Source organism: Tissierella sp. (assembly GCF_032104385.1).
Lineage (GTDB): Bacteria > Bacillota > Clostridia > Tissierellales > Tissierellaceae > Tissierella.
Genome location: NZ_DAMCHJ010000012.1, coordinates 1 through 57,671, shown reverse-complemented (window position 1 = coordinate 57,671; position 57,671 = coordinate 1). Strand labels below are relative to the sequence as shown.

Here is a 57,671-nt window from a genome sequence, read left to right as displayed (position 1 = left end):
ACAGCAATAGTAAAATGGCAGAATGAATTAATGAAAGAAGAGAATAGTAAGGGCCAAAAATATTCTCAAACCTATCTAAGAACAATACATGCACAATTAAGTAGTATCCTAAATCATGCTTGTAAATATTATAATCTAAAATCCAATGTAGCGAGGGATGTTGGATCTATTGGAGAAAAGGAAGCTTCTGAAATGAAGTTTTGGACTAAAAAAGAGTATGACAAATTTATAGAAGAAGTTAAGGATAAACCCTTATCCTTCCATTCTTTTCAAATTTTATATTGGTGTGGATTAAGAACAGGGGAATTACTAGCTTTAACAAAGGAGAAATTTGATTTTACTAACAATACTATTAGAGTAAATCAATCTCTACAAAGAATAGGTGGAGAAAATATTATAACTGAACCTAAGACTAAGAAAAGTATCAGGACAGTTGTTATGCCAGACTTTTTGGCAGAAGAAATGGATAAATATATGGCTGGAATATACAAGCTAAAGAGGGATCAATTATTATTTCCAATTACCAAGTCCTATCTACATCATGAAATGACTAGGGGAAGTACAAAAGCTGGAGTTAAGAGAATTAGAGTACATGATCTAAGACATTCCCATGTATCTTTGTTAATTGAATTAGGTTATTCAGCAATAGCCATAGCAGATAGACTAGGCCATGAATCTATAGATATAACCTATAGGTATGCTCACTTATTCCCAAGCAAGCAAAATGATATGGCCATTTCCTTATCTAATTTAAGAAAAGAAAGCTTAGAAGATGAATGGAAAAAATTATTGGAGGATGAATATGAGTAGGGAAATAAAAAAACAAGTTAAAAGAAAGAGAAATAAGATAATTTCTTTTAGGGCAACAGAGGAAGAAGCTGAGTTATTAGATAGGAAGGTAGAAATAAGTGGTCTTACTAAGCAAGATTATATTATAAGGTCATTAACATCTCCTCCTGTGTCCATTAAAGCAGATTATAGACTTGAAGATAAATTTGCTCTAGAAATATTTAGATTGGCAAAAGTTATAAAGAAATATGGAAGATTAGAAGAGGAAGACCAGGAGATTTTAAGATTCTTAATAGAAATTTACTATGAAATCAAAAAAGAAAAAAGCCTTTAGCACAAAGGCCAAAGGCACACCCCGTATGGAATGTTTCTACCAAATTCATTTTACCATATGGGTTCTATTCTGACCAGCATAAGGAGGTAAAAAGAATGGAAAAATATAAATATCTACCAGAAGAAATGAAAAATTTGAAAAGATTTGTAGGTTGGAGAAAGGAAGAGTTAAATGGCAAAGTAGCCAAGCTCCCCTTTTCTCTAATTGATGGAAAAGCTAATGATTGGAATCATCCAGAACGATGTATAGATTTCAATGAAGCTAAGACTAAGAATAAACTTCTAGGCTTTGTTTTAGTTGAGGAAGATAGTGTTATCTGTATAGACCTAGACCATGCAATTCAAGGTGGTAAGCTAACTCCTATGGCAAAAGAAATTATAGAGAGTTTTACAGGGACATATATGGAGTTATCCCAATCAGGCAAGGGAATCCATATTTTTGTCCAAGGGACTATTCCAGATAATATTAATTTATCAAGTAGAGGAATTGAGATATACAAGAAAAATAGATATATAGCTCTTACAGGAAATATAGGAGATGGATCCTTCTTCCCCAGAAATAATAAGCTTTTAGAAAAAGAAGGAGAATTAAAAATACTTTATAAGAAATGGACACAGGAGAAAGCATCTACCCTAAAACAAATTAGAGAATACAAGTATGAGCCTTTAAACAAGTTTTCTAGACTTGATGACTTAACCCTAGAGGAAATACTAACCACCCTGGAAAGAACTAATAGAAAGGCAAATATGCTTATATCAGGAGCTAGTCTAACAGGTGACCATAGCAGGGATGACTTTACTTTTCTAGTACTTGCTAGAAACTATACAGATGGAAATCCTAACTTAATGAAAGAACTCTTTTTAATGACTCCTTTAAATCGCCTAGGCAGCAATAAGAAAAGAAGGGATGATAGAAAGTATCTTGACTATGTAGAAAAGACCATAGAAAAAGTCTTGGGCCTTGGAAAATTTGTGGCCTTTGACTGGAGTAGACATTTTCAATACAAGAAAAGGACCAGGGCCTATGAAAGAGTTTAAACTAGCTTTTTCTGAAATAGACCAGTCCTATTCTTTAATCGATTTACAGAAGACAGTAAAAGGTAATGTAAAGCAAATTACAGGAAATATTGTCACAGTACTCCTTAACCAAAAATATTGTAAGGCTAAGAAAATATATGAAGGACAAATCTTCTATGATAAATTTACCAATGAGATTAAATTTCAAGGTAAGATTATAGGGGAAAAAGGCATAAAGCCAAATCAAATAAGACTATGGGATGATTCATTAAATAACAGGTTAGGACTTGAAATAGAAAAGCATTTTGGACTTAATTATAATGCCAATAAAATGTGGGATGCAGTTCGCTTTGTTGCCCATCAGTATGAAATAAGTCCACCAAAACAATATCTAAAAAGCTTAACTTGGAAGGGAGGCACAAATGCAATAGCTAAACTCCTACCAATTTATCTAGGAGCTGATGATACAGAATTAAATGCCTGGATTATGGAGCATATGATTTTAGGTTTAGTTAAAAGAGTCTTTGAACCAGGATCTAAGTTTGATGAAATGATGGTTTTAGTAGGTGGTCAGGGAATAGGAAAATCTACCTTTGCTAGATACTTGGCCATAAAAGATGATTGGTTTTGCACTATAGAAAATATTCAAGGTAAAGATGCAGTAATGAACCTAATGGGCAAGACAGTAGTAGAAATTGAAGAATTTGTAGCCTTAAGAAATGCAAAGTCTGCCAATGAAGCAAAATCATTTTTATCTAAATTAAGCGATAGGATAAGAATCCCTTATGAGAAATTTTCAACCGATGTTCCTAGGACTTGTATTTTAATTGGAACATTAAATGAAAGAACTTTTTTAAATGACCACACAGGAGAGAGAAGGTATTTACCTATAGAATGTCACAAGGAAAACAGGAAGAAGGCCATTTATCTCGACAAGGATTTTCAAGGTAAAGAATCAGAAAAAGAATATTTAGATTCTATTCGAGAAGATTTTAACCAGGCCCTTGCCTATGGATATAAACTTTATAAAGAGAAGAAACATTCCTGGACCATACCAAAAAACCTCCTTGAGGATCTCTACCAAGAACAAGAAAAGTTTAAGTATCTAAATCCAGATGTTGAAGATATTAGGTATTTTTTAGAAGAGTATAAAGCAAAAACACAAGAACCAAATATAACTTGCTTTAAGGAATTATCTATGCAAGGCTATGGGATTAAATCAAAATCTTTTTCTGAAATCATGGATAATTATTTTCCGGAGTGGAAGGCAGTTCGTTCATCAAAAACTAAACGTATTGCTCCTAGTGGAATATCTATACCAGTAAAACTTTATTATGAAAGAGGAGAAAAGAAAGAAAATGACTTTATGGAAGTTAATAATAATGATTTACCAAAAGAATGGCAAGAACCAGAGCAAATAGAAATGGACACAGGAGAGAATGCAAAAGATAATAAAATTGTAATTTTGTAACCTTGTAACTTGTAACCAAGTTTTCAAAACCTTTAGAATCAGGCTGGTAGAAATGGAAGTCTAGTAATATCAAGGCTTGTAGGAATCAAGATAAGAATCAATGCCTTATTTGAGGACTTTTGAAATAGTAGGTTACAGTTACACTTTCTTTCTGTGCATATTTCATAAAAAAGTATAGTAATGGGAATTTCTAGCTTAAATTTAAAAACCTTAGTAGCAAGCACAGTAAGTGTACGGACACTTACGAGAAAATAGAATAAAGCTGACCTCAAGGTTCGCTTTATTCTACTCAATTTTCTACTTGTTCTTATCAGAAAGATTTAGGGGAAACCCCTAAGACCCTAGTTAAAAATATAAAAGTAAAGGAGAAGAATATGACTAATAGATATAGGAATGAAAGAATTGAAATCAAGTTGACTAAAGAAGAAAAAGAAATTTTCAAGAAAAAACTTGAACTTAGCAAGTCAAAATCCATGGGACACTTTATAAGGAAATGCGTTATGGAGGCGCCTATATTTGTAATAGATATGAATGTTTTTAGAAGACTACAAACTCTTATAGGGAAGAACTCTGGCAACATTAATCAGATTGCGAAAAGAGTAAATACTACAGGAATAATTTACAGAGAAGATATTGAGGATTTAAAAAAAGAGAATGATAATATATCGAAAGAGATAATGAATATACAAAATATCTTGGTAAGAAAATATATAAAATAACTTCTTACAGGTGTAAAAAGAAACCAAGTCTGATATAATTGTCTTAATAATGATTTTGAAATAGGGAGAAATAAACTTATCTTTAAATATCAAAAGGAGATAAAAAGATGCAAGATTTTGGAAGAGTGATTTTTAAAATTGATCAGGTTTTAGAAGAGAAAAACATAAGTAAAAACAAATTAGAAAAGGAAGCCAATTTACAGAGAACTCAGCTCAATTCATATTGCAACAATAAAGTTAAGAGATTAGATTTAGCTACCATAGCAAAAATTTGCTATGTTTTAGGCTGTGATATAGAAGATATTATGGAATATGTAAAATAGATAAATTAAATATATTTAAGATGTAATATTAAAGAAATAATGAAGAGAAGACAGAAATTCAATTAAAGTATAGAATAAAAAAAGAGAGGTATAAGCAATGGCAAAGTTAGAAGCAAATACAGATCTTTGGGTTTATGATTTGTTAAAGGAAGCAGATATAAAACTTTCAGCCCAAGGTTCTAATATAAAAGAAGTACATAAAGCATTACAAACATCATCTAAAAGAGGTACTGGGAAAGTTGGATTTCCTGAATATGTAGGAGTAGTAAAAGACTTTTTAATCGTAATAGAAAATAAGGCTACTACATATTTTCACGAGAAAAGAAATGATAAAAATCTAATATGTGAAACAGTAGATTCAAACATTAACTATGCAGTTAATGGAGCATTATTTTATGGAAAACATCTTGCAAAAAATACTTCTTATAAAAAAATAATAGCGATTGGGGTATCAGGAAATGAAAAAAGACATAGGATAACTCCTTTATTTATAGATGAAAGAGAAAATTATACTGAACTAGATGAGATAGAAAGTTTCATTTTATTTAATGAAGAAAATATAGAAGAATATTATCTAAGAGAGGTCTTAAAAGAGCCAACTAGTGAAGAAAAAGAAACTAAAGAAATACTTAAAGATGCTGCAGAACTTCATGAAGATTTAAGAAACTATGGGTCAATACAAGATAAAGATAAGCCTTTAATAGTATCAGGAATACTTTTAGCACTAAGAGAATTCGAACGTAATAATATATCAGTAGAAAAGACTTTAAATGGAGATCAAATAAATACAGATGGTAATAAGATATATAAAGCTATAGATGATCATTTAAAAAGGGTAAATGTATCACCTGAAGTTAAGAGGGACAAACTTTTGAGTCAGTTTTTAGTAATAAAGGATACAACAAAAATAAATGAAATTGATTCAACACTTGGAAAAACTCCAATAAAACATTATACAGAATTTATAAATAATAATATATTTAAAACAATAAATAGAATATCAAGTTCAGAAGATTATTTAGGCAGATTTTATGGGGAATTTATGAGCTATTCTGGCGGGGATGGACAGACATTGGGGATAGTTTTAACACCAAGACACATCACAGATTTATTTTGTGAATTGGTAGACATTAAGCCAAATGACCGTGTACTAGACCCGTGTTGTGGTACGGCAGGATTTTTGATTTCTGCCATGCATCATATGATAAAGCAGACAGATGATGAAAGAAAAATTGAAGATATCAGAAAGAATAGATTATTTGGAAATGAAATTCAATCATACATGTTCACCATAGCGACGACTAATATGATTATCCGTGGAGACGGCAAAAGCAATCTAGAGAATCATGATTTTCTAAAAGAAAATCCTAATAAACTTCAATTAAAACAATGTACAGTTGGTATGATGAACCCTCCATATTCTCAGGGATCTTCCAGGAATAAAGATTTATATGAGATAGCTTTTACTGAACATCTTTTAGACTCACTTGTAGAAGGAGGAAGAGCTGCAGTAATTATCCCTCAATCTTCTGTAACAGGCAAAACAAAAGTGGAAAAAGAAATAAAAGAAAATATATTAAAAAAACATACTTTGGAAGGAGTTATAACCTTAAACAAAGATACTTTTTATGGGGTTGGTGTCAATCCCTGTATAGCAATTTTTACATCCGGAGTACCTCATAGAGAAGATAAACTGTGTAAGTTTATAAACTTTGAAGAGGATGGTTATAAAGTTTCAAAGCATATTGGACTAATAGAAACTACTTCAGCAAAGGATAAAAAGCAACATCTACTAGATGTATGGTTTAATAGAATAGAGTCTCAAACTAAATTTTGTGTAGAGACTACTATAGAAGCAGACGATGAATGGCTACACTCATTCTATTATTTTAATGATGAGATACCATCAGAAGAAGATTTTAAAAATACTATAGCTGATTATCTAACCTTTGAAGTAAATATGATTACTCATGGTAGAGGATATTTATTTGGACTGGAGGACCAAATTGAGAAAGATATAATTCAAGATATTAATCAACCTTATGCTGCTGAAGATGGTGAAGGTTATGAATAGGTTAAAGTTAAATAGCGTTGGGTGGAAAGAATTTAATATGATTGATATTTTTGAAATAGTAGATGGATATTATAATAAAAAGCCTCCCGCAGAAAAGAATGGCAAGATCCCATTCCTTAGTGCCACTGCTTATAACAACGGTGTATCAGAATTTTATTCCAAAGATACAATACTAACATGGGATAAGGTTGGAAATAAAACAAATAACAATATTGATGAAAGATTGTTTTCTGGAAATTGTATAGCAATAACAAACAACGGGTCGGTGGGTCATGCATTTTATCAAGAGGATTTATTTACTTGCAGTCATGATATCACTCCTGTATATCTTAAAAACTATGAACTTAATAAGTATATAGCCTTTTTTCTAATTGTAATGCTAGAGAAAACAGGTAAATCTTATGAATATGGTAAAAAATGGCGTCCTAAAAGAATGAGAAGGTCAAAAATCCTACTCCCTATTAATGATAATAATGAGCCTAATTGGAGATTCATGGAGGATTATGCCAAGCAAGAATTAAAATCTCAAGCTGAAAAAGTTATAGATTATTATGAACAAAAACTTATTGATGAAGCTAGTATATTATTAGATTTAAAAGAAGTAGAATGGAATCTGTTTCAAATTGATGAGATTTTTGATGTAAAAAGAGTAGAGGGCAAACCAATCAATAATTATGAGAATGGCAATATTCCCTATGTAACTACATCTTCAGAAAATAATGGAATTACCAACTTTGTAAATGCTATAGAATCAGATATAAGTAAAAGAAGTGCCATATCAGTTGATCCTGTAGGCGGGACAACTTTCTATCATGATTATGACTTTGTAGGTAGAGGATTTAGTGGCTCTTCAATAAATTTGCTTTATAATGATAACTTAAATAATCATAATAGTAAATTTTTATGTAGTGCTATAGAAAAGGTGTCAAAAGTAAAAGCCTCTTATGGAATACATTTTAATGGAAATAGACTAAAAAATGCAAAGATTCTTCTTCCATCAGAAGAAAATGGTAATCCGAACTGGAAATACATGACAGATTTTATTAAAAATTTAGAGCATGAAACAGCCTCTAAAGTGCTTGACTATATATATATATATATATAAGTTAGCCATTTGTAAGGGATTAGAATTTAATTTAGAAAGTATAGATTGGAAAGAATTTTATCTTGATGATGTATTTAATCTAATACAGAGAGGAAGACGACTTACAAAAAGAGAACAGTTTGAAGGGGATATTCCATATATTTCTTCAACAGGACTTAATAATGGACTAGATAATTTTATAGGCAATACTGATAAAGTTAGAGTTTTTAACGATTGTTTAACTATAGCTAATAGTGGTTCCGTAGGTTCTACTTTTTACCATAAGTATGAATTTATAGGAAGTGACCATATAACTGCTTTAAAGATAGATAAAGCTACAGAAAACATATATCTATTTTTAGCTACGAAACTTAGAAACTTAGAAACTAAATATTCTTTTAATAGAGAAATTAACGATAGAAGAATAAAAAGAGAAAAAATTATGTTACCAGCTAAAGATGGTAAACCTGATTATGATTTTATGAATAAATATATTGCAATTGAGAAGATAAAATCAATGTACCAAATAATAGATTATTATAGTGAGTTTATTGAAAGTCAAGATTTGATTTTAGTACGATAACTGGAATCAAGATGTGAGTGGCTATAAAAATCTAATTAAGGGAGGAAGGGATTTATGTCACTGGTTGTAAAAGTATTTGATATTAGTACAGAAGTGAAATCAAATTCGATTGACGGTAACCAGCAAAAAAATATATTAAAGATATTTGATGAATTAAGCGAAGAAACCCATTTAATAACAAACTGTTTTTTAGATTTAGAGTCAGAAACTTACCTTGATAGTCCAATTCATTATTTTAATGAGTCATTAGATAAGGTGGAATTTGATTATAAGAGAATAGCAGAAGATTTGTTAAAAGCAGAATGTAAAGCAGATTACACAAGAAATAGTACTATAAGAGAAGGGTTGTTATTTATAAAAGTTAATAATAATTTCATTACTATCATGAAATTAGAAAAATTAACAGTGATTGATAAAGATACCTATGAAATTAAGAGCGAATTAGGGAAGGAAAAAGATTATTTTAAAGTTTGTACTTTTAAAGGGGATTATAGTGATATTAAAATAATTGATAAAAATAGGACTGCTGCTAAGTATTGGTATCAAAAATTTTTAGGACTTACAAGAAAACGAACATCTGAAGATAGTACAAAAGAGGTAGTAAATCTTATATCGGAAGATAGATTTTTTCAACGAGAAATTATTAAAAAAGAAAATTACGATGAAATAAAAAGGTTTACAGAATACTATATGTTTGATAATAAAAAATTTGACAAATCTGATTTATTCAATGAGTTGAATAGCAGTGGATTAATTGAATTGCAAAAAGAAGATGAACTATTCTCAGCTGAATCAGAAGGTATAGATGCGGATTTTGATATTTCTGAGAAAGCACTAAATAATAAATATAAGAGGATAATCTCAACTTCCGATGAAATAACAATTACAACTAAAAACTACTTGGAGAGTCTTAGAGATAATGAATTAAATTTTGATGAAAAAAATAAAAAAATTACGATTATGATAGATGATGACTATTTAGCTAAAGTAAAGGAGGAACTAGGGGGTGAATGATTTATTATCCTGGAAGAATACTTCGCTAAAAATAGATTCTAAAATTGATGAGAATGCTTCATTAATCCATATTTTAAAAAATAGAGAAATACCTTTACGGAAAGACGGTTCAGAATACACATTAGAAAATCAAGAGTCTTACTATATATTAGAAGATAAATTCATTGATCAGTCTAAAAATTTGTCCACGATAATTACAAAATATTCACAAAAGGATTATAATAAATTAAGTCAAGTTTACATATCTAACATTGAAGATTTTCGAGGTATTGAAGTTACAGCGAAAGATAAGAAGGTTTATGAAAAAATAATAAAAGAAAACAAGATAGATGCTGATATTAGAAATTTTCCAATTTCTGTAAATGTACTGAATGAGGCTCTCGATAACAACAATTTTAAATCCACTCTATTTATAGATATATTGATTCTTTTTGCTCTTGCAACTGCAAGTAATTATAACGCAGAAGAAGTAGAAACAGAATTTAGAATTGAAGATAAAAATTACAAGGTTAAACTAAATATTATTGATTCTAAGCCATTACATTTGTATCCTATTTATGATTGGATATTTAATGAAGAAGAATATGAGGAATCATATAATGTAAAACTTCAAGTTGTCAGGCAAGTGATAATTAATAAAAATGACATTAAAGATGTTAAAGGAGTGCTTGAGGATAGTAAATTAGCTTACAAACGAATAGTTTCCCAAAAAACCAATGAATATTTTGAACAATTAAACCAACTAAAAGATGATTTTCTAATTTTATCAAAGAATGAAAACACCTCTCTTAGGACACTAAATCTTACATTTTTTGCTTGGCTAGGTTATTTAGGATTGGAGCTTTTCAATATAATAGTTAACTATAAAGGAGAAGATATAATCCCATATCTTTTATTTTCAGACGGAGCTAAGAAAGGCATAGTTTTGTTAATGTTTATTGTTGCTTTAATTTTTATTTTTAATGCTTATAGGTTAGAAATTAAGTCATTAGGAGAAACATACAAGGTAATTAAGGAAATATATGAGGATAAAATATTATTTAAAACAGATTTAGAGGGTAGTAGCAAATTTGAAGCAATAATAAAGAAACCAGAAATAGGTAAACCTCAAATGTTAGTATTCTTTATATTTTTGTTCGCACTTATAATAAGATTTTTCCTAACATTCCCCTGGTAATTAAACCGGAACTGGTACTGGGACGGGTAAAATAAGTTTCAAATATAGTTAAATTATACAAACAGAACGAGAACGAACTGTTAAATAATGACTAAATTAAAAGCTTTAGCATATATCTAATAATATAAAATGAAGAGTGGGAGTAGGTAAAGGTATTTTAATTTATAAGAAAAATAGAACAGAGTCAAATAAAAAGATATTTATTATCTTCCTATTTGGCTCTTTTCTATTAAATTATATTATATTTATATATTAAAATTTAACTCCAGTTTATAAAATTTAAGAAATAAAATATTCCTATAAAAATTGCAAACAATATATTTTTATTTAGATTTAAATATATAATTGCAATATATTCTCGTATATAGGAGGTTTTACTCATTTTTCTTTTTGACTATTATAAAATTCTATAGCTTTATCAATTCTACTAGCTAATAAAGGAGTTACTTTATCACCCATAAGTCCAGCACCTAAAATTATTAAATAGTCTTTATTTCTCTTTTCATACCAAATATTATATATGAGAGAAGAAGTTGAAAATATAATAAATCCTAGTACAAAATATGAAGACACCCTTATGAAAAATCCTTCCCTTTTAATAACTGTTTTTCCAGTAAATAAAATAATGCTTCCTATTTATATATAGAATAGGGAGTAAAATAATAACTCCTATAATCATAATTCCAGAAATTATATTTAAGATTCTAATTTCATTAGTAAACCCAAATTCACCTCGGCTTATTGAAAACATTAATAGTGCAAATAAGAACATATTAATTAAATTGACTATATTATAGACTATATTATAAAAAATGGCAGGAGTTCTTAATAAGTATAGATTTTGTAGAAAATGAATGTTCGTGGATAAATGAATTGTGGTGGAAATAGGAGAAACCCCATAAGCCTAATTAATATAAAGCCTATAGGGTAATTTATATCTGCTAATTTAATTGTAAAGACTTTTTAGCTGCCATAATAGCATCTACCACATAATCTGCTTGAATAATTTCGGCACCTTCTACTAAATTGTCTTTGTCCACTCCATTGTGTATCATGCATGATGAGCATACCTTTAGTCTTCCACCAGCTTCTAAAAAGGCAGGTAATAATTTTGAAATTGGCTCAAAGGGTTCACCTATATCTATTTTGTTTGCATATCCTTTAGATGCTAAATGAACTGCATCTGATAAGAGAATTAGCTCTACATCATGGTCCTTTTGTGCAGCTTTTAGCCCCATAGTAAAGGCAATTGTAACATTATTTGAATCTCTTTCATGCTGAGTTAAAGTAATTAATAAATCAATATTATCCATTAGTTAAGAACCTCCTAAAATATCTTTAACTTAAATATACCCTATAAGGGTAATGTTAATCAATATTTTATTCAACGAAACACTGGTAACGCTTTCTATTGTATACCTTTCAGCAAAATGAAGAGCTCAGGGAACAACTTCTTTTTAGAATAATGTGTGAAAACGTCAATATTTTTTGGGTTCTTTCCATAGTTAGTTGAAATTTTGTAGTAATGCTTTTTTCCTTTATTTTTAAGTATAAATGTTTCAAAATATAAGATAAAATAAAATAACTCAAACAAGGACATATGTCCTTGTTTGAGTTAAGACTATTATGTTATATTGTTGTTGAGGTGTAAGATTATGCACAGTATTTTAAGAGAAATTTCAGAAATTTCCAATACAAGAATTAGTGATTTTGAAGAATTATTCCAGAAGGATTTTTATGAAACTTTGGATCACTGTCAGGTTGTTACAGTAGAGGCTGGAGTGAGATTTGTTGCTGTTGATGAAGTCATAAATACAATATGGATACTTTTATCGGGACAAGTTAAAGCTTTGGAAGAATATTCCACGGGAGAAACCTACACCTTTAAGAAGTTTTCTGCTCCAGAAGTATTTGGAGAAATGGAGGCTTTGGCTGATATTACTAAGTTTAGAGCCACTCTGATTACAGAGTCGCAATGTGTGTTTTTAAATATTCCAGTAGATATTTATCAAGAATTTTTAAAAAATAATTCCCAATACCTCTATAGAAGAACCAATATTATTTTAAAGCGTGTTTTAGATGAACAAAAACATATGCGAATGTTTCTTATGATTAAATCAATAGACCGAATAAAAATATATCTTATACAGTATTATCAGTTATATGCTAAAGACCATATTTGCATCTTAAGAATTACAAGGCAACAAATTGCTGAGGAAACAGGATATGCCGTTAAAACTGTAAATCGTGTAATAAAGAAATTAGAAGAACAAAATTTATTAAAGATTGAAGGTCAAAGGATAATAATCACAGAGATACAATATGAAAAAATGTTTAAAAGTGTTGAGAATTATGTGAATTATTAAAATTATATTTTATATAAAAGGATGGTGCGAAATGACTGATATCTTAGAAATAGTAAGATCTCAAAAGCTTACTTATGAACAGAAAGTATTTTCCTTAGCCCATGCTGCAGAGGATATCTTAGATGTACTTCATGTACCAGAAAAGACGAAAAATTATTTTGAACAGAATGCAATTGATAATTTGTTTGAAGGAAATGCTCCTTATCGTCCACGATATATATTGCTGGACTATGATAAATTTATTAAACAAGGGAGCAAATTTTTACAATTAGATCCTCCAAAGGATTTAGAAGAGTTGTTAAATTCTTTGATGATTCTCTACCGTCATGTTCCATCTATTACAAGCTTTCCAGTTTATTTAGGAAACTTGGACAAGATGATAGAGCCTTTTCTTGAAGGATATAGTGATGAAGATATAAAGAAAAAGTTAAAATTATTTTTGAATTATTTAGATAGGACTATTACTGATAGTTTTTGTCATGCAAACTTGGGACCTGAGGATACCCGTGCTGGAAGACTTATTTTAGAAGTGGAAAAAGAATTGCAAAATGCAGTGCCAAATTTTACTTTCAAATATGATCCAGAAGTTACATCTGACGAGATAGCTGAATTAGCTCTTTATACCAGTATGTTCTGTGCTAATCCTGCAATATGTAATCACAATCTAGTTAAAGATACTTATTCTAGTGATTATGGGATTGCAAGCTGTTATAATATTTTACCTATAGGTGGAGGAGCTTATACCCTTTCAAGATTAGTATTACCTAAGGTAGCCCAACTATCAAAGGATATAGATGATTTCTTTAATACTATACTCCCTGAGTGTCTTCAAGCAATGGGAGATTATATGAATGAAAGAGTTCGCTTTTTAGTAGAAAAGTCAGGTTTCTTTGAGAGTTCTTTTTTAGTTAAAGAAGGGCTAATTCATAAGGATAGATTTATTGGAATGTTTGGTATTGTAGGTTTGGCTGATTGTACGAATATCTTACTAAGGGAAAAAGGAAAACGTTATGGACATGATGGAGAAGCAGATGATCTGGCAGATAAAATTATGAATACTATATCTGAATTTGTCACAAGTTTTCCAGCAGAATACTCTCCTATTTCTAATGGACATTTTATGCTTCATGCACAGGTAGGTATGGATTATGATAAGGGAGTTACAGCAGGAGTAAGAATCCCTGTGGGGGATGAGCCAGAGAATATGTCGGATCACCTTCGACATAGTGCTAGATTTCATAAATTAATACCTACAGGATGTAGTGACATATTTGCTATGGAAACTACAGCAAGGAATAATCCTTCTGCAATGCTGGATATAGTAAAAGGAGCATTTTCCCTTGGAGTTAAGTATATAAGTTTCTATGAAGAGAATGGAGATTTAGTTAGAATAACAGGATATTTAGTAAAGAAAAGTGAGATGGAGAAGTTTAGAAATGATGAAGCAGTTCTGCAAAATACTACTCATCTAGGAGCACCAAATTATGAAAACAATAATTTGAAAGATAGAAAGGTGCGAGGAGTATGAAAAAGGCTCCCATTCATAAAATAATCCATCATAGTTTAGTAGATGGACCTGGAAATCGTACTTCAATATTTCTTCAGGGATGCAATCTTAGTTGTGCATATTGTCATAATCCTGAAACGCAAAAAATATGCACTGATACTACTTCGCTAGAAGTCAAATGGATGACAGCAAATGAAGTATTTTATGAAGTAGAGAAGGATATTCCATTTATAAGAGGAATTACACTTTCAGGAGGAGAATGCACCTTATATCCAGAATTCCTACAAGAGTTATTTGTTCTAGGTCAAAAGGCTGGATTGTCCTGTCTGATTGATACTAATGGAGCTATTGATCTTTCTTTATATCCAGAGCTTATGGAGGTATGTGATGGAGTTATGTTAGATGTAAAAGCTTGGGATAAGGAAAAGTTTCAAAGACTTACTGGTGAAGACAATGAAATTGTAAAGAAAAATTTAAAGTTTCTAGCAGATATTAATAAATTAGAAGAAATAAGAATTGTATGTATTCCAGAAGAAGTAGATACTGAAGACATTCTAAAAGGAGTTAAAGCTACTATTGGAAATAAAATCAGAAATGTTAATCTAAGATTGATTAAATTTAGAAATCATGGTGTTATAGGAAGACTTAAAAACACTAGCAGCCCATCTGAGGAATATATGAGCAGTTTAAAAGGCAAGGCATTGGAAATGGGCTTTAGGGTTATAAAAAATTAAAAAACTATATTTAAAGAGAGGAGAGTATTATAATGAAAAAAATTATTGCTTTATTATTGGTTATTAGTCTGATGACTATTGTAGTAACGGGATGTGGGACATCAGACACTGGAAAGGTAGTAGAAGAAAATAAAAATAGTAGTAATTCTGTTATAATGGTAGCTGATGTTGGAGGTGTTAATGACCAAAGTTATAATCAAGGTGCATGGGAAGGACTGCAAGCATTTCAAAAGGAAACTGGAGTTAAAGCTTCTTTTATTGAAACAGTGCAGATGTCTGATTTGGCTACTAACTTTGATAAGGCTGTAGATGGGGAACATAATTTAATTTGGGGAATTGGTTTTAATACAGCTGATCCTCTTGAAGCTAGTGCAAAAATGAATCCGGAGTTATCCTATGCCATAGTGGATCATGATTTTGGTGAAGCTACTTTAGATAATGTTACCAGTGCAATGTTTAATGTAGAGGAAGCATCTTACCTTGTAGGGTACATAGCAGGCTTGACTACAAAGACTGATAAGGTTGCTTATATTGGTGGAATGAGAAGTCCTACTATGGATCTTTTTGAATATGGTTTTAAAGCAGGAGTAGACCATGCTGCTAAGGAATTAAATAAGGAAATTAAAGTGGAGGTACAAATTGCAGAAAGTTTTTCAGATGCTGCAAAGGGAAAGGCAATTGCTGCATCTTTATATAGTGATGGTAGTGATATAATATTTGTTGCTGCAGGTGCTACAGGCAGTGGTGTTATTGAACAAGCAATAGAAGAGAATAAATGGGTTATAGGTGTAGACCGTGATCAATCCTACCTTGCTCCCAAAAATGTACTAACTTCTGCTCTAAAACATGTAGGAGTAGTAACTAATGATCTTTCTAAAAGGATTATAGATGGTGAAAAGCTTGGTGGACAAATTATTAAATATGGATTGGAAAATGGTGGGGTAGGTATTCCAGAGAACAATCCAAATATGGATCCAGAAGTATATGAAAAGGCTTTAAAAATACAAGATATGATTATAAATGGTGAGATTGATCCACCTTATAGTGAAGATACTTATAAAAATTTTAGTAAATAAATTTTTAGTCAGACATGATAAAAGGATGGAGCGAGTTATGAATATTCAAGAAGATTATGCAGTACAGATGAGAGGCATTACAAAAAGATTTGGTTCATTCACTGCATTAGCTCATGTCGATATAAATATAAAGAAAGGCACCATTCACTCCATATTGGGAGAGAATGGTGCTGGCAAAACTACTTTAATGAACATACTTTATGGGCTATGTAAAGCTGATGAAGGGGAAATTTTTCTTAATGGGAAAAAGGTAGATATTAAAAATCCTAATGTAGCCATAGAAAATGGAATAGGAATGGTTCACCAACATTTTATGTTAGTGGAAAATTTCACCATAGCTCAAAATATAATTCTAGGAAAAGAAGAGACTAAGGGTTTAGGAGTTATAGATATAGACAAGGCTAATAAAAAGATATTGGAAATTATAGAAAAATATGGGCTAGAAGTAGAACCAAATGAATTGATAGAAGATGTATCAGTAGGGATGCAGCAAAAGGTTGAAATAATTAAGGCACTATATAGAGGGGCAGATATTTTAATATTGGACGAACCTACAGCGGTACTTACTCCTCAAGAAATTGTTGAACTTCTTAATATCATGAATAAATTAATTGAGGATGGGAAGACCATCATAATTATTACCCATAAGCTTAAGGAGATCAAGCAATCTGCAGAAGAGTGCACTATACTTCGTAGAGGAAAATATATTGATACTGTAAATGTGGCAGATGTCAATGAAGAGGAATTAGCTAATAAGATGGTTGGTCGCTCAGTTAACTTGGTGGCAGATAAATCTCCTGCTCAAGTAGGCGATGTTATATTTGAGATTAAGAACCTTTTTGTGAAAAATGAAAAGGGGCTTTATGCTGTAAAGGATTTATCTTTGGAAATACGAAAAGGCGAGATAATGGGTATTGCAGGTATTGATGGAAATGGACAAAAAGAACTAGTAGAGGCTATTACAAATTTAAAACTTGCAGAAAAAGGACAGATAATTATTAATGGTGTAGAAATACAAAATACTTCTCCAAATAATGTTATCAAAAATAGAGTAGCAACAATTCATGAGGACAGACAGAAGGTAGGATTGGTACTGGATTTCACAGTTGCTGAAAACATCATACTCGAGAATTTTAAGAGTCCTAAATATTCTAAGAATGGGATTATACTAAAGGATAAAATAATTAATAAAGCTAAGGAGTTAATAAATAAATTCGATATTAGACCTAGCGATAGTGAAGAACTAGCTGTTAAAGGTTTATCAGGAGGAAATCAACAAAAGGTTATTATAGCCCGTGAAGTGGAAAATAATCCAGATTTGTTAATTGCCGTACAACCTACTAGAGGATTAGATGTGGGAGCAATAGAATTTATACATAAGACTCTAATTGAAGAAAGAGATAAAGGCAAGGCAATTTTATTGATTTCATATGAATTAGATGAAGTTATGAATCTATCAGATACCTTGGCAGTTATATACGATGGGGACATCGTTAACACCTTTAAGCAAGGTACTATAGATGAAAATACCATTGGTTTATTAATGGCAGGAGGGAAAGTCAGTGAACAAAATATCTAAAATATTAAAACATCAGTTTACATTTATAATGATTGCTATTTTCATTGGCTTTATAGTGGCAGCCATGGTATTGGGAATTTCAGGATATAATCCTTTAGAGGTATATAGTATATTATTTAAAGGAATGTTCTCTAAACCTAGATATATAATGAATATTATTATAAAAGCCTCCCCTATTATATTAACTGGTATTAGCGTTGCCTTTGCCTTAAGGGTTGGATTATTTAATATAGGTGTCGAAGGGCAATATATTGTAGGTACAATTGTTGCAACTGTAGTAGGGATTATATTTGATTTTCCTTCCTTTATTCAATTTCCCCTAATACTTATAGGTGGAACCTTAGCAGGGGGATTATATGGTGCTATAGCTGGATATCTAAAAGCTAAAGGTGGCATACATGAAGTAATCACTGGTATTATGTTTAATTGGATTGCGTTTTATGCAGGGAATTATATTGTATCCCTTGAAAGATTTCATGATCCAGGAACAACAACAACTTATCTTATAAATGCTTCTGGACTAGATCCCATCTATAATTGGAAAATGTCTAGTGTAGGGCAAGAGATTCTTCAACAGAGTGCTTTTCTAAGGGAAGTCCTTGGAAGAACTAGTGCAAATATAGGGATTATTATAGCCATTATTGTGGCTTTATTAATTACTTTTATATTAAAAAAGACTACTAAAGGATATGAATTAAGGGCTGTTGGTCTGAATAAATATGCATCAGAGGCATCAGGCATTAACGTACAAAAAAATACTATGGAAACTTTACTTATTGCAGGGGCTATTGCAGGTTTAGCTGGAGCTTTGTCTATTACAGGAGTATACCAAAGACTATATGAACTTATGGCTCTTGAGAATTATGGATTTAACGGACTTTCAGTGGCATTGATGGCTGGTGGATCTCCTATAGGATGTATTTTTGCAGGACTGTTATTTGCAGGATTAACCTATGGAGGAGGTACTATTCAGTTGGAAATTGGTGCACCTTCTGAAATTATAGATATTTTAATTGGTACTATTGTATTTTGCATGGCCTTAGTGACAATTATTCCCCTATTAATTAACAAAATTAGTCAAAGAGGAGGCAACAAACAATGTTAGATAAGTTATTACTGCTAATTAGTAATACAATAATGTATTCCACTCCTCTAGCCTTTGGAGCATTAGGGGGGCTAATGAGTGAACGAAGTGGAGTAATCAATATTGGTCTTGAAGGTATGATGACAATAGGAGCGGCAACGGGAGTTAGTATAGCTTACATAACTGGAAATCCTTGGATAGGATTTTTATGTGCAGGTATTGCAGGAGGATTGATTGCTTTATTGCATGCTATTGCTTCCATATCTTTAAGAGCTGACCAAAGTGTATCAGGGATCGCTATTAACTTATTAGGTTCTGGTGCTTCCCTTTTTCTAGTAAGGATAATATTTGGATCATTAAATACTCCGCCTGTACCTAAGAAATTACCTAAATTATTTAGTGATAGTAGTATATTAGGAGCATTTAGTAGATTGAATTTTGAGGTAACCGCTGTAATAGCTTTGTTGATAATGCTGCTTACTTGGTTCATATTTGCGAAAACTAAATGGGGTCTTAGAATTAGCTCTGTAGGGGAACACCCTATAGTTGCTGATAGTCTTGGGTTAAATGTATATAAGATTAGATATATTTGTGTAATTATTTCAGGGTTTCTAGCAGGGCTTGGTGGTGCTTCTATGACTCTATCTGTTCTATCTAACTTTGTACCTACAGCTATTAGTGGACATGGATTTATTGCATTAACAGCTGTTATATTTGGTAAATGGAAACCTTTAAGTGTTTACCTATCCTGTTTATTCTTTGGGTTGGCTCAAGCAATTGTTATTCAATTAGGAGGCGGAGCTATGCTATCTAGTCAAATTGTAGCCATGTTGCCTTATGTACTTACTATTATTGTACTAGTACTATTTGTTGGTCGTTCTGTAGGACCTAAAGCCAGCGGAGTTCCATATGAAAAAGGTAAATAATATTTATTTAAGAGATATTTATATATATAAAGAAGAACGGAGGATCAATATTGAAATATAATGAACTAATTAAAGAAGCCTTTATAGCAAGAAAATCTTCCTATGCACCATTCTCTCACTTTCATGTAGGAGCGGCATTATTGACAGTTGATGGAAAGGTATATAGGGGATGTAATATTGAAAGTGCTGCTCATACACCTAGTTGCTGTGCAGAAAGAACTGCTTTTTTTAAAGCTATTTCCAGTAATGAAAGAGATTTTAAGGCTATAGCTATTGTAGCAGCTGCAGCAGATACTCCTCAAGATCAATATGAGTATTGTGCACCATGTGGAGTCTGCAGACAAGTAATGGCAGAATTTTGTGACTTAGATGAGTTTGAAGTTATTTTAGCTAAAAATGAGGAGGAATACAAGATTTATTCTCTTAATGAACTACTTCCTCTAAGCTTTACTGGTAAAGATTTGGAGTAGTAACAGGTTTTATAGATAAAAAAGGTAAAGGGTGTTGGTTAATATATTTACCAATACCTTTTTTAAATAAGGTGGCAAGATAATGAATATGTATGACATAATATTAAAAAAGAGAAACGGACAGATTTTAAGTATTCCAGTTAGGTTTACAATCTAATATATCTAAACATTGTTAATCACAATAAGCTAATTAATTTAATATATATATAGATTTAAACTCTGTGATATGTTATAATTGTTAAAAATTTGAAAAATAGCTTATTTAATTTAAAGATGTAATGAAAATATAAATTCAAATAAACAACAATTGTATTATATAAAGTTTTAAATAAAATATATTCTATGAATTATAATGATATTGGATAGGGTTTAATATGTAACACTTCTGTGCTCAAAACCCTAGATAAATATTTACATATTTTTAGAATTATAAAATGTTAGATAAGGAGAGAGAATGGAAAATAAAAAACAGTTATCAGTTAGTATGCTAATTTTTCTGTATATGGTAATTTTAATACTTCCTTTTTTGGTTTATAGTGATAATATAATTTTTAGTTTTTTAGAGCAACCTTTGTTAATTTTCATTCCAACAATTCTTATTTCAAGAATTTATATAAAAAAAACTGGGACAACTATAAAGGAATTTTATAGATTGAGAAAAGTCAGCACTAAAAATATGTTGCTTATAACAATTATTGTATTTTTACTTCCCTTAATAACCAATGTTGTAGCAGATATATCCTGTTTGTTTTTTAATAGTGATTTACAAGACGATATTATTTTTAAACCTGAGATGTATAATGGTTTGGCTTGGGCTACTGGAGTATTCTTCTATAATATATTTTTTACATCTATATTTCCAGCAATATGCGAAGAAACGCTTTTCAGAGGGAGTATACTTCGCTTCTCAGAGGTATTTGGTTGGAAAAGTTATATTATAATTTTACTAAATGCTTTATTGTTTGGTATATTCCATCAAAATATGGAACAATTATTTTATACATTTTTACTAGGAATTATTTTTACAAATATAGTTTTAGTTACAGGTTCTATTTTAGCAGGTATATATGTTCATTTTGCATATAATTTTATTATTGATCTGTCCAGTGTTTTTGATTTAAATAAACACAGGTTAATATCCCAGGTGGCTAGGGTAATTGATAGTATGAATCATATTATATATTCCATAATTGCTGTCATATTGATATTTATAATAATAAAATATATGGATAGAGGCAATAGGGAATAAATTAGTTGCAAGATAAAATTAATTTTTAAAAGTTAATACGGATAAATCTATGATATGATACTTCCAAAGTAGACAGTCTAATTAATTTTAAATTAGATTATTTACTAAGGGGTATTTTTTTATAGGAATTTTATAGTATATATCAATGAAATGATAATTACTGAAGAAACAAGAAAAAGCAATATTACTTTGGTAAACTGTAAAAATTAGAAGAAGATAATATTATATTTTGTTGACAAAAGCACTACTGTGTATTACAATGCAGTCGCTGCTAAACAATGTAAAGTAGGTGAAGAGATGATATCTAGTCAACTTTTAAAAGGAGCTCTGGATTCCTGTATTTTAAAAATAGTTTCTTGTAAAGAAACTTATGGGTATTTGATAGTTCAAAAATTAAATGATTTAGGTTTAGAGATTCAAGAAGGTACAGTTTATCCAATACTTTTAAGACTTGAGAAAAAGAGATTTTTAAAATCTGAAAGAAGAGCTTTAGATATAGATCCTGTTAGAAAGTATTTAAGTATTACAGATGAGGGTTTAAAGGAGATTGAAAGGTTTAAAGATGAGTGGTCTATTTTAGAAAATATAGTAGACAAGATTATGGACATTGAGGTGTAAAGTATATATGAATAAAAATCAATTTAAAAAAGAAATAGTAAAACAACTGGAAGATGATTTTGCAAATTTAGAAGGAATATATTGGGATACATTAATTAATGGAGTTACTTATATAAATAGTCTAGGGATTGCAGGAAAGAATAAAACTATGATATTAGGAGATATTATAGAAATTTTAAATGATGCACAGAATAATGATAAAGACCCAAAAGAAGTTTTATCAGGAGATATTTATACTTTTATTGATATGGCTAAGGATTCTTTAGGAGAGACTACCTTTATTAGTAGATTTTTAAATTTAGCTTTAAACACTTTAACTGTTTTTACTGTAATATTTATTTTAAATGGTATTATGAGTGTTTTAGGATTAGGGAAGTTTCCTAAAATAGAATCGGGAATGATTTCATTAAAGGTAGAAAGCTTTATAAATCCAATAATAATAATTTTAGATATAGGTTTATTAAAGTCTAGATATATTAAAGCTAAAATTAAATATAAAAAAATTATATATTTAATTTTAGTAATTATTACTACTTTAATTTTATCTTTAATAATATCCAGTGTTTTAGAATATTTTGGTTTTTTAGAAGATTGTATTGAAGTATCTATATTAAACTATATTTTAATTGTAGCTGGAAGTGTTATATTGACTTATAGGTTAAATAAATATATGAATGAAAAAAATTAATAAAAAGGCCCTAAATAATATAAATACTTAAAACCTTTAAAAGAATGCATATTATAATTTGAGATCATCCTATAAAAGTTCAAAGGAAGTGATAAGTAAAACCTGGTAGTAGCTAGAAGAAATAGCGACTACCAGGTTTTATATTGTTCAATAGAAAAATATATGATATTTTTTAGAGTCAATTTAATATTAGAAATATAGTTAAAAATATTAGAAGTTTTTAATTATTGGAGCAGGAAAACTATTTTTTGGAGTTGATATTGATAATCATTATCAATATAATTATCTTTAGACTTAGGTTATTAATTAAATTTAGTTTTTTATTTAAAAAATAGCATATAAAATAGGCAATTTGCTTTATAGGAGGGGATAAATGGAAAGATAATTTACTTATATGGTTACATGTTAATGAATTACAGGTTATCTTGTAAAATACACCATATCAACTTATAAAAATATTTAATAAATAGAAAGGATGGATTTGAATGAAAAAACATAAAAAAGGTATATTAATATTTTTATGCCTTGTTGTTATTGGAAGTCTTGTAGCTTGTCAAAGCAAGAAGGTATCTAATAAAGACATAGGTGAAAATAAAGAAACAGAGTCTAATTTAAAGAAGGATGAATTAATTGTCTCTATGGGAGAAAGGATACCTCATGAATTTGACCCAAAACAAAGATGGGGAATGTATAATGAGGCACATATTATACATAGCACATTACTTATGAAAACTGCTGATTTAGATATAGTCGGAGATTTAGCTAAAGATTATAGTATTTCAGAGGATGGAAAGATATGGAGCTTTGATCTTCATGATAATTTTAAGTTCTCTAATGGAGAGTTAGTAACTGCAGAAGATGTTAAATTTTCCTATGATATGTTAAAAGAATATGGTCAGCACTGGGATTTAGGGTTTATTGATAAAATAGAAATTCCTGAAGAAAACAAAGTGGAAATATATTTAAATGAGCCACGCTCTACGTTTTGGGCACAACTTACAGAAGTTCCCATAGTACCTAAGAACCACTATAACGACAATTACTCTCAAAACCCTATAGGTTCAGGGCCATATATGGTGACACAATACGATAAAGATGAGCAAGCTATTTTTGAGGTTAATCCGTACTGGCATGGAGAAGAACCATATTTTAAAAAGTGGACTTGGGTTTGTTTAGATGAAAACACTGCTCTTGCTGCAGCTAAGGCAGGGAAAGTAGACATTATATATGCTATTCCTGAATTTGCTGATGAAGAGCTACCAGGTTGGAAACTATTCGAGTTTGAATCCAATGACGTTAGAGGATTATCTTTACCTTATGTTAAGCCTGGTAAAATCGAATCACCAGATGGATATCCTGTAGGGAATGAAGTTACAAGTGATCCAATTATAAGAAAAGCATTGAATATAGGTCTTAATAGACAAGAGATTGTAGATACTGTTCTAAATGGACATGGAAAGCCAGCTTATTCAGTTATAGATGGGATGCCATGGTGGAATCCAGAAACAGCTATTGAAGATGGGAGAGTTGAGGAGGCTAAAAAGTTACTGGATGAAGCAGGATGGAAAGAAGGAAAAGATAAAATACGTGAAAGAGATGGTATTAGATCAGAATTTGAATTATATTATCCTACAAATGATAAGTTAAGAACCAATGTGGCTATTGCAGCTTCAGAACAGGCTAAGAATTTGGGAATAGATATTAAATTAGTTGGAAGTAATTGGGATGAGATGGTGACAAAATCTCATGAAGTGGCTCTTTTATATGCTGGTGGAAGACATCACCCAAATCAATTCTATGAGTCTCATAGTCCAGAAAGAGCGGGCTATGGTTGGGCTAATATAACTTTTTATGATAATCCTAAGGTTATGGAATATATGAATAAAGCCATGACTGCTACAGATCTAGATGAAGCAAATAAATATTGGAAATTAGCTCAATGGGATGGGGAGGCTGGTGCTAGTACATTGGGAGATATACCAAATTGTTGGTTAGTTAGGTTTAACCATACTTACTTAGGAGATAAAAGATTAAATGTTGGGAACCAACCTATACACAGTCATGGACATGATTGGTCTTTGCTTCACAATATATATGAGTGGACTTGGGAAGAGGACTAAAGGTAGATTTTAAGGTGTCATATATATTATATGGCACCTTTCTAAAATAATAGTTAGGAGGAATAAATTTGGAAAAACGAAGTTTGTTTATTTTTCATAAATTGTTAAGAGGTCTTACGCTTCTTTTAGGTCTTTCTATATTGACTTTTGTTTTAATGAAAAGTTCGCCCATTGATCCAGTAATGGCTAGTGTTGATTATGATACGTCTATGACTCCGGAACAATATGCAGCTATTGAAGAGTATTGGGGACTTAATAAACCTCCAATTAGTCAATATTTTTCTTGGCTGAAAAGTATTCTTTCTGGAAATATGGGGATTTCTAGAGTACATAAAAGACTGGTTATAGAAGTTATAAAAGAAAAGGCATTGGCCTCAGCAGCATTAATGGGAGTATCTTGGGTCCTTTCAGGAATTATAGGGATAGCCCTAGGTACTATAGCTGCTTTTAACAGAGGGAAGTTATCAGATAGGATAATAAAATGGTTTGCGTATTTACAAGCTTCTGTTCCGACATTTTGGATTGGTTTAATATTTCTATTGATTTTTTCTGTAAAATTGAGATGGTTTCCTATAGGGATTTCCGCTCCTATAGGTGTTATTAAAAGTGAAGTTACCATATGGGAGAAGATACATCACCTTATATTGCCAGCCCTTACATTGAGCGTTTTAGGAACTGCAAATGTAGTATTGCATACTAGAGAAAAAATGATAGATGTACTAAATGACGAATATGTACTTTTTGCTAAAGCAAGAGGAGAGAGTGACTTTCAAATATTTAAAAATCATGCTCTTAGAAATGCAATAGTACCAGCTATAACTATTCATTTTGCATCCTTTGGAGAATTATTTGGAGGTTCTATATTAGCTGAACAAGTCTTTTCTTATCCTGGATTAGGTTCTACATTGACAGAAGCAGGATTAAAAAGTGATATGCCTTTACTATTAGGGATTATAATGATTAGTGCTGTTTTTGTTTTCTTTGGCAATATGATTGGAGATATTATAAACTCAAGGATAAATCCATATTTGAAACAGGAGGGACAGCAGGCATGAAATTAAACTCAAGAAAAAAACTAGTATTCTCTATAATATTATCTATATTAATAATTTCTATTATCATAATCTTAGGATTTTCTTTAGGTGAAGATAAATTAATGACCAATAGTAGAAAAAAAAGTTTGTCGCCAAATAGTGAACATATTTTTGGCACTGATTGGTTAGGAAGAGATATGTTTACAAGGACTATCAAAGGTTTAAGATTTTCTATGTTAGTAGGATTTTCAGGAGCTTTAATAGGAGCTATATTTGCTATTACTTTAGGAGTTATTGCTGCTACATGTGGAAGAAAGATAGATTCTATAATACTGTGGCTTATAGATATGTTTATAGGTATGCCACATATGATATTTATGATTTTAATATCATTTGCTGTAGGAAAAGGTGCAAAAGGAGTTATAGTGGCAGTAGCATTAACACATTGGCCTACATTGGCTAGATTAGTTAGAAATGAAGTAAACAATATTAAAAATTTAGACTATATAAAGATATCCCAAAACTTTGGGAAAAGTAAAATGTCTATTGTTAGAAATCATATTTTACCGGCTATAATTCCTCAAGTTATGATAGGATTTTTATTACTATTCCCTCATGCTATATTACATGAGGCTTCCATGACTTTTCTAGGATTTGGTTTATCTGCGCAAACTCCATCTATAGGAGTAATTTTATCTGAAGCTGTAAAGCATATATCAATTGGAGATTGGTGGCTTGCTGTATATCCAGGTTTATTACTTGTTATATTAGTAAAAAGTTTTGATAATATTGGAGAATCATTGAGTACACTATTAACTCCCCAAACGAGTCATATATAGGAGGTAAATATGAGTGAAAACATATTAAAAGTTAAAGATTTATGTATTTCCTTTAGTCAATATACGAAGGGAATAAATATACAAAAGATAACTCCAGTAGAATCTTTAAATATTGAGATTAATAAAGGAGAAATATTAGCAGTAGTTGGGGCTAGTGGTTCTGGTAAAAGTTTGCTTGCCCATGCCATTATGGGTATTCTTCCTAGAAATGCAACAATAGAGGGAGAGATGTATTATAAAGGGAGGAAAATGTCTTTAGGATTAATAGAGAAATTAAGAGGTAAGGAGATTGCCTTTATTCCACAATCTATAAACTATTTAGATCCACTTATGAAGGTTAAAGATCAAGTTAGAATAGGATTACCTAAAGAAAAAGCTAAAAATATTCAAGAAGATTTATTTCAAAGCTATGGTTTGGAAAAAGCTCATGGAGATCTATATCCTTTTCAATTATCTGGGGGAATGCTTAGGCGTGTTTTATTTGCAACCAGTGTAAGGGAAGGGGTGCAGCTTGTTATAGCTGATGAACCGACTCCTGGCATACATCCTGAAGTTTTAGATACTATACTTTTACAACTTAGGAAATTTGCAGACAGTGGTATGGCTGTTATGCTAATTACCCATGATATTATTTCTGCTCTTAAAATATGTGATTATGTAACAATATTTAAAGACGGAGAAAATATAGAAACATCTTCGGCAGAAGCTTTTGAAGGGGATGGTAGTAAACTAAAAACCGAATATGCAAGACTGTTGTGGAGATCATTACCTGAAAATGAATTTATAGATATGGGGGAGTTTAATGTCACTAGAATGTAAAAAGTTAGGTTTTTATTATGAGAAGAATAAATGGATATTTAGAAATGTAAATTTAACTATTAATTCAGGAGAAGTAGTGGGTATATCTGGATATAGCGGATGTGGCAAAACAACTTTTGCTAAAGTATTAGCAAATTATGTACAGCCCTGTGAAGGGGAAATACTAATTGATGGGGAAAAAAAACAAAATAAGGGTTTTCAAAAAGTACAGTTAATACTGCAACATCCTGAAAAAGCTATGAACCCAAAATGGAAGATGGAAAGAATTATAAATGAAAGCTATAGTCCAGATAAGGAGTTATTAGATAATTTTGGAATAAAACATGAATGGATGAATAGATGGCCTATTGAACTATCAGGTGGAGAATTACAAAGGTTTTCTATAGTTCGTTCATTAAATGTTAATACTAAGTATATTATTGCAGATGAAATGACTACTATGCTAGATGGAATTACTCAAGCAAAAATTTGGAATAAATTATTACAGATATGTAAAAAAAGAGATATAGGTATAGTTGTAGTTAGTCATGAAAAAAATATATTAAATAAAATATGTGATAGTATTTATTATATGGACGAGTTAAATAAGGATAAAAATAATATTAATTGTTGTCATGAAGTTTAGACTATCTAAAAATAATTATTTAAGAGATAGATATGTAGTTAAGATTTTAAAGAATCTACAAATTTAATAAATAATAAATAAAAACCTTATAATAGCTAAAAAAATAGCTTTTATAAGGTTTTATAATAAATACTATATTGTTTTTTAATATTCTTCTCTAAGGGTAAGTTCTTCTCTAACTTTAAATCCAAAGCCATCTTGACGGATTCTCTTTATAGTCTCCTTTACAAATTTATCTGCATCTTCAATAGCTTCCTCAGCTACCATTATACCTTTTTTAGATATTTCACCTTTACCTAACATTTCAGCACCTATGATCAGTGGTATTGCTGTAAGTGGAGCCATGTTTCCAGCTACTCTTCCTATATAAGATATGTCTTTACCATCTTTTTTTCCATGGAGTTCAGTAGCTGCACATGCAGTAACTCCTTTTAAAAATTCTTTAAGTTCTTCTTTTGTCATGACTGGCTGACTTGCCTTTTGTGCTAATAATACAGCTAGTGCAAAGTCACGAGGTGATACAGGATTGCCATTGATATCAAGTTTGTGATCAGATGTAAGACCTGCTAAGCTAAGATCTCTAAAGCCTTCGTATGCTGAGAATGGCTCAAGACTAAATCTTATGGATACGTTTTGAATTTCTGGTGAGTATCTGGGGAATGTAAATACTTCAGGATGGCCTATTCTAGTAACTTTACGAACACCATAAGGTTCTCCAAAGTCAAAATCCCATTCTTCACGGAATGAAGGTTCGTTAAATTTTTCTCCATCTTTAATATATGGCGCGTTGTGTATACATTCTAACATATGACCAAGCACTGCAGGACCACCTGGTTCTTTCTCATCACATGCAAAATAGAATATAGCTTCCTTTAGTGAATCAAAATAACGTTGTTCTGCACTACATGCCAGTACTGATAAAAATCCTGGGCTTGCTCCAAGACCCATTATCATACTAAGTCCTTTTTCTTCAGCTTTCTTAGGTAAGTCTGATTCAAATATCTTGTTGAATGCTTCGATATCGTCACAGAAGTCAATATAGTGTTTGCCAGCCTTTATTGTAGTGTCTATAATCTTATATGCAAGAATATGGTAAGGACCTGTACAGTTAGCAACTACGTCACAATCCTTTATAAGTTCGTATAATGCTTCTTCGTCAGAAACATCAACTTCTGCAGCTTTAATTATTGGTGAATTTAGCTCTTCTACAATTTTCTTGTTTTTTTCAAGATTACGAGATGAAATAACTACCTCGTCGAAAATGCTACCATGATTGATTAAATCTCTAATTCCATAAAGTGCTTGAGAACCTGCTCCACCTAATACAACCAGTTTCATAATAATCCTCCTTAAATAGTTTTGACATATTTTTATAACACCTTATTGTTAATATTATATCACCAGCAATTGGAAAAGTCTAACTCTTAAGAGATATCATGGAGTAATTTTTTTGCCATATTTAGTGTATTCTATTTCCTGTAAAAAGTTAAAAAATAAGCTTATAGTTATCATAAAGCAAATAGATATAATTTATTATAGTCTAAACACTATAGATAATATCTATTAGACTATATCTATTGATAAATATATAATGATGTTTGTTGGAATTTGTTGGAATTTGCTAGAATTTATTAGGAGGGTTAAATTTGGTCAAAAAAAGGAATTTAATGGGACTTGCTGTGATTTTGATTTTATCATTTTTACTTTCAGGATGTGGTGGAAATATTAACAGTCAAAATGATGCTAGTAGTAGAAGTGAAAAAGAAAAGGTTACAAATTCTGAAGGAAAGCAAGTTGTAAAGATAGGGTGTATGAGGATTACAGAAACTATAATTGATATAATTACAGAGGAGATGGCTGATTCAGAGTATGAAATTGAGAAAGTTATGTTTGATGGAACGTCAAATATACCAGCAACAGCATTAAATGACGGAAGTATAGATGGTTTTGTGGTTAATCATTTACAATGGGTAGAAGTATTTAATGAGAAGAATGGTTCAAATCTAAAAATGGTAGAACCATATGTTTATTATTTTAAAAATGGAGTTTATTCATCAAAATATGATTCAATAGATGAGTTACCAGATGGAGCGCAGGTTGCTATACCAGCAGATCCAAATAATATGGATCGTAGTCTAAGGCTGCTTCAAAGAATGGGACTTATAAAAATTGATGAAGAAAAAAAGCTATGTAATATAGTTGATATTATAGAAAATCCAAAAAATATAGAGTTAATAGAAACAGAAATAACAGCAACGGTTAAAAGTTTATATGATGTAGATATGATTATATCGGGAGCAAATGCTATGAGGTTAGCAGGAGAGGATTTTAACAATAGTTTATTTGATGATCCTGTAGATAAAGAATTTCCTATAAGCTTGACAGTTAGGGAAGAAACAGAAAATCAGGATTGGGTAAAGGTCTTTATGGAAGCTACTCAAACTGAAAGCTTCAAGAATAAGTTTAATGAACATTATAAGGGAACTTTTATTTTATTTGATAATTAAAGAGGATAATTATGAGAGAAATTTATTTGAATAAACTAAATACTAGAGAGTTATCGGAAGGTATAGAAAATAATACTATCAACAAGGTTATATTGCCCTTTGGGAGTTGTGAATCACATGGAAAACATTTACCTATGGGAACAGATATTTTTATTCCTATAGAAATGGCCGAAAGAATTGCAAGAGAATGTGAAGGTACTATAATAGCACCTCCAGTACCTTTTGGAACATCAATTAATTACAATCAATATCCTATGTCAATAAACCTAAGATATGAAACTACAATTAAATTGACGGAAGATATATTGACCAGTTTAATTAAATATGGATTAAAAAATATACTAATTTTAAATGGTCACGATGCTAATATACCTGCTCTTGAAATAGCAGCCAAGAATGTTAAGAATGAAAATAAAGAAGCTACTATACTAATAGTTCCAGGATGGTGGTATTACTCAAGAACTATTCTAAAAGATAATTATTCAACCTGGGATGGAAAAGGTCATGCTGGAGAAGCTGAAACGTCATTAATGATGGCAATAGATGAGAAATTAGTAGATTTAGATAGAGCTTGTTGTCAGGTTCATAATGATGTAAATGAGTTAACACAGCATGGAGTTATGGTAATTTGGGATATAAGTGAAGTCACCAAAACAGGAACTACTGGAGATTCAAAAAGTGCTACTTTAGAAAAAGGACAGCTCTTGTTAAATGAATTTACAGAATATCTCATTAGTTTAGTTAAAAAGTTAGATAATATGGATTGGAAATATGACTATAAATAGTAGTCATATTTCTAATGTTAGGTGGTGAATAAATTGATTAGTATTAGAGAGCTGGAAAAATCATATGGCTGCATAAAGGTTTTAAAGGGAGTGAATATAGATATTCCAGCAGGATCAAAATATGGGCTTATAGGAAGAAGTGGAACAGGAAAGTCTACTTTGTTAAGGTGTATAAATGGATTAGAATCATATAGTGGAGGTTCATTAAAAGTAGATAATGTTGAAATAAAAGATTTAAATAAGTCTGAGCTAATGGAACTTAGAAAAAACATAGGAATGATATTTCAACATTTTTCCTTATTAAATAGGTTAGATGTATATGAAAATATCGCACTTCCATTAAGATGTTGGAAGTATAATAACAACTATATTGATAGAAAAGTTAAAGAGTTACTTGAGTTAATTGGAATACCGGAAAAGATTCATTCTAGACCAAGAGAATTATCAGGTGGACAAAAACAAAGAGTTGCTGTTGGAAGGGCATTAACCCTAAATCCTAAGATATTATTATGTGATGAGGCTACATCTGCATTGGATCCTAAGACAGCTCAATCAACAATTGAATTATTAGATGATATAAATAGAGAGATGGGAATAACACTTGTAGTTGTTACACATCAAATGTCAGTTCTTAGAAGTATTTGTGAGGAAATATCTATACTAGAAGATGGTGTAGTTGCAGTTCAAGGAAATGTAAATGAAATTTTCAGAGAAAGACCAAAAGCACTTGAAAATCTAATGGGCAGTACAGAAGTAGTACTTCCTGATAAAGGAATTACAGTAGAAATCTTTTTCACAGAAGAGAATGGTAGAAAGCCCATAATTAGTAAGATTTCCAGAGAACTAAATATAGATTGCTTAATAGTTAGTGGAGATATGGAGATGTTTAGTGGAAATCAGTTAGGTTCTCTTATAATAAATATTCCAGAAGAAAGTTATGCAGATGTTGGAAACTATTTAAATAATGAAGGTTTTATATGGAAGAGATTAAAGTAGGAGAGGTGATATTACATGTTAGATGCGGGCTTTTGGCAAGATTGGTGGAAGTTTTTCAGAAAAATTATAGCACCATCAGTATTTGCTACACTTAGGATGGTAGGAGCAACAGTATTATTTGGTATGTTATTTGGATTTGGACTTTCTATTTTACTTACCATGTATTCACCAACAGGTTTAAATCCTAAAAAGAAAGTTTATAAGTTTTTAGACTTTATAGTAAATACAGTAAGGTCTTTTCCTATACTTATATTAATAGTAGCAGTATCACCCTTAACTAGAAAAATCGTAGGAACTACAGTGGGTGAAAAAGCTGTTATTTTACCTTTGACATTAGCAGCTACATGCTTTATAGGAAGAGCTTTGGAGAATACATATAAATGTGTAGATCCACAACTAATTGAAGCTGCAAAATCATTTGGTGCTTCAGATTTACAGGTGGTTTTCAGAGTAATAGTTAAGGAGTCTATACCAGGCATAGTATCTATAGCAACAATGTCAACTATAAACTATATTGCAGGAAGTACTATTGCTGGAGCAGTTGGTGGTGGAGGTATAGGTGCTATTGCGCTAAATTATGGTTATCAAAGCTTTAATAATTCGGTCCTATATACATCAGTTTTTATATTGTTTTTAATGGTACAAGTTACACAGACAATAGGAAACTGGTTATATAAAAAAAGCTTATAAAAAAGGAGGAGTAAAATGAAAAGGAAATTTAAATTAAGAGGATTTATGCTTATAATGTTGTCATTAGCATTAATATTGACTTCATGTGGCACAGAAAAGGAAGATTCTGCACCAGTAAAATCTGAGGTAAACCCAGGAACAGAAACAGAAGAGGTAAAAGGAACTCCCGTAAAAGTTCAAATAGGCTGTATGTCAATAACAGAACCTATAATTACATTTTTATCAGAAGGGTTAAAGGATAAAGGGTTTGAAATAGAAGCTGTTGTATTTGATGGAAATCATCTTCCAGCCACAGCCTTAAGAGATGGAAATGTAGATGGGGTAATATTGAATCATTTAGTTTGGTTAAATACTTTTAATAAGGAAAATGAATCAGATTTAGTAATGCCAGAACCTTATATGTATTATTTTAGAAATGCATTATATTCATCAAAATATGACAGTACAGAAGCAATACCAGAAGGAGCAACTATAGCAGTTCCAGGAGATCCAGCAAACTTAGACAGAAGCTTGAGAATTCTTGAAGAATTAGGCTTCTTAAAATTGGGAGAAAAAACTAAAGAATTTTATAGTCTAGTAGATGTTGAAGAAAATATTAAAGATGTGACTATTCTTGAAACAGAAATAACAGCAACGGCAAGAAGTTTTAAAGATGTAGATGCAATTATATGTGGTGCAAATGCTATGAGAGATGCAGGATATGATCAAACAGATTTTTTATTTGAAGATAAATCTAACGAAGATTATCCATTAGGATTAATTGTAAGAAGTGAAGATAAAAATGAAGATTGGGTTAAGGCCGTTCTTGAATATCAAAGACAAGAAGAATTTAAAGAGAAATTTAATAACCGTTATGATTTTACCTATGTTCTATTTGAATAGACTGAGAGGAGATATAATTGGATAATATAAAATTAAACATATTAAAATTACATGCATATTTAGATTTGAACAGAGAGGTTGTAGGTGTAAAGTTTTTATTTGATGAAGAGGAGTTTATAGAATCAAAAGGAAGAGCACTTACAAATAAGATGGCATATTGTACAATGGTCAGAAATGGAATGAGAGGGGAGTGTATAAAGGCAAAATTAGAAAATTTTGCTTGTCTTTCTGCAGCCAAAGCTGTAGGATTACTAGAAACAACTCATGAAGATGACTCTGGCAAAGGTAGAGTTAAAATAGGAACTTATAAAGACTTATGTATAGGCAGAAGCGTAAGCAAAGATATGGTCTATTGTAAACATAGAATATATGGCATAAATATAATGCCATTAAAGGAATTTGAAGTAGAGCCAGACGTTGTGATTATAGTTACAGAACCATATAATATGATGCGTATTACTCAAGGATATGCATATTACAATGGACAAGCTAAGAATATCAAATTAGCTGGAATGCAAGCTATATGTCAGGAGTGTACATCATATCCATTTGAAACTAATGATATAAATGTATCTATGTTATGTGCAGGAACTAGACTTTTAGCTCAGTGGGAAAACAGTGAACTAGGGGTAGGAATGCCATATCATATGTTTAATGAAATAGTTAATGGTATAGAAATGACTATTAATCCAATAGAAAGAAATAAAAATAAAGCTAAAATTCAGGCAAGAATAATAGAAAATGGTTTAGAAGAATATGTTCAAATTATATATAATAAGAATTATGATGATGGGCTTTATGGCGGAATTTAATATTGAAATGATAATGATTTTACAGAATAAATTATAATATTTAAGGGATTTCTCATATGAGAAATCCCTTAAATATTATAATAGTTTCTATTAAGTGCTTTAATTAATAGTTAAAGTTGTTAAAATTATAAAAAACACTTTACAAATAGTGTACTACAATATATAATACACATAATACACGTGGTACACTAGAAAGGAGGGTTATTATGTTTAATATAAATATTATGAGTGATAAACCCATATATGAACAAATTATAGATAGCATAAAAGAATTATCTTTAAAGAATATACTTAAACCAGATGACAAGCTACCTTCCGTAAGGCAGATGGCTAGTATGCTCTCTGTCAATCCTAATACTGTTAGCAAAGCTTATCAAGAACTGGAAAGACAGAAGATAATCTATACTGTTCGGGGGAGGGGAACTTTTATGAGTGCTTATAGTGAGGGACCTGTTGATTATGAAAGATTAGAAAAAGCTTTAGAGGGGCTTAGAGATATATGTATAGAGTTGGTACACTTAGGATATGACAAAAATAAAATTTATGAAGAGATAGATAAAATACAATTAGGTATAGAAGGAGGGATAAAATGATAGAAGTAATAGGTGTAAATAAGGTTTTTAATGGCTTTAAAGCCTTAGATGATGTTAATATAAGTATAAAAAAAGGTACAATACATGGAATAATAGGAGAAAATGGAGCTGGTAAAACTACTTTACTACAGATGTTATCAGGAGTATATCAAGTAGAGGAAGGTAAGATACTTATAGATGGTGAGGAGGTTTATGATAATAGAAAAGTTAAAGAAAAAATAGGATATGTAGCAGATAGAAACCAATATTTTAAAGATTACAAGATAAAAGAATTATTAGATTTTTACTCAGGAATATATAAAGATTTTTCAGCAGATGATTTTTATAATTACAATGAAATTTTTAATTTAAAATTAGATAAAAAAATAAGGCAATTATCAAAAGGTATGCAAATGAGATTAGCCTTAATGTTAAATTTATCTATAAATCCTGAAGTTTTAATATTAGATGAACCAACTTCTGGATTAGATGCTATTATAAAAAAGGATTTATTAGATATTCTAATAAATCAAGTACATGAAAAAGAAAATACAGTAGTTATAAGCTCCCATCATATTGGAGAGCTGGAGAAAATATGTGATGAAGTAACAATACTTCATAAAGGGAAGGTTAAATATCAATCTAATATAGATGAAATAAAAGAAAGTGTTAAAAAGCTGCAGGTCATATTTAAAAAAGACGTGGAAAAAGAACTTGAAAAAATAGATAGTATTATAAATATTGAAAAAATAGGAAGTGTATATTATTTAATTATTGATAATTATGGTGAAGAAATATTATCAGATTTAAATAACTTAGGGGCAGAACTTATTGAAAGTGTAGGAATTTCTTTAGAGGAGATATTTATATATACAAATAAAAAAATAGATAGGAGTGAAATATGTGAATAGATCAATATTAAAACATGAGACTAGATCTATGAAATGGATATCATTGTTATCTGTTATAATTAGTTTTTTTATTATACTAATGTTTAGTATAAATTTAAATACTAGATATGAGAGGATGATTTTTGACGGTATATCTAGAAATGAAACTCTAATTAAAGATGCAATGGAAAGAATTGCACCTATGGTATTAGTATTATTTACAGTTATTGCAATAATACAAGTATTTATGCAATTTCAATCAGAAAAAGGTCAAGAAATAGGTAGGTTTCTAAAATCCTTGCCAATAAAGAGGGAAGAATTTTTTAAAGTCAAGATATTACTTGGATTAGTAAATATAACATTGGGGTTTATAGTTTTAATAATAGGTTTAATAGTTGTAAGAAAAAGCAATATGTTTTGGATAAAAGATATATATAAAATAAGTTTAATATCAGAACCTTTTATAGAAATAGATAGTGTAGGTACTATTCTAAAGGAAATGGGGATAATCTATTTTGTAGTTATTAGCTTTTATACATTTCTATTTATGATTCAATATACTTTTACACATACTGTTGGTGGCATAGTAACTGGAATATTAATATGGTTAGCACCGTTATTTCTACTATGGGCTACGATATTAACGCTAGGAAGATTTAATATTATTTCTATATACGGGTCTGAGTTATTAAATAAAATATTGGAAAAGGCTAATTGGCTATTACCTTGGGCATATCCTATAGATTATGGCTCTATAGATTTAATTATAGATAATACAGGCAGAAGTATAGTAAGGAAAAATATTATAGAAAACCTACCATTGAAATATCTAGTGAGTATGATTTTAAGTTCCTTAAATGTAACCATAGCCTATAAATTTGCAAAGAATTCAAAAATAGAAGATGAAAATAGAATAATAATATTTAAGATATTTAGGCAAGTATTTAAGTTTGGAGTTACTATATGTAGTGGATTATTAGTATCTATGATTTTTAACAGATTTTTGATGATTGAAATAAATAATATATTGTTCTTGATTATAATTTTGGTATCAGCCTATATAGGCTATTTTATAAGCAATAAAATAACTGAAGTAGGAAATAGATAGGAGGGATAATTATGAAAAAATTAATAGGGTTAATTGGATGCTCTTTAATTTTAACTAGCTGTTCAGGAATAGTAAATACAGAGGATAATTTTAATAATAGAGTAAGAATAGTGAAAGCCCATTCCCTTAGTGATAATCAAGAGCAGGTATATGTAGAAGAAAATATTAAAAATGTTATAGATGAGATAAATCATTTAGGAGAAAAATATAAAGATGTTCTAAAGAACGATAATTTTGATTTACTATATATAAATATATATGATAATTATCCAAGAGATTCTTATAATACAAGATTTGATAATAATATGTCTAGATATCATGAAGATTATTTCAATGATTTAATTCAGATTATAGATAAGAGTATAGCTCGTGGATTAAAAGCTTATGTAAAGGAAATGTCAAATAAAAGATTAGAACCAAATACTTTACTTTCAAAGAAAATAGGGAGAGCAATTGTAACAGTTTCAACAGTAGACAATATAAATTATAAAGATAATCGTATAGCTGTTGAACTAAATATTCTAGATATTAAAGATAATAATTATAGAAAAATTTTTAATAAAATTTCCGAGGATAATTACATTTTAGATAATGTAATTAAGGGAGAAGAACTGGATTTAATAAATTTTGTAAACAGCAGTGGATATATAGGAAACTATAGAACTGATAATCCTAGTATTAGATATAATTTGTTTTTAAAGAGCAAAGAGATAGAAAAAGTAAATATACTTATAAAAAAAGATAAAGATAGTGAATTAGATGTAATAGATATAAAAGTTTATCTAAACTTGCTTTCTAGTCTGAACTTAAATAAAGAGGAAATAATATTATTATTAGAAGAATATAGGGATATTTTTGAAGAAAAGGTTAATAGTAAAAAAATATCTACAGAAAAATATAATATTATTATTGAAGGCAATAAAGGAAATAAATATTTAGGAGAAAGTAAGCAGTTTATTTATTTTTCTATTGAAAAAAAATAAAACACTTTACTTTAACAAGACAATGCTGTATAATGGTAGAAATATTTAAAATTATATCCTAAGCTTTGAATAGGACGAGTAAATCTTTTAAGGTCATTAGAGAGAGAAGTTCACCGGCTGAAAGACTTCTTGGATACACTAGATTGAAAACCACCTATGAGCTCAATCTTGAACAATAGTAGAGATATGCGTTTGCTGCGTTAAAGCTATTTACTTAATTTGTTTTTAGGTGGAAACGAGAATAAAAAACTCGTCCTATTTTGGACGAGTTTTTTTGTATATATTTTTATAATAGATATAGGAGGAGTTAGAATTGAAAGAAATAATTGTAGCAAAATTTGGAGGAAGTTCCTTAGCTGATAGTACTCAATTTATCAAGGTAAAAGACATAATCAAAGCAGACTCTAGAAGAAGATATATAATACCATCAGCACCAGGGAAAAGAAACAGCAAGGATCATAAAATAACGGATTTATTGTATATGTGCCATCAACTTGCATCCCATGGATTAAACTTTGAAGAGGTATATTCAATTATTGAAAAACGATATAAAGGGATATGTGATGAATTAAATTTAAGTTTAAATATTGATGAAATTTTAACTGAAATAAAAGAAAAAATTAAAAATGGTGCCTCTAGAGATTATTCTGCTAGTAGAGGAGAGTATTTAAATGGTATTATACTTTCAAATTATTTGGGGTTTGAATTTATAGATGCTGCAGAGTTAATTGTATTTGATAATAAAGGTTACTTTGCTCCAGAAGATACACAGAAAAAAATCGAATCAAAACTAACAAAGGTTTCTCATGGTGTTATTCCTGGATTTTATGGGGCTAAAGAAAATGGTGAGATAGTAAGTTTTTCTCGAGGAGGTTCCGATATAACAGGAGCTATTATTGCCAATGGAGTAAAAGGAAAGCTTTATGAAAACTGGACAGATGTATCTGGATTTTTAATGGCAGATCCTAGAATTGTAAAAAATCCTAAACCTATTGAAATCATTAATTATAAGGAACTTAGAGAACTTTCATATATGGGAGCTCCTGTCCTTCATGAGGAGGCCATTTTTCCAGTGAAAAATGCAGGGATACCTATAAATATTAAGAATACAAATATTCCGGAAGAACCTGGAACTATGATTGTAAACGATTATATTCCAGCTAGTTTAGGAAATATAACAGGCATTTCAGGAAAAAAGGACTTTACTGTTATATCTATAGAAAAAACTCTAATGAATTCAGAAACAGGTATATTAAGAAAGCTGATTTCTGTATTTGAAACTAATGATATTTCAATTGAACATGTACCAACAGGCATAGACTCAATATCGGTAATAGTTTCAAATTCGGAACTTAATTCAAAAATGGACAAGGTAATTGAAGAAATACGTATATATTGTAATCCAGACTCAATATCTTGTTATCCTAATATGGCATTAATTGCAGTGGTAGGAAGAGGGATGATAAAAGCTAAAGGTGTATCTGCTAAGGTATTTACTGCTTTGGGAAATAGTGGAGTCAATGTTAGAATGATCTCTCAGGGTTCATCTGAATTAAATATAATTATAGGAATTGAAAATGAAGATTTTGATTTAGCTATGAGGGCTATATATGAGGCTTTTGAAAATGAAGGTTTAATAGGAGTTGATTAAATGATAAACATTGGATTACTTGGACTTGGGACAGTTGGTTCAGGAGTAGTAGAGATATTAAATAAAAGAAAAGATGAGCTTAAATCTATTCTAGGATCAGAATTATTTATCAAGAGGATTTTAGTAAAAAACATTAATAAGAAAAGGAATATTTCACTAGGAAAAAGCTTGATTACGTTAGAATTTGAGGAAATTTTAGAAGACCCTGATATTAGTATAATTATTGAAGCTACTGGTGATTTAGAAGAATCTTATAACTATATAAAGAAATCATTAAATGCAGGAAAAGATGTAGTGACAGCCAATAAAGCAGTAGTATCTAAATATTTTGAAGAACTAACAAATATAGCAAATAGAAACAATTGTGCTTTTTTATATGAAGCAAGTGTAGGCGGAGGAATACCTATATTAAAACCTTTAAAGGAAGTGGTGGCAACCAATGAAATTACCCAAATACAAGGGATATTAAATGGAACATGTAATTATATTTTAACTAGAATGTTTGATGAAAGATTAGCTTATGAAGAAGCATTAAAAATAGCTCAAGAACTTGGTTATGCTGAATTAGATCCAACAGCTGATATAGAAGGATATGATACATTACGGAAACTTAGAATATTAGGAACTATTGCTTTAAAAGGAAAGATTTCAGAGGAAGATATTTTAGTGAGGGGTATAAAAGGTATTATCCCTTTTGATATTGAACAAATAAAGAACTTAGGATATACAGTAAAATTGATTGCAGAAATTAAATCTACAGGAGATAAATTTACTGCAATGGTTCAGCCTACCATTATAAAAAAGAATTCCTATTTTGGTAATGTAAAGATGGCATTTAATTCTGTAGCTTTTATTGGAAACAATGTTGGAGAGTTAAAATTTTATGGTTCGGGAGCAGGAAAACTTCCTACTGCAAATGCAGTATTATCTGATGTATTAGATATAGTGAAAAGTTCTTATAGAAAGGGGAATCCATTAGGGACAAGAAAACTTAAAAATATTAACGAAAAGATAAAAGAACCATATTATTTGAGAGTTTCTTCAGAAGATAAGGAGAAATTCACCATTTTACAGGATATAGCAGATAAAATCTTATCTACAACAGATAATATTGCAATCATTACTAGAGAAGTATCTATACAGAATATTCTAGATTTAATTGCATCCCTAGGGATTGATGATGACGAGTATTTTTTAGGAAGAATGATTAAGTGAGGGATGATAATATGAGATATATTAGTACGAGAAATAAAAGTATTGAAGTTTCATCAGCTGAGGCAATTATACAAGGGATTTCTAAGGATGGAGGCTTGTTTGTACCAAAAGAATTGCCTAAAATAGAAAACTTAGAAATGATTTTCCATATGGATTACAAAGAACTAGCATATACCATAATGAGTAAATTTTTTGTGGATTTTGAACCTATGATACTTAAAGAATGTATAGATAGAGCTTATGATAATAAATTTGATACATCCCTTATTGCTCCTATAATAGAAATAGATGATGCATTTATCCTAGAATTATTTCATGGACCAACTTTTGCTTTTAAAGATATGGCATTATCTATACTTCCATATTTATTAAAGGAAGCTATGAGAATCAAGAATAATCATAAAGAAATAGTGATTTTAACGGCTACATCAGGAGATACAGGGAAAGCTGCATTAGAAGCATTTGCTAATATTTCTGGGGTGAAAATAATAGTTTTCTATCCTGAAAATGGAGTATCTGAAATTCAAAAAAGACAGATGCTTACCCAAGAAGGAAATAATACATTTGTAATAGGTATAAGGGGAAACTTTGACAATGCTCAATCTGGAGTGAAAAGAATATTTAATGATAAGGAATTTATTGAATTCTTAAATGAAAGAGGATATATTCTATCATCTGCCAACTCTATAAATATAGGTAGATTGGTTCCTCAAATAGTCTATTATTTCTATGGTTACATTATGCTTATAAATCAAGGGAAAGTAGGAAAAGGTGAAAAAATAAATGTAGCCGTGCCAACAGGGAATTTTGGGAATATATTAGCAGCATATTATGCTAAAGAAATGGGTCTTCCTGTAAACAAGTTAATATGCGCATCAAATGAAAACAATATTTTATCAGATTTTCTTAATACAGGGATATATGATAGAAGAAGGGAATTGATAGTTACTTCATCTCCTTCAATGGATATTTTAATATCTAGTAATTTAGAAAGGCTTTTATTTCATTTAAGTGGGGAAGATGATAATATAGTAAAAACTAAGATGAATAGTTTATCTAAAGAAGGAATTTATGAAATAGATTTTGGTCATAAGGATTTTTATGGATATTATTCTACTGAGAAGGATATTGAGACAGGAATTGATAAAGTATTTAATGAAAATGGTTATCTAATGGATCCCCATACGGCTGTAGCCTATAATGTATATGAAGGATATAAAACAGAGACTAAGGATAATACAAAGACAATTATTGTTTCAACGGCAAGCCCATTTAAATTTGGAACTAAAGTAGCATTGTCTATAGGAATAGAAATAGAGAATAAAGATGAGTTTAGCATTTTAGAAGAATTGGAAAATAGGAGTAAAATAAAGGTTCCTAATAATATAAAAAATTTAAAAAACAAGAAAATATTACACAAGAATAATTGTAATAAAGAAAATATGAAAACTATGGTAAAAATGTTTTTGAAGGTTGGTGAAGAAGATGATTAGGATAAGTGTTCCTGGAACCAGTGCAAACATAGGTCCAGGCTTTGATACATTAGGTCTAGCCTTAAATATATATAATTATTTTAGATTTGAAGAAATGTCTTACGGATTAGAAATTACAGGATGTGATAAGGAATTTTCAAATGAAAATAATTTGGTATATAAATCTATGTTAAAGACATTTGATAGAATAGGATACTTACCTAAGGGAATAAAGATAGATATAGATGCTAAAATACCAGTTTCAAGAGGATTAGGTAGTAGTGCAGCTTGTATATTAGGAGGAGTTATGGGTGCTAACTGTCTGACAGGGGCTCCTCTTTCTAAAGAAGAAATTCTAGAAATAGCAACGGAAATCGAGGGACATCCAGATAATATTGCACCTGCATTATTTGGAGGACTTGTTGTATCTATTATGGAAGATGGTAAGGTGATTTATAATAAGTTTGATGTTTCTACAGGAATTAAATTTGTAGCATTGATACCAGATTTTACTTTATCAACTAAAGAGTCTAGAGCTGTTTTACCTACTGCCATATCTCATGAAGATGCTATATATAATATAAGTAGGGTGTCTTTATTATTATCTTCATTATCTAATGGGAGATTTGATTTATTGAAATACGCAGTAAAAGATTCTATTCATCAGCCATATAGAGGAAAGTTAATATCTGGTTTTTACGATATAATTAATAAATGTGAGGAAATTGGATGCTTAGGATTGTATTTAAGTGGGGCGGGTCCTACTATAATGGCTATTGTAGATGAGAAAGATAATGATTTTATATTAAAAATAAAAAAATATCTTAAATCTATTAATTATACTTGGGAAGTTAAAGAACTTAGATTAGATTCATATGGGATAATAGTAGAAGAAATTAATTAATATCTAACTTCCATCAGACAAAGTCCCTTAGCCTCAATCATAGGACCTGCAATACTACGATTTTTACTTTCAAGAATATATTGGACATCACTGGGGCTAATTTCTTCTTTTCCTACTCTGATTAGAGTTCCTGTAATAATCCTAATCATATTGTGGAGAAAACCATCACCTTCAAAGTCTATATAGATATAGTTGTTTTCTTTTGATATATTAATGCTCATTATAGTTCTGACAAAGCTTTTTTTCTTTGATTTCATAGTAGTAAATGCTGTGAAATCAAAGGTTCCTATCAATTTGGTGGCGGCTTCTTGCATTAATATTAGATTTAGCTTTTCAGGAATGTGAGAAGTAAATTTTCTACTAAACACATTTTGATATTTATTATTGTCTATTGTATATCTATACCATTTTGACTTTGCATTATATCTTGAATGAAATCTCTCATTTTCTTTAGATAGATTATAGACCACTATATCATCAGGCAAATATCTATTAATATATTTTTCTTCTATTGTCATATTGGAGTTAGTAAAAAAATTACAAACTAAGCCCTGTGCATGGACTCCTTTATCAGTTCTTGAACAACCTATTACATTTATTTCCTCAGCAGTCATTTTTTTAAGTAAGTTTTCTAATTTACCCTGTATAGTGCTATCATTATCACCTAATCTTTGCCATCCAGAATATTTACTGCCATCAAATTGTAAGTTCATCTTAATATTTATCATTTTATCTCTCCTGTTAATTAATATAACTATTATAACTCATATTATATTTTCTATAAAGATAAAAAGTAATCACTCTGTATTCGAGTGATTACTTTTTATCTTTATTTTATTTCTTTTAATATCCTTAGATAATGATTTGCTTCCCTTAGGACATGATCTCCTAAAAGAGGTATTATAATAGATTTGATTTTACATGCTAATAAACCTTCTGTACCAGCTTTTTTAAAGGTCATTACTTCCTCTGTTACTTTTAGACTTTTGTTTAATATCTCTTTTTCATTGCTTGTATTACAGTTTTCTTCTAATATTTTTTCTAATTGTTCTGCCAATTCTTCTGCTGTTTCCTTTAAATTTTCTTCTGTAGGGTCAAGTAACCCATCAATAAACTCTAAATGTTCTTCCATTATTTGATTCCAAAAATTTAGTTCATCGCATATAGTTCTATCTGGTAACTTTCTATTTTGTAGGGATCTTAACGATCCCATATATAATTTAGCTTCTCGAAGAATATGTTCTATTAGAAGAGGATAAAGGGTGGTAAAGATCTTACATTCTAATTGTGATTTAATCAATTTTTCCTTAAAATTAATAACTTCCTCTAATAAATTAATTGATCTCATATTTATATTATATAATTTTTCTTCTAACCACTCTGTATAGTTAAAATTTGGATCTGTTCTTAAATCATACTCTGCTTCAGTTATTTCCGTGTTTAGAGAAGCACCAGATAGTTGTGAGGATATTTCTTCTGCTCTTAAAGTAAAAGGCGTGACAATTTCATTTGATTGCAAGACTTCATTTCTTACAGCACAGTTTGAAAATATAACTGTTTCAGCTAATACTGCTTCAAAGGATTTCTTAAGTAAATTGGCTTCATTAATTTCGGAACTATTCACTGGTGGAAGACTAGTTTCTATAAAAAACATATGCTCTTTCATAATCCTTTGAAAAAATAAGTTTGTTTCTAGCGAAACTTGAATAAACTCTTTTCTTGATAACAAAAAAATCCCCCCTAGATATAATATTACATAATATATAATATTATGAGGGGGAAAATTTGTGATTAGTTTAATCTATCATTAAGTTTTTCTCTGATTGTATCGTTAATTATATTATTATTTTCCTTTAAATTAGCCATGAATTCCCTTACTATATCTCCAAAATTAGTATATTCATATTTTTCTATGGTTTTTTCAAACTCTTTAACTATATTTTCTTTCATTATGAAAGTGTTTCCATCAAAATTAGGATCATGGTTATCTCCATAGAAATAAGTATATATATACCATTTATATATTTCATCAACTTTTGGCAATAAATTGGAATATGGATAAACCATTTTAAAACTTTCCACCAGTAATATTCTTTCAGCCAATTTATCCATAGATATCATAAGGCTTCCATCATTCATAAAAGGCTCATTAGTATCTAATGCTAATATTTTAAGATAATCATTATATTCATTGGTAATATTTCCGCCAAAAGTATCTATAAATTTTTGATTATCAATTAAATAATAATAAATGCCTTCCGAAGTATCTAATTTATATCCCAATAGAATATGGTCTATTAAATGTTTTTTTAATTCAGGTTCGTCTTTCAATACCTTTTCACGATTTAGATACTCTAAACTATTTAATTTTTCAATGGATAAGCCATATTTTTTAAATAGATAATCAAAATTTTCCTTATTTTGATACTTTATAAATAGATTTTCTATTTCAACGCCTTTATCGAAAGACATTTCATTTAATTTTTTTATATATTCCATTAAGATTTCTGTATTATCATATTTAGACAATTCATCTTTATGCTCATCTATATATTTTAATGCTTCGTAGAAATTATTTTCTATTAAATTTTTAGATTCATTAAAGATTTCTTTATCTGATTTTTCTTTAGAATAATCTCTTCTCTCAATCTCTAATAATTCAGCACCATCTTTACCATTCCATTTATACCAAAGAGTCATTTTATCAGAACCAGCTGAACTGGAATCTTCTGTTTCAGGGTCTACAGTATAAATACTAAATTCTAAAATTCCATCATTATTTATATCCTTAATTTCATTATTAGTATATATGGATATTAGTGAAATTTTATTTTCATCTAATATGTTTTTTAGTTTTCCATTTTCTAAAATAAATCCATAAGTTAATCCAGAGTGAGCACCTACATTGTTATTAAGAAGCAATCCATTTTGATTTTCGGATATTTTTCCAATTACAATTTGATAATTAGTATTATCATAGTTCATGGAAGTACTATCTATTAGTGTATATTTTTCCCCGGTAAACCTGTAGATTTCCAGATTTCCTTCATCACTCATATTATTAGGATCTCTTTCTTTAAATACAGCAATTTCTGGTATATTATCATCATCAAGATTTCCAATTGCATAATAAGGAGTATTATTTGCAAGTTCATTTGCGAGTTTAGCCATATATTCCATATATGCTTTATCTTTCAAAAAATTATAATCATTACCTTTAGATAGTATGATTTCTTTTATTGACTGTTCTAGAGTTAAAGTAGTAGGAAGGCTTTTATTACTAGAACAGGAAATTGTAAAAATAGTTAAACATAATATTAGTACTATGAGTTTTATTGGATTCTGTGACATATAATATTCTCCTTTCTATAAAGATATTATACACTGAAATAATTAAATGTGTGTAACAAACAAGTTACAATAATAAGTATGAACTTGAGAGCGAAAACAATAGTTATTATTTTATCAATATGTTATAATTACTGTAAATATTATAAATATAGGAGGTAGATGAGATGTTGGCGAATGTAAAGATTTGTATGGGAACCCATTGTACAATGATGGGAAATTTAAACTTACAGGAGAGTCTTGAGGATTTGCAATTAGAATATCCAGGCAAGATTGAAATTAAGGCAGTAAAATGTCTGAAATTTTGCGAAGATAACAAGGCGCCTGTAGTTGAATTAAATGGTAAGATAATTACTAATGCTAGTGCAGAGAAGATTATATCCGAAATATTAGAGGTGGTTAGATGATGAGAGGTATATTTACACCAATTACATATATTCGTAGACAAGTATTTACAGAAATAGCGAAGATAGCTTGGGATGGAAGGGACTCGAGGGAAGTAGATGATATTCCCTATAAGGTAATAAGCGGAGAAGTACCACATTATAGAGGAAGTATTTTTCATGAAAGGGCTATTGTTGCGGCTATGGCTAGACTTGGTTTAGGATTAGATAGAAAACTTAATGGTGATAATGGTCGATTATCTAAAGCTGTTGATGAAGCTGTTGTAACCCATAGTATAATTAAGGAGCCTTTAGTAAATGTAATTCCATTTGCTTGTGCAGCTTGTGAAAGTTCAAAGCATTTTGTTACTGATAATTGTAGAAAATGTATTGCCCACCCTTGCATGATTGTTTGCCCAGTTAATGCTATTACCCTTGGTAAGGATAGGGCAATAATAGATAAGGAAAAATGTATAGATTGTGGAAAATGTACTAAGGCATGTCAATATCATGCAATTATGAAATTAGAAAGACCCTGTAAGGTTGCCTGTGGAGTAGATGCTATAGAGTCAGATGAATTAGGTAGGGCTAAAATAAACTATGATAAATGTGTAAGCTGTGGAATGTGTGTAGTTAATTGTCCATTTGCAGCTATTACAGATAAGTCTGATATATTTCAGTTAGTTTTGGCTATTAAACAGGGAGAAGAAGTTCATGCTATAATAGCACCTTCATTTGTAGGTCAGTTTGGACCATTTGCAACACCAGGAAAATAGTTAGGGCAGCTAAGGATTTAGGATTTACTGAAATTATCGAAGTAGCACTTGGAGCAGATGCTGCCGCTCGACACGAAGCTGAAATGTTTCCGCAATTGGTACCAGAGAAGCAGCCATTTTTAGGTACATCCTGTTGCCCATCTTGGACAATGACAGCAAAAAAATTTTTCCCTGATTTATATCAATATATATCCTCATCAAATACACCAATGGTAGAAACAGCCAAGGCAATTAAGAGAAGAAGTCCAAGCGGCAAAATAGTATTTATAGGGCCATGTATATCAAAGAAGATTGAGGCGATGGAAGAGGATGTTCGACCATATGTTGACTTTGTAATCACATACGAAGAGCTTGCTGCAATATTTGTTGCAGCTAATATTGATGTTGCAGAGATTACTGAAGATGAGATAGTAGCAGATGCTTCAACAAAGGGAAGAAATTTTGCATATGCTTCAGGTGTCGCATCATCGGTAAAAGCAAGTATAGAACAGGCTCATCCAGGTTTAGAAATACCAACGCATAATGCAAATGGACTAGCAGATTGTCGTAAAATGTTAGCAATGGCAAAGGCAGGAAAGTTCAATGGATATTTATTAGAAGGTATGGCATGTCCTGGTGGATGTGTAGGTGGACCAGGAACAATGCTGCCAATAGAAAAGGGAGAAAAAGAGGCAAAGGATTTTGCTAAAAAATCACCATATAGTGATGTCTTCAAAAATCCATTTTTAGAATAATATAAAGAATAAATATACATTAAAATTGAGTTTAAAATGAGCAGTAGTCTATTATAGACTTTCTGCTTGTTTTTTAACAATATAGGAGGAAAGCTTTGTGAAAAAACATTATAGTAGTATTATCTTTGGTTTATATGTCCTTGGTGCATTTATTATAATTATACCGATTTTAGTTGCGTTAATTTCAAATAAGGGATTTTCACCATTTTTTAGTAAGGTTACAATAAGTATTTCAATTTTGTGTATTGAAATAGGATTATTGATTAAAACTTTTATAATGAAGAAAGAAGGTAAATCAATAGCAAAAAATATTGGTGGTATTATAGGTCTTTTATTAGTAATGATTTGGGGAATACTTAAGTAAAAAATAAGCATTATCTTTAAAATTAGAGTAATTCATATAATTTATATAAGGTGAAATGAAAAGAGATATAGATTTTAAAGGATAGTCAAAATGTTGAGATTGAAATAGGTTATTGTTTTGTAGAAAAAATCGAAAAACTATGGAATATGACAAATTTAAGAGAGAAAGGAGTTGTAATATGCTAAAGGTTAATTTTCATGATCTAAATACAGTAGAAGATACTAAATTGAAGTTTGCAGTTATTATGGCAAGATATAATGAAAAATGGATATTTGTAAGACATAAGGATAGATTAACTTGGGAAATTCCAGGAGGACATAGAGAAGAGAATGAGGATATTAACTTTACTGCTTCAAGAGAATTATTAGAAGAAACTGGAGCGAAGGATTTTAGAATTTTGCCAGTTTGCATATATTCAGTAACTAGGGATAGAATAGAGTCTTTTGGAAAGCTGTTTTATTCAGAAGTAGAATCTCTTGGTCAACTACCTAATTTTGAAATTGCTGAAATTAAGTTATTTGACATCATACCTGAAAGCCTAACATATCCTTTGATTCAGCCATATCTATTTAAGAAGATTGAGGAGCTTTATGCTGAACTAAAATCAAGTTAGTTTATATTTTTCCGATATTATGTATATATATTTATAAAATAAAGTGTAATAAAATATCTAGTTTTTTAAATTAACTTTGAACTTTCACAAAGAAATAAAGTAAAAATTAAAAGGAAGATGGATCATGAAATTTAAAAGTTTTAAATTTATAATATTATCTAGTATTGCTTTGATACTATTTCCATCATTAGTTTATGCAAATTCGTCTTGGCACTGGTTAACTACCAGTCCCTTAACAGTTTTACCTTTTGCTGTAATCTTTACACTGCTTATTGAAACAATTATGGTAATAAAAGTTGGTAAGGTATGGAATTATAAAAAAACTTTTATTATTGTAAGTTTAGCAAATCTAGTATCTTTTCTTGTACCATATATAAATAGAGCATATAATTTTATACCTATAAGTGGTGACTATGCTTTATTAGATGCTTTTCATGCAGGACCTTTCTATATAGTATTAGTTGGATATTTATTATTAACTGTTCTGGTAGAATTTCCGGTGGTATATTTATTACTTAGAAAAGATTCTATAAATGAAAAAGATTTAAATAAGGCAATTTTATATTCTAATATAATAACAACAGTATTAGTTGGAATTTGTGAACGGATTATTTGCATTGGTGAATGGTAATTCATAAAAAAACAGTAGGAAGGTTAGGAGTGAGGTTTTGAAGATAGGATTTTTAGATAGAGATGGAACAATTATAGAAGATTATGAAGACAAATTATGGAGTAGTATAACTGAGCCTGTTTTTTTAAAGGATTCAATAGATGCCCTTAAGTCTATAAGACAAAAGGGATATGAAATTATTATTATAACAAATCAATATTTAATAAATCAGAAAATCATTACCTTACAGCAATATGAAGAGATTACAGGAAAGTTTGTAAATAAATTATTAGATAATGGAATTGATATATTGGATATATTTTACTGCCCACATACTAAAGAAGAAAACTGTAATTGTATGAAACCTAAAGACGGAATGATAAAAATGGCATTAGAAAAATATCCAGAAATAGATTTAGAAAAATCTTTTATAGTTGGAGATTCTTTGTGTGATATCCAACTTGGAGAAAGATTACAAATAAAGACATTTGGTATAGGATTAGAAAAAATTGAAGGAAAAACAATAAAAATAGATTCTCTGAAAGATGTAGTCAAATATTTATAGATATATGGCATAATAATTAGTAGGAGAAACAATTAAAGGAGTATTCAATGAGAGCCGTAAACCACTTAAATAGATATGTTTCAAATATAGATAAATTTATTGATTTTTACATAGATGTTCTTGACTATAAATTAATTGATAAAGGTATTAAAGGAAATGAGAAAAATTATGGAGTTCTATATAAAAGAACCAGATGGATTTGAGATAGATTTAATTCAATGGAAAGATAAAAGTAAATTCTATGATAACTTAAAAAATAAGAAAATGAAAACAATTCTCTTAACTTAAATGGAGTGTTAAATTTATGAAAGTATTAAGAAAAATAGTAATATATACAATAGGGATTTTAATGATATGTATACTAATTATATTATTTTTGCCCAATAGAACATCAAAGATTAAAGGTGAAAATAGTGTAGCAGTTATAGAAAAAGTTAAATTAGGTGGATTAGAACAAGGTGTGCTAGTAAGAGGAAGGGATATTTCTAATCCGATTTTACTCTTTTTACATGGGGGACCAGGGTATTCTCAAATATCCTTTGCTCGTAAATATGAAAAACGACTAGAAGATAGCTTTGTCGTAGTTAATTGGGATCAAAGAGGTTCTGGAATGTCTTATTCATCTAATATTCCAAAAGAGTCCATGAATAGAACCCAATTTATAGAAGATACAAAAGAACTTATTGATTATCTATGTGAAAAATATCAAAAAGAAAAGTTATACCTAGTAGGGCACTCTTGGGGGACAGAACTTGGGTTATATGTAATAGATAAATATCCAGAAAAGGTAGCTGCATTTATAAGTGTTGGGCAAGTGGTTAATGGAGTAGACAATGAAGTGGTTTCATATGATTATGTTCTGGAAATGGCTAGTAAGAATAATGATAAAAAAGCGTTAAATGACTTGATGAGAATTGGAAGACCACCTTATAAAGATACTGTCAATGACACTACAACACAGAGAAGATGGTTAGCTAAATATGGCGGGGTGGAAAGGAAAGTAAATACATTAAAGGATATTGTTTTAGGGAGTATCTTCTCACCTGAATATAGGGGAATAGATGGAGTGAAATTTGCTTTAGGTAATAAATTTTCTGCGGATACAATGTGGGGTCATAATAAGGATTTGGATTTTATTAGAGATATCCCAGAAGTAAAAGTACCTATTTATTTCTGTGCAGGTAGATACGATTACAATACTCCATCTGTGTTGATTGAAAGATATTATAATCAGATAACAGCACCTAAAAAAGAACTAATATGGTTTGAAGAATCAGCACATTTCCCACTTTTTGAGGAAAATGAGAAATTTAATAAACTAATAATACAGGTAAAAGAGAACGCTGAAAGTGAGGTTAATCATGGAGAATTTAAGCATAAGTAAATATATATTTGAATCCTCTAGATTGGGATTTAGAATGTGGCAAGAATCCGATAGAGTATTATTTGCTAAGATGAATGTTAGTACGGAGGTAATGAGGTATTTTCCAAAAACTTTAGATTCTAAAGAAACTGATGATTTTCTCAGTAGAATACAAGAACATTTCAAGAAAAATGGATATGGGTTATGGGCAGTAGAATTAAAAGATACTAAAGAATTCATAGGATTTATTGGTTTTTTAAATGCAACTTTTGAGGCAGACTTTACACCATGTGTTGAGATTGGTTGGAGATTGGATAATAAATATTGGAACAAGGGATATGCAACAGAAGGTGCAAAGGCATGTTTAGAATATGGATTTAGTAAGCTAAATTTAAGTAGTATATATTCTTTTACAGCAGAAATAAACGAGCCATCTCAAAATGTTATGAAGAAAATAGGTCTAAAGAAAATTGGGAAATTTGATCATCCAAAAGTAGAAGTAGGTAGTCCATTAAAACGTCATGTTTTATATAAAATAGATAAGAAAGAATATAACGAGGAATTTTATAATGTGGTTAAGTGATTAAAGAAAATTGTCAATAAAAAACAATAAAAATTTATTATGTTATACTAAAAACAACTCTTGACATATATAAATCATACTGTTAATATGTAAGTGTAATAAATAATAATGAATATGTTGCTCATATAGGTTCCATAATACGGTTGGGACGTTTCTACAAATGACCGAAAATCATTTAGCTATGGGCGAAAGTGTACCTAGGGTTCCGAAGATTTTATCTTGCTGGACCAAGCGGTACAGATACTATGTGACTAGTATTACACCGAAGGGATAAAAGCCCAGTCGGGTAGGTTTCGCTTTGCCTACCCGGCTGGGCTTAATTTAATTTTTTGAGGAGGGTTAAATTTGGAATTTAAAAGAATTTTTATCGAGAAGAAAGAAGAGTTTAACACTGAAGGACAGCTGCTATTGAAAGATTTTAAAGATTATTTAGAAATAAAAAGTTTAACAAAGGTAAGAACAGTCAATGTATATGATTTAATGGATGCTACAGAAGAGGAAATGAAACTTATAGTAAATGAAATACTCTTTGAAGAAACCTTAGATAATAAATATGAAAATAACCTTCCAATTAAAGCAAATGAAAGATTATTTAGAGTAGAATATTTGAGAGGTCAATATAATCAAAGAGAAGATTCTACAAATCAGATGATTAGAATGTTAACTAAAAATGAAGATATAATAGTACAAAATTCAAAGATAATAATCCTAGAAAATATCACAGAAGAAGAATTAGCTAAAATAAAGAAATATTATATAAATCCAATAGAAATGAAAGAAGTTTCATTTGATAGTTTTAATTTTGAAAAAGAAGAAGAAGCAACAGAAGATATTGAAGTAATAGATGGTTTTATAGAAATGGCAGAAAAGGAAATTAAATCATTTAAATCTAAATATGGTATCGGTATGGATATAGAAGATATTTTATTTTGTCAGAAATATTTTAAAGACGAAGATAGAAATCCAACTATTACTGAATTGAAATTAATAGATACCTATTGGTCAGATCACTGCAGACATACTACTTTTATGACAGAGATTACGGATATATCCATGAATGATGGAAAGTATAGGGATGTATTTCAAAAAGCATTAGAAGAGTATATAAAATCTAGGGAATTTGTTTATGAAAATAAAGAAAAACCAATTTGTTTAATGGATTTGGCTACTATTAATATGAAGGAAACAAAGAAAAAGGGTTTATTAAATGACAAGGAAGAAACAGACGAAGTTAATGCTTGTAGCATAGAAATAGATGTAGATATTAATGGTAAAGATGAAAAATGGTTGTTAATGTTTAAAAATGAAACTCATAATCATCCTACAGAAATGGAACCTTTTGGTGGTGCATCTACTTGTTTGGGAGGTGCCATAAGAGACCCATTATCAGGAAGAGCTTATGTATATCAAGCTATGAGGATTACAGGTGCAGCAGATCCAAGACAAAAGTACGAAGAAACATTACCTGGAAAGTTACCACAAAGAAAGATTACTCAAACTGCTAAAGCAGGATATAGTTCCTATGGATATCAAATAGGTGCTGCAACAGGATATGTCAAAGAGATATATGACAAAGGCTATATGGCTAAGAGAATGGAATTAGGAGCATTAGTTGCTGCAGCTCCAAAGGAAGCTGTGTATAGAGGAAATTCTCAGCCAGGAGATTTGATTGTTTTAGTAGGTGGAAAAACTGGAAGAGATGGATTAGGTGGAGCAGTTGGTTCATCTAAGGAACATACGGAGGAATCTTTACACACATCAGGTGCAGAAGTACAGAAGGGAAATCCGCCAGTAGAGAGAAAAATAGTTCGTTTATTTAGAAATAAAGAAGTATCCAAGATGATTAAAAAATGTAATGACTTTGGTGCTGGAGGAGTTTCAGTAGCCATAGGAGAATTAGCAGATGGACTTTTCATTGAATTAGATAAGGTACCACTAAAATATCCTGGACTTGATGGTACAGAGATTGCACTATCAGAATCCCAAGAAAGAATGGCTGTAGTTATAGGACCTGAAAATATAGAGAGGTTTATGTCCTTTGTTGAATCAGAAGACGTAGAAGGTACAGTGGTAGCTAAGGTTACAGAGGAAAAAGTCCTTAAGATGGTATGGAAGGGAAAAACTATTGTAAATATTAAGAGAGAGTTCTTAGATACCAATGGCATAAGAAAGAAGAACAAAGTTAATATAGAACAACCAGCAGAGAATTTATATTTAGATAAAATTCCATCTCATGTAGAGGGGAAAAATATAAAGGAAGCATTTATAGAAAATATAAGGGACTTAAACATTTGCAGTCAAAAAGGTTTAATAGAGGGATTTGACCATACTGTGGGAGCTAGTACAGTATTAATGCCCCTAGGAGGGAAATATGGTCTTACTCCAACAGAGGGAATGGTGGCAAAGATTCCTGTATTAAAGGGAGAGACAAATACTTGCTCTTTAATGAGCTATGGATATGAACCAAAGCTTTCAAAATGGAGTCCTTTCCATGGCGGATATTATTCTGTTATAAAGTCTGTGGCGAAGATTGTAGCTATGGGTGGAGATTACAAAAAAATAAGATTAACTTTCCAAGAATATTTTGAAAGAATTGGAAATGATCCAACAAGATGGGGAAAACCATTTTCTGCGTTACTTGGTGCATTTTTAGTACAAAAAGAGTTAGATACTCCAAGTATAGGTGGAAAAGATAGTATGAGCGGTACCTTTGAAGATATTCATGTTCCACCAACGTTAGTTAGCTTTGCAGTAGCTACAGATAAGATAGAGAATATTATATCGCCAGAATTTAAAAATATTGGTTCAACTGTTGCTTTAATAAAATTAGACATAGATGAAAATGGTATGATTGATTTCAACCAATTAAAAGTAAATTATTCTGCAATTAAAAAATTAATAGATAGAAAAGAAATAATTTCAGCTTCTACAGTCAAATTTGGTGGAGTTGCAAGATCTATTGCTGAAATGACTATGGGTAACAAGGTAGGATTTAAGTTTAATGAAATAAATAAAGATAATTTGTTTAAGCCCTTATATGGTTCTATAGTAGTTGAATTGAAGGATGCAAGAGTTCTACAAGATACTAACTGTATAATTCTTGGAACTACAATAGAAGAAAAGCATATAGAAATAGATAAAGAAACTATAGAGCTAGATTCCTTAATTAAATTCTTTGAAGAGCCTTTAGAGGAAGTATTCCCAGTATATGGGGATAAATCTAATGTGGAAAATATTAAATTTGAAAAAGGCAATGTAATTACAAGAAAATCATCTATAGCAAAACCAAGGATTTTAGTGCCAATATTTACTGGAACCCATGGAGAATATGATATGATCCGTTGCTTTGAGAAGGCTGGTGGGGAAGTAGATACCTTTGTATTTAAGACTCTATCTTTCAAGGATATGGAAGAATCATACAAGGAACTAGCAGAGAGAATTAAGAAATGTCAGATAATAGGATTGCCAAATGGTTCTCTATTGGGAGATGAACCAGAAACTGGTGGAAAGTTTATGAAACTAATATTAAGTAATTCTTATGTAAAAGAAGAAATAGATGCTCATTTATACAAGAAGGATGGATTAATCCTTGGCATAGGGGCAGGATTCTTAGGTTTGGTAAAACTAGGACTTATAGCTCCTTCTGCAAATATTATTTACAATACAAGCGGTCAATTTAATTCAAAATTAGCTAATGTTAAAATAAGTTCAAATTTATCATCTTGGTTTAATGAAATGAAAGTAGGAGATATATATACTGTGCCAGTGGCTACAAAGGAAGGAAGAGTAATAGTAAAAAATATAGATGAATTAATAGCTAAAGGACAAATTTCTACTCAGTTTATAGATGAAAATCCAACAGGTTCAATATATGGTATAGAATCTATGACTAGCTTTGACGGCAGAATACTTGGAACTATTTCTTCTATTGATAGAGTAGGAAATGGATTATATAAAAATGCAGATATAATAGGAAAACATAAGATATTTGAATCAGGTATAAAATACTTTAAATAGGAGGAAGGGGAAATGAAAGTTAGTATATTGATGGGAAGTATATCAGATAAACCTTTAGCAGAGAAGGTAACTAAAATTTTTGATGAATTTGGAGTGGAATATGAGGTTAGAGTAATATCGGCTCATAGAACTCCATATAAGGCTATTGAATTTGCTGAAAATGCTGAGAAGAACAATACGGAAGTTATTATTGCCATAGCTGGAAAAGCAGCCCATCTAGCTGGAGTATTAGCAGGAGTAACCCCTCTTCCTGTAATAGGAATTCCTGCTAGCTCCTCTACAATGGATGGATTGGATTCACTTCTTTCTGTGGTACAAATGCCTAAAGGCGTTCCAGTAGCTACTGTAGCTATAGATGGTGGAGAAAACGGAGGGCTTTTAGCAGTACAGATGCTCTCTATAAAATATCCTGAATTAAGGAAAAAATTCAAGGAATATAAAAAAGAGATGGCAGAAGAAGTAGAAAAGATTGATTATGACCTAACACAGCGAAAGTAGTGAGCTGATGTAGGTCAAACGCAACGAACGCC

Annotated in this window: 58 protein-coding genes, 1 pseudogene and 1 riboswitch (1 of these 60 running past the window's edge); of the genes and pseudogenes, 53 read left to right on the top strand and 6 right to left on the bottom strand. The window is 30.2% G+C overall.

Annotated elements, in window-relative coordinates:
- From RT714_RS12045 to RT714_RS11995, 11 genes and pseudogenes are all read left to right on the top strand, one after another.
- A pseudogene (locus RT714_RS12045) lies at positions 1-810 on the top strand (tyrosine-type recombinase/integrase) (it extends 313 nt beyond the left edge of the window).
- Positions 803-1,123: a plasmid mobilization protein gene (locus tag RT714_RS12040; RefSeq protein ID WP_313757907.1), complete on the top strand. Its 321-nt coding sequence runs from the start codon at positions 803-805 to the stop codon at positions 1,121-1,123. Before RT714_RS12045 ends, RT714_RS12040 begins: the two are co-directional and overlap by 8 nt.
- Positions 1,124-1,218: 95 nt before the next feature.
- Positions 1,219-2,160: a hypothetical protein gene (locus RT714_RS12035; protein WP_313757906.1), complete on the top strand. Its 942-nt coding sequence runs from the start codon at positions 1,219-1,221 to the stop codon at positions 2,158-2,160.
- The gene (locus RT714_RS12030) at positions 2,147-3,610 is read left to right on the top strand and encodes a VapE domain-containing protein (protein WP_399326869.1); all 1,464 of its coding nucleotides are present in this window, start codon (positions 2,147-2,149) and stop codon (positions 3,608-3,610) included. Before RT714_RS12035 ends, RT714_RS12030 begins: the two co-directional genes overlap by 14 nt.
- Positions 3,611-3,984: 374 nt before the next feature.
- The gene (locus RT714_RS12025; protein ID WP_313757905.1) at positions 3,985-4,329 is read left to right on the top strand and encodes a plasmid mobilization protein; all 345 of its coding nucleotides are present in this window, start codon (positions 3,985-3,987) and stop codon (positions 4,327-4,329) included.
- Positions 4,330-4,436: 107 nt separating this feature from the next.
- Positions 4,437-4,652, top strand: a complete 216-nt coding sequence (locus RT714_RS12020) for a helix-turn-helix transcriptional regulator (RefSeq protein WP_313757904.1) — start codon at positions 4,437-4,439, stop codon at positions 4,650-4,652.
- A gap of 97 nt (positions 4,653-4,749) precedes the next feature.
- Complete coding sequence (locus RT714_RS12015; protein ID WP_313757903.1) at positions 4,750-6,726, top strand: N-6 DNA methylase; 1,977 nt, start codon at positions 4,750-4,752, stop codon at positions 6,724-6,726.
- A complete protein-coding gene (locus RT714_RS12010; protein WP_313757901.1) occupies positions 6,719-7,831 on the top strand; it encodes a restriction endonuclease subunit S in 1,113 nt (370 codons plus the stop codon). The genes RT714_RS12015 and RT714_RS12010 overlap by 8 nt, the downstream gene beginning before the upstream one ends.
- Positions 7,806-8,393: a restriction endonuclease subunit S gene (locus RT714_RS12005; protein ID WP_313757900.1), complete on the top strand. Its 588-nt coding sequence runs from the start codon at positions 7,806-7,808 to the stop codon at positions 8,391-8,393. The genes RT714_RS12010 and RT714_RS12005 overlap by 26 nt, the downstream gene beginning before the upstream one ends.
- Positions 8,394-8,447: 54 nt before the next feature.
- Positions 8,448-9,407, top strand: a complete 960-nt coding sequence (locus tag RT714_RS12000; RefSeq protein WP_313757898.1) for a hypothetical protein — start codon at positions 8,448-8,450, stop codon at positions 9,405-9,407.
- Entirely contained in the window at positions 9,400-10,584 is a 1,185-nt protein-coding gene (locus RT714_RS11995) for a hypothetical protein (RefSeq protein WP_313757896.1), read from the top strand. Before RT714_RS12000 ends, RT714_RS11995 begins: the two co-directional genes overlap by 8 nt.
- Before the next feature lie 378 nt (positions 10,585-10,962).
- On the opposite strand, the gene RT714_RS11990 is transcribed toward RT714_RS11995, so the two are convergent.
- Complete coding sequence (locus tag RT714_RS11990) at positions 10,963-11,157, bottom strand: hypothetical protein (protein WP_313757894.1); 195 nt, start codon at positions 11,155-11,157, stop codon at positions 10,963-10,965.
- 368 nt (positions 11,158-11,525) lie between these two features.
- Positions 11,526-11,897 (bottom strand): DsrE family protein, encoded by a 372-nt coding sequence (locus RT714_RS11985; RefSeq protein ID WP_313757892.1) that lies wholly within the window; start codon positions 11,895-11,897, stop codon positions 11,526-11,528.
- 342 nt (positions 11,898-12,239) lie between these two features.
- On the opposite strand from RT714_RS11985, the gene RT714_RS11980 reads away from it, so the two are divergent.
- The 16 genes from RT714_RS11980 to RT714_RS11905 all read left to right on the top strand — a co-directional run bounded on the left by RT714_RS11980 (position 12,240) and on the right by RT714_RS11905 (position 28,318).
- On the top strand, positions 12,240-12,950 hold the full coding sequence (locus RT714_RS11980; RefSeq protein ID WP_313757891.1) for a Crp/Fnr family transcriptional regulator: 711 nt from the start codon (positions 12,240-12,242) through the stop codon (positions 12,948-12,950).
- A 31-nt stretch (positions 12,951-12,981) separates the two neighbouring features.
- Positions 12,982-14,478 (top strand): YjjI family glycine radical enzyme, encoded by a 1,497-nt coding sequence (locus tag RT714_RS11975; protein ID WP_313757890.1) that lies wholly within the window; start codon positions 12,982-12,984, stop codon positions 14,476-14,478.
- Positions 14,475-15,191: a radical SAM protein gene (locus RT714_RS11970; protein ID WP_313757889.1), complete on the top strand. Its 717-nt coding sequence runs from the start codon at positions 14,475-14,477 to the stop codon at positions 15,189-15,191. Before RT714_RS11975 ends, RT714_RS11970 begins: the two co-directional genes overlap by 4 nt.
- A gap of 32 nt (positions 15,192-15,223) precedes the next feature.
- Positions 15,224-16,267 (top strand): BMP family ABC transporter substrate-binding protein, encoded by a 1,044-nt coding sequence (locus RT714_RS11965; RefSeq protein WP_313757888.1) that lies wholly within the window; start codon positions 15,224-15,226, stop codon positions 16,265-16,267.
- 37 nt (positions 16,268-16,304) lie between these two features.
- Entirely contained in the window at positions 16,305-17,846 is a 1,542-nt protein-coding gene (locus RT714_RS11960; RefSeq protein WP_313757887.1) for an ABC transporter ATP-binding protein, read from the top strand.
- Complete coding sequence (locus RT714_RS11955) at positions 17,830-18,951, top strand: ABC transporter permease (RefSeq protein ID WP_313757886.1); 1,122 nt, start codon at positions 17,830-17,832, stop codon at positions 18,949-18,951. Before RT714_RS11960 ends, RT714_RS11955 begins: the two co-directional genes overlap by 17 nt.
- Positions 18,945-19,856 (top strand): ABC transporter permease, encoded by a 912-nt coding sequence (locus RT714_RS11950; RefSeq protein WP_313757885.1) that lies wholly within the window; start codon positions 18,945-18,947, stop codon positions 19,854-19,856. Before RT714_RS11955 ends, RT714_RS11950 begins: the two co-directional genes overlap by 7 nt.
- Before the next feature lie 50 nt (positions 19,857-19,906).
- Positions 19,907-20,326, top strand: a complete 420-nt coding sequence (cdd, locus tag RT714_RS11945; RefSeq protein WP_313757884.1) for a cytidine deaminase — start codon at positions 19,907-19,909, stop codon at positions 20,324-20,326.
- Positions 20,327-20,780: 454 nt separating this feature from the next.
- Entirely contained in the window at positions 20,781-21,575 is a 795-nt protein-coding gene (locus RT714_RS11940) for a type II CAAX endopeptidase family protein (RefSeq protein WP_313757883.1), read from the top strand.
- A 249-nt stretch (positions 21,576-21,824) separates the two neighbouring features.
- Positions 21,825-22,193 carry a PadR family transcriptional regulator gene (locus RT714_RS11935; RefSeq protein ID WP_313757882.1) on the top strand — a complete coding sequence of 123 codons (369 nt, stop codon included), beginning with the start codon at positions 21,825-21,827 and terminating at the stop codon, positions 22,191-22,193.
- Between the two features lie 7 nt (positions 22,194-22,200).
- Positions 22,201-22,881, top strand: a complete 681-nt coding sequence (locus tag RT714_RS11930; RefSeq protein WP_313757881.1) for a hypothetical protein — start codon at positions 22,201-22,203, stop codon at positions 22,879-22,881.
- A gap of 485 nt (positions 22,882-23,366) precedes the next feature.
- Entirely contained in the window at positions 23,367-25,001 is a 1,635-nt protein-coding gene (locus RT714_RS11925; RefSeq protein ID WP_313757880.1) for an ABC transporter substrate-binding protein, read from the top strand.
- A gap of 68 nt (positions 25,002-25,069) precedes the next feature.
- Positions 25,070-26,056 (top strand): ABC transporter permease, encoded by a 987-nt coding sequence (locus RT714_RS11920; protein WP_313757879.1) that lies wholly within the window; start codon positions 25,070-25,072, stop codon positions 26,054-26,056.
- Complete coding sequence (locus RT714_RS11915; protein ID WP_313757878.1) at positions 26,053-26,874, top strand: ABC transporter permease; 822 nt, start codon at positions 26,053-26,055, stop codon at positions 26,872-26,874. Before RT714_RS11920 ends, RT714_RS11915 begins: the two co-directional genes overlap by 4 nt.
- Positions 26,875-26,883: 9 nt before the next feature.
- A complete protein-coding gene (locus RT714_RS11910; RefSeq protein ID WP_313757876.1) occupies positions 26,884-27,693 on the top strand; it encodes an ATP-binding cassette domain-containing protein in 810 nt (269 codons plus the stop codon).
- A complete protein-coding gene (locus RT714_RS11905) occupies positions 27,677-28,318 on the top strand; it encodes an ATP-binding cassette domain-containing protein (RefSeq protein ID WP_313757874.1) in 642 nt (213 codons plus the stop codon). Before RT714_RS11910 ends, RT714_RS11905 begins: the two co-directional genes overlap by 17 nt.
- A gap of 144 nt (positions 28,319-28,462) precedes the next feature.
- On the opposite strand, the gene RT714_RS11900 is transcribed toward RT714_RS11905, so the two are convergent.
- Complete coding sequence (locus RT714_RS11900; RefSeq protein ID WP_313757873.1) at positions 28,463-29,656, bottom strand: saccharopine dehydrogenase NADP-binding domain-containing protein; 1,194 nt, start codon at positions 29,654-29,656, stop codon at positions 28,463-28,465.
- A 308-nt stretch (positions 29,657-29,964) separates the two neighbouring features.
- On the opposite strand from RT714_RS11900, the gene RT714_RS11895 reads away from it, so the two are divergent.
- The 14 genes from RT714_RS11895 (at position 29,965) to thrB (ending at position 43,785) form a co-directional block, all read left to right on the top strand.
- Positions 29,965-30,825 carry a MetQ/NlpA family ABC transporter substrate-binding protein gene (locus RT714_RS11895; RefSeq protein WP_313757871.1) on the top strand — a complete coding sequence of 287 codons (861 nt, stop codon included), beginning with the start codon at positions 29,965-29,967 and terminating at the stop codon, positions 30,823-30,825.
- Positions 30,826-30,836: 11 nt separating this feature from the next.
- Complete coding sequence (locus RT714_RS11890) at positions 30,837-31,610, top strand: creatininase family protein (protein ID WP_313757869.1); 774 nt, start codon at positions 30,837-30,839, stop codon at positions 31,608-31,610.
- Positions 31,611-31,634: 24 nt separating this feature from the next.
- Complete coding sequence (locus tag RT714_RS11885) at positions 31,635-32,606, top strand: methionine ABC transporter ATP-binding protein (RefSeq protein ID WP_313757868.1); 972 nt, start codon at positions 31,635-31,637, stop codon at positions 32,604-32,606.
- 15 nt (positions 32,607-32,621) lie between these two features.
- Positions 32,622-33,296, top strand: coding sequence for an ABC transporter permease subunit (locus tag RT714_RS11880; protein WP_313757867.1), 675 nt, complete (start codon positions 32,622-32,624; stop codon positions 33,294-33,296).
- Positions 33,297-33,311: 15 nt separating this feature from the next.
- On the top strand, positions 33,312-34,178 hold the full coding sequence (locus RT714_RS11875; RefSeq protein WP_313757866.1) for a MetQ/NlpA family ABC transporter substrate-binding protein: 867 nt from the start codon (positions 33,312-33,314) through the stop codon (positions 34,176-34,178).
- Between the two features lie 17 nt (positions 34,179-34,195).
- Positions 34,196-34,990, top strand: coding sequence for a DUF169 domain-containing protein (locus tag RT714_RS11870; RefSeq protein WP_313757864.1), 795 nt, complete (start codon positions 34,196-34,198; stop codon positions 34,988-34,990).
- A gap of 206 nt (positions 34,991-35,196) precedes the next feature.
- The gene (locus tag RT714_RS11865) at positions 35,197-35,583 is read left to right on the top strand and encodes a GntR family transcriptional regulator (RefSeq protein WP_313757862.1); all 387 of its coding nucleotides are present in this window, start codon (positions 35,197-35,199) and stop codon (positions 35,581-35,583) included.
- On the top strand, positions 35,580-36,473 hold the full coding sequence (locus RT714_RS11860) for an ABC transporter ATP-binding protein (protein ID WP_313757860.1): 894 nt from the start codon (positions 35,580-35,582) through the stop codon (positions 36,471-36,473). The genes RT714_RS11865 and RT714_RS11860 overlap by 4 nt, the downstream gene beginning before the upstream one ends.
- Positions 36,466-37,560, top strand: coding sequence for a hypothetical protein (locus RT714_RS11855; protein WP_313757859.1), 1,095 nt, complete (start codon positions 36,466-36,468; stop codon positions 37,558-37,560). The genes RT714_RS11860 and RT714_RS11855 overlap by 8 nt, the downstream gene beginning before the upstream one ends.
- 11 nt (positions 37,561-37,571) lie before the next feature.
- The gene (locus RT714_RS11850) at positions 37,572-38,543 is read left to right on the top strand and encodes a hypothetical protein (protein WP_313757858.1); all 972 of its coding nucleotides are present in this window, start codon (positions 37,572-37,574) and stop codon (positions 38,541-38,543) included.
- 322 nt (positions 38,544-38,865) lie between these two features.
- Positions 38,866-40,194 carry an aspartate kinase gene (locus tag RT714_RS11845; protein ID WP_313757991.1) on the top strand — a complete coding sequence of 443 codons (1,329 nt, stop codon included), beginning with the start codon at positions 38,866-38,868 and terminating at the stop codon, positions 40,192-40,194.
- Entirely contained in the window at positions 40,195-41,409 is a 1,215-nt protein-coding gene (locus RT714_RS11840) for a homoserine dehydrogenase (protein ID WP_313757857.1), read from the top strand. It abuts the gene before it with no gap.
- Between the two features lie 11 nt (positions 41,410-41,420).
- The gene (gene thrC, locus RT714_RS11835) at positions 41,421-42,902 is read left to right on the top strand and encodes a threonine synthase (protein WP_313757855.1); all 1,482 of its coding nucleotides are present in this window, start codon (positions 41,421-41,423) and stop codon (positions 42,900-42,902) included.
- Positions 42,895-43,785 (top strand): homoserine kinase, encoded by an 891-nt coding sequence (thrB, locus tag RT714_RS11830; RefSeq protein WP_313757853.1) that lies wholly within the window; start codon positions 42,895-42,897, stop codon positions 43,783-43,785. Before thrC ends, thrB begins: the two co-directional genes overlap by 8 nt.
- On the opposite strand, the gene truA is transcribed toward thrB, so the two are convergent.
- From truA to RT714_RS11815, 3 genes are all read right to left on the bottom strand, one after another.
- Complete coding sequence (gene truA / locus RT714_RS11825; protein WP_313757852.1) at positions 43,782-44,513, bottom strand: tRNA pseudouridine(38-40) synthase TruA; 732 nt, start codon at positions 44,511-44,513, stop codon at positions 43,782-43,784. The two genes, thrB and truA, sit on opposite strands and share 4 nt — an antisense overlap.
- 101 nt (positions 44,514-44,614) lie before the next feature.
- Positions 44,615-45,514 carry a DUF2935 domain-containing protein gene (locus RT714_RS11820; protein WP_313757850.1) on the bottom strand — a complete coding sequence of 300 codons (900 nt, stop codon included), beginning with the start codon at positions 45,512-45,514 and terminating at the stop codon, positions 44,615-44,617.
- Between the two features lie 62 nt (positions 45,515-45,576).
- Positions 45,577-47,136: a hypothetical protein gene (locus tag RT714_RS11815; protein WP_313757848.1), complete on the bottom strand. Its 1,560-nt coding sequence runs from the start codon at positions 47,134-47,136 to the stop codon at positions 45,577-45,579.
- A 164-nt stretch (positions 47,137-47,300) separates the two neighbouring features.
- Here RT714_RS11815 and RT714_RS11810 point away from each other — a divergent pair, with 164 nt between their 5' ends.
- The 12 genes from RT714_RS11810 to purE all read left to right on the top strand — a co-directional run bounded on the left by RT714_RS11810 (position 47,301) and on the right by purE (position 57,639).
- Positions 47,301-47,540: an NAD(P)H-dependent oxidoreductase subunit E gene (locus RT714_RS11810; protein ID WP_313757846.1), complete on the top strand. Its 240-nt coding sequence runs from the start codon at positions 47,301-47,303 to the stop codon at positions 47,538-47,540.
- Entirely contained in the window at positions 47,540-48,292 is a 753-nt protein-coding gene (locus RT714_RS11805; RefSeq protein WP_313757845.1) for a 4Fe-4S binding protein, read from the top strand. The genes RT714_RS11810 and RT714_RS11805 overlap by 1 nt, the downstream gene beginning before the upstream one ends.
- Positions 48,250-49,026 carry a [Fe-Fe] hydrogenase large subunit C-terminal domain-containing protein gene (locus RT714_RS11800; RefSeq protein WP_313757989.1) on the top strand — a complete coding sequence of 259 codons (777 nt, stop codon included), beginning with the start codon at positions 48,250-48,252 and terminating at the stop codon, positions 49,024-49,026. The genes RT714_RS11805 and RT714_RS11800 overlap by 43 nt, the downstream gene beginning before the upstream one ends.
- Before the next feature lie 97 nt (positions 49,027-49,123).
- Positions 49,124-49,390: a hypothetical protein gene (locus RT714_RS11795; RefSeq protein WP_216543284.1), complete on the top strand. Its 267-nt coding sequence runs from the start codon at positions 49,124-49,126 to the stop codon at positions 49,388-49,390.
- Between the two features lie 178 nt (positions 49,391-49,568).
- On the top strand, positions 49,569-50,003 hold the full coding sequence (locus RT714_RS11790; RefSeq protein WP_313757843.1) for an NUDIX domain-containing protein: 435 nt from the start codon (positions 49,569-49,571) through the stop codon (positions 50,001-50,003).
- 124 nt (positions 50,004-50,127) lie between these two features.
- Entirely contained in the window at positions 50,128-50,634 is a 507-nt protein-coding gene (locus RT714_RS11785) for a hypothetical protein (RefSeq protein ID WP_313757842.1), read from the top strand.
- 37 nt (positions 50,635-50,671) lie between these two features.
- Positions 50,672-51,178, top strand: coding sequence for an HAD-IIIA family hydrolase (locus tag RT714_RS11780; RefSeq protein WP_313757841.1), 507 nt, complete (start codon positions 50,672-50,674; stop codon positions 51,176-51,178).
- 47 nt (positions 51,179-51,225) lie between these two features.
- Positions 51,226-51,381 carry a VOC family protein gene (locus tag RT714_RS11775; protein WP_313757840.1) on the top strand — a complete coding sequence of 52 codons (156 nt, stop codon included), beginning with the start codon at positions 51,226-51,228 and terminating at the stop codon, positions 51,379-51,381.
- A 101-nt stretch (positions 51,382-51,482) separates the two neighbouring features.
- Positions 51,483-52,562 carry an alpha/beta hydrolase gene (locus RT714_RS11770; RefSeq protein ID WP_313757838.1) on the top strand — a complete coding sequence of 360 codons (1,080 nt, stop codon included), beginning with the start codon at positions 51,483-51,485 and terminating at the stop codon, positions 52,560-52,562.
- Positions 52,540-53,124, top strand: a complete 585-nt coding sequence (locus RT714_RS11765) for a GNAT family N-acetyltransferase (RefSeq protein ID WP_084725306.1) — start codon at positions 52,540-52,542, stop codon at positions 53,122-53,124. Before RT714_RS11770 ends, RT714_RS11765 begins: the two co-directional genes overlap by 23 nt.
- Positions 53,125-53,225: 101 nt before the next feature.
- Positions 53,226-53,326: riboswitch (purine riboswitch) on the top strand.
- A 143-nt stretch (positions 53,327-53,469) separates the two neighbouring features.
- On the top strand, positions 53,470-57,141 hold the full coding sequence (locus tag RT714_RS11760; protein WP_313757837.1) for a phosphoribosylformylglycinamidine synthase: 3,672 nt from the start codon (positions 53,470-53,472) through the stop codon (positions 57,139-57,141).
- Positions 57,142-57,153: 12 nt separating this feature from the next.
- Positions 57,154-57,639, top strand: a complete 486-nt coding sequence (purE, locus tag RT714_RS11755) for a 5-(carboxyamino)imidazole ribonucleotide mutase (RefSeq protein WP_313757836.1) — start codon at positions 57,154-57,156, stop codon at positions 57,637-57,639.
- Positions 57,640-57,671 lie beyond the last annotated feature (32 nt).

Excerpts from the sequence above, each read along its gene's own strand:
- RT714_RS12040 (WP_313757907.1), top strand. The coding sequence starts at position 803 with ATGAGTAGGGAAATAAAAAAACAAGTTAAAAGAAAGAGAAATAAGATA.
- RT714_RS12035 (WP_313757906.1), top strand. The coding sequence starts at position 1,219 with ATGGAAAAATATAAATATCTACCAGAAGAAATGAAAAATTTGAAAAGA.
- RT714_RS12030 (WP_399326869.1), top strand. The coding sequence starts at position 2,147 with ATGAAAGAGTTTAAACTAGCTTTTTCTGAAATAGACCAGTCCTATTCT.
- RT714_RS12025 (WP_313757905.1), top strand. The coding sequence starts at position 3,985 with ATGACTAATAGATATAGGAATGAAAGAATTGAAATCAAGTTGACTAAA.
- RT714_RS12020 (WP_313757904.1), top strand. The coding sequence starts at position 4,437 with ATGCAAGATTTTGGAAGAGTGATTTTTAAAATTGATCAGGTTTTAGAA.
- RT714_RS12015 (WP_313757903.1), top strand. The coding sequence starts at position 4,750 with ATGGCAAAGTTAGAAGCAAATACAGATCTTTGGGTTTATGATTTGTTA.
- RT714_RS12010 (WP_313757901.1), top strand. The coding sequence starts at position 6,719 with ATGAATAGGTTAAAGTTAAATAGCGTTGGGTGGAAAGAATTTAATATG.
- RT714_RS12000 (WP_313757898.1), top strand. The coding sequence starts at position 8,448 with ATGTCACTGGTTGTAAAAGTATTTGATATTAGTACAGAAGTGAAATCA.
- RT714_RS11985 (WP_313757892.1), bottom strand. The coding sequence starts at position 11,897 with ATGGATAATATTGATTTATTAATTACTTTAACTCAGCATGAAAGAGAT.
- RT714_RS11980 (WP_313757891.1), top strand. The coding sequence starts at position 12,240 with ATGCACAGTATTTTAAGAGAAATTTCAGAAATTTCCAATACAAGAATT.
- RT714_RS11975 (WP_313757890.1), top strand. The coding sequence starts at position 12,982 with ATGACTGATATCTTAGAAATAGTAAGATCTCAAAAGCTTACTTATGAA.
- RT714_RS11970 (WP_313757889.1), top strand. The coding sequence starts at position 14,475 with ATGAAAAAGGCTCCCATTCATAAAATAATCCATCATAGTTTAGTAGAT.
- RT714_RS11965 (WP_313757888.1), top strand. The coding sequence starts at position 15,224 with ATGAAAAAAATTATTGCTTTATTATTGGTTATTAGTCTGATGACTATT.
- RT714_RS11960 (WP_313757887.1), top strand. The coding sequence starts at position 16,305 with ATGAATATTCAAGAAGATTATGCAGTACAGATGAGAGGCATTACAAAA.
- RT714_RS11950 (WP_313757885.1), top strand. The coding sequence starts at position 18,945 with ATGTTAGATAAGTTATTACTGCTAATTAGTAATACAATAATGTATTCC.
- RT714_RS11940 (WP_313757883.1), top strand. The coding sequence starts at position 20,781 with ATGGAAAATAAAAAACAGTTATCAGTTAGTATGCTAATTTTTCTGTAT.
- RT714_RS11930 (WP_313757881.1), top strand. The coding sequence starts at position 22,201 with ATGAATAAAAATCAATTTAAAAAAGAAATAGTAAAACAACTGGAAGAT.
- RT714_RS11925 (WP_313757880.1), top strand. The coding sequence starts at position 23,367 with ATGAAAAAACATAAAAAAGGTATATTAATATTTTTATGCCTTGTTGTT.
- RT714_RS11915 (WP_313757878.1), top strand. The coding sequence starts at position 26,053 with ATGAAATTAAACTCAAGAAAAAAACTAGTATTCTCTATAATATTATCT.
- RT714_RS11910 (WP_313757876.1), top strand. The coding sequence starts at position 26,884 with ATGAGTGAAAACATATTAAAAGTTAAAGATTTATGTATTTCCTTTAGT.
- RT714_RS11905 (WP_313757874.1), top strand. The coding sequence starts at position 27,677 with ATGTCACTAGAATGTAAAAAGTTAGGTTTTTATTATGAGAAGAATAAA.
- RT714_RS11900 (WP_313757873.1), bottom strand. The coding sequence starts at position 29,656 with ATGAAACTGGTTGTATTAGGTGGAGCAGGTTCTCAAGCACTTTATGGA.
- RT714_RS11890 (WP_313757869.1), top strand. The coding sequence starts at position 30,837 with ATGAGAGAAATTTATTTGAATAAACTAAATACTAGAGAGTTATCGGAA.
- RT714_RS11880 (WP_313757867.1), top strand. The coding sequence starts at position 32,622 with ATGTTAGATGCGGGCTTTTGGCAAGATTGGTGGAAGTTTTTCAGAAAA.
- RT714_RS11875 (WP_313757866.1), top strand. The coding sequence starts at position 33,312 with ATGAAAAGGAAATTTAAATTAAGAGGATTTATGCTTATAATGTTGTCA.
- RT714_RS11865 (WP_313757862.1), top strand. The coding sequence starts at position 35,197 with ATGTTTAATATAAATATTATGAGTGATAAACCCATATATGAACAAATT.
- RT714_RS11860 (WP_313757860.1), top strand. The coding sequence starts at position 35,580 with ATGATAGAAGTAATAGGTGTAAATAAGGTTTTTAATGGCTTTAAAGCC.
- RT714_RS11850 (WP_313757858.1), top strand. The coding sequence starts at position 37,572 with ATGAAAAAATTAATAGGGTTAATTGGATGCTCTTTAATTTTAACTAGC.
- RT714_RS11840 (WP_313757857.1), top strand. The coding sequence starts at position 40,195 with ATGATAAACATTGGATTACTTGGACTTGGGACAGTTGGTTCAGGAGTA.
- thrC (WP_313757855.1), top strand. The coding sequence starts at position 41,421 with ATGAGATATATTAGTACGAGAAATAAAAGTATTGAAGTTTCATCAGCT.
- thrB (WP_313757853.1), top strand. The coding sequence starts at position 42,895 with ATGATTAGGATAAGTGTTCCTGGAACCAGTGCAAACATAGGTCCAGGC.
- truA (WP_313757852.1), bottom strand. The coding sequence starts at position 44,513 with ATGATAAATATTAAGATGAACTTACAATTTGATGGCAGTAAATATTCT.
- RT714_RS11815 (WP_313757848.1), bottom strand. The coding sequence starts at position 47,136 with ATGTCACAGAATCCAATAAAACTCATAGTACTAATATTATGTTTAACT.
- RT714_RS11810 (WP_313757846.1), top strand. The coding sequence starts at position 47,301 with ATGTTGGCGAATGTAAAGATTTGTATGGGAACCCATTGTACAATGATG.
- RT714_RS11805 (WP_313757845.1), top strand. The coding sequence starts at position 47,540 with ATGAGAGGTATATTTACACCAATTACATATATTCGTAGACAAGTATTT.
- RT714_RS11790 (WP_313757843.1), top strand. The coding sequence starts at position 49,569 with ATGCTAAAGGTTAATTTTCATGATCTAAATACAGTAGAAGATACTAAA.
- RT714_RS11785 (WP_313757842.1), top strand. The coding sequence starts at position 50,128 with ATGAAATTTAAAAGTTTTAAATTTATAATATTATCTAGTATTGCTTTG.
- RT714_RS11775 (WP_313757840.1), top strand. The coding sequence starts at position 51,226 with ATGAGAGCCGTAAACCACTTAAATAGATATGTTTCAAATATAGATAAA.
- RT714_RS11770 (WP_313757838.1), top strand. The coding sequence starts at position 51,483 with ATGAAAGTATTAAGAAAAATAGTAATATATACAATAGGGATTTTAATG.
- RT714_RS11765 (WP_084725306.1), top strand. The coding sequence starts at position 52,540 with ATGGAGAATTTAAGCATAAGTAAATATATATTTGAATCCTCTAGATTG.
- purE (WP_313757836.1), top strand. The coding sequence starts at position 57,154 with ATGAAAGTTAGTATATTGATGGGAAGTATATCAGATAAACCTTTAGCA.